The sequence below is a fragment of the Nocardia sp. NPDC004568 genome (assembly GCF_040609955.1).
Lineage (GTDB): Bacteria > Actinomycetota > Actinomycetes > Mycobacteriales > Mycobacteriaceae > Nocardia.
Genome location: NZ_JBEXLL010000032.1, coordinates 1 through 48,169, shown reverse-complemented (window position 1 = coordinate 48,169; position 48,169 = coordinate 1). Strand labels below are relative to the sequence as shown.

Below are 48,169 nucleotides of genomic sequence, written 5' to 3'. Positions count from 1 at the left end.
GAAGTGGGGCGGGACCCGGTTGTTGCCGAGTGCGAGGCTTTCGAGCTGTCTGCTGTTCGTGTGTTGGCGGAGTTCATCGTTGCCGAACGCGGTGAACCGGCTGCGGCGCGCAATGGTCGGGAGCGTGGCTCCGGAGTGGCTGAGGGGCCGGAGCTCACCCAGCCCGGGCGGCAGCAGAAAATCGGCACTGCGGCGGGCCAGCCGATGCCGGAGCGGCTTCGGCGGCGGCGCGGTGAGAAGATCTTGAACCCGCGGCGTGACTGGTGGTATCCGGCACGTCGGCCGATTTGGACCGGCGGTGCCGAAATCCGGGTGAGCCGACAAGAGTTCGCGCTGCTCCGTGCGCTGTCCGGACGACGCGGGCAGGTGGTCTCCACGGCGGAGATCGAGATGGCCGTGTGGCATGAGCGGCTCGGCGAGGTAGAGCAGGTGCACCGGCTCGTCGGCAGGCTCGGTACCAGGCTGGGCTTGAGCAGCCTGATCACGCCTGTGCGCGGCGGATACCGCCTCGAGGCCGGGACGGTTAGAACGCCGGATGATATCGAGGTGGGCGGAATCGTCCTGTCGCTGCCGGTGCGTCGGGTAACGGTCGATGGCGCTGAGATCGACGACATCTCCTTCACGTGCTTCGACGTGCTGGCGCTGCTCATGGAGCGGCCCGGCCACGTCGTATCGTTGGAAGAGTTCGGCACACTGGTCTGGGGGCATCCAGTGACGCCGCGTGCAGTCCGTCAGCATGTGGAGAGACTGCGGGGCAGCCTCGAAGATCCGACATGCATCGCGTCCGTTTATGGTGTGGGCTACCGTTTCGATGGTCGGACGTCGGATCGCGCAGCGGTCGACGAGATGGTCTTGGCGGATCCGGAGCTGCTCGAGCGGGGCGGGGTGCGCTTGTCACCAGGAGCGCTTCGAGTGTGGGTCGATGGCTCCGAGGTCGAGTACCCCGCGCGGGCGGTCGCTCTGCTGATGTTGTTGATGCGGCGCGCCGGGGAGGTCGTCCCACTGGACGATATCGCAGACGAAGTGTGGGGGCACCAGCACCTTCCGAATCGGGAGGAAATCAAGCAACTTGTGATCCTGTTACGGAAAGGTTTGGGGACCTCGGCGCGCATTGATGCCAGTTATGGTCGGGGCTACCGTTTCGATGTTCGACAATCCGATAGGTCGGCCGCAGACACACGGCCAGATACATCGCAGGAGCGGGCCGACCAAGCCGCGGAGACGAGACCGGACGAGTCGCGGGGACGGGCGGACCACAGTGGTCCGCCGATCGGTTTCCGGTCGGGTGAGCCGGATACTCCGGGTGATCCGCGCGGACGGTTCGGAGGCGGCGCTGCCAGCGGCGCGCAGTCGCGAATAACACCGTGGACGGGGCTGAAGCCGGTAGCCGTCGCGCCGCGGGATTCCGGCAACCACCCAGTGGAGCGGGGTCCGGACCTGCTGGCCGGGCTGGACGCATTGGGTGAGCTCGGTCGGCTGCTTCGGGAGCAGGGCGTCGTGGTGGATTCTGCCGCGGTGGCGGCGTCGTTGGGCACCTGGGTTCCCTCCGCCGCGAAGCCGGTCGGGCTGTCGGTGCCCGAAGACGTTTATCAACTGATCCGGGAACACCACCCCGAGTGGGTGGAACTGCCACGGGACAGCGACGAGGGTCGGCGGACCGTCGGTGCAGGAGCGGTGGAGCGCTGGCCCCACCGAAGCGAAAGCCGTCCGATCCTGGCGTATGGACAGTTCCGGGTGTCGGTGGGCTGGCCCGCCCTGGTGCCCGGCTGGTCCTGGAGGAAACCGGAGTCGGGGGAGCAGCAGGCGGATGATCCCGCGCTGTACGCCGACCTTCAGGGCGGACTGCCCAGCGGGGAGCGCAAGGATCTGGTAACGCACCAGGCTCTGAAGGACCGAGCCTGGGAGGACGAGAACGGTAATCGGATCGCCGGATTACCCGACGCGTATGCCTGGACCCAGGAACGGGACCTGCCGGCGGACGCCGACCTCGCCCAGTCGGTCAAGGACTACTTGTTGAGCCCCACCCGTGCGCCATTGCCGGAACGGATCCTGGAGCAGGAGCACGCGGAGGTCATCGAGATCCTGCTCGAGGAATCGAGCCGTGTCGGCAAACCGCTGACCGAAGAGGCGCTGGCCGCCCCGGAGGTCCGGCGTGCTGTCGCATTGATCGCCGAGGGTGTGTATATCGCCCGGACCCTTTACGGTGATCCCCGGATCGGGCGGGCCAATCACCTGTACGGCTCGTTCGAGCTCTTTGAACAGCAGGTCGGGGCCTTCTGCCATGATGGAGACCTTGCCGAGGGGTTGCGCAGCATCGTACGCAACGGCCTGCTCCAGAACGGCAGGTTCGAGCACATCCTGCACACCATGGTCGCCGCCGCGTGGAGCGATATCGTCTACGGCTACGGAAGGAAGAGGGACAGCCCGGACAGCCACGACGAAAAGCGATCCGGCGCGCTCCTCGAGGCGAGTGCAGCGCTACAGGGCTTCGACGAGCCGGCGGTGGCCGAAATGGTGGAAGCTGTCCGGGCCACGACGTACAACGAGGAAACGCAGACACAATCGTTCACCTTTCACGACGACCTGCGACAGCAGCAGGCGGCCGCCGCGTCGGGTGAACGGCGGGGCCTCGGCCAGTGGAACACGGGCGAGGATCTGCACGAACTGTCCACTCCCGAGATGGTGTCCAATGCCATCGCGTTGGCGGTGGAGGACCTGATGTCGAAGCGGTACGACCTGCGACGGCTGGTCGGTCGTCGCCTGGCCCGCCTCGGCATGCGCGCCAACTTCGTGGAAGAGGCATTGCGGGTGATCGGCATCTACGGTGCGTCGCGCTTGGACAGCGATGGCCCAACGCTGCGTGAGGCTTTCGTGGCGCGGCTGCGAGGTAACGCGGCGTTTGTCGATCCGGATGCCATCAGCGGTCACCGCTATCCGGACGGCTGGATCCTCGGAAACCGCGATATGCGTCGCGATCACGCCGCGCTGATCCGCCGACTCATTCATCGACTCGAGACCGAACCCCGGTTCTCGCCGCTCGACGCCCTCCGTGCGGCGCAGGAACATGCGAAGGCCATGGACGCGAAGTACAAGGGTTTCCGCTGGCAGCAGGTGATCCGGCCGGGTCCGCAGCCGTGGAACCCGATCGCCGTCGCGGAAAATCTCCGACGTCGGCTGCCCGGTGGGGATCGACCGGGCAGGACCCAGGATGTGATCGACGGTGTGCTCCGGGTGCTCGAATTGGCCGCCCCCGGCGCCACGGACGCATTCTCGAACCCCGGGGCCCGGGCCGATGCAGCGATCGTGGTGACAATGACCCAGGACGCGGCGGGGCGGCCCAGGTTGCGTGCCCAGCTGGATTACACCGTAGTGGGTGTGCCCGTGAACCCGACGGCACTGGCACAGGCGCTGGCGGGTGTGGACTGCCGGAGTTCGATCGAGGACCACTATCCGCTCCTGCTGACCGACCGGGTCTCGACCGACGAGCACAATCTGCTCTCGCTGACCGATCGGGTTCCGATCGACAAGCTGCTCTCGCGCCCGCTGCTCGCCGAACTCCCACGGTGCCGGGTGATCCTCGATTTCGCCGACCCGGTAACCGACGACGAGCGAGACCGGACCGGGCTCGGCGAGCAGCCGGTGCAGTCCGTGCACGTGCCGATCACCGTCGGGACCGACGCCGAGGCGGTTTCGCGTCGCGCCCGATCCTTGGTCGAGGGTGCCTTGGACACTCGGGAACACACCGAACTTCTCGCGCCGATCGTCGGTGTGCTGATCACCCGCAGCGCCGCCTCGGAGATCGTCGTGGATATCGAGCGGCGCGAAGACGGCATAACCGTCGATATGCGCGCGGAGAGCTGGCTGCTGGACCTGGAGATCGGTCCGGAGGGCACTGCGCCTGTGGCGCGGGTGCGAATCCCGGGCGGGGCCGATGCGGGCCGAACCGATGAATCCGGTGATGTGCACGCAGCCCTGTCTGCGCTGCTCCCCGGTGCACCCCTACAGTTCATCGAATCAATGGCCGCGGAGACAACCGGGCTCGGCACGGGCGACCGCACTATCACGGTGATCGACAAATCCGACACCTATGCAGTCGAATACGGGGTTGATGGGGTCGCAACTCGAATCGTCCGTTCGGTACCGGCCTTTGCCGAGCCGGCCGATGATGCCATCTCGACTGGCGACGGTTCGGATCCCGCCGCAGGTGCTCGCGGCGTGCAGGTGTCCGGCGACGGTCAGCGGGAGGACGGAGATCCAGGGATTCCGATCGGTCACCGAGGGGACGATTCGGTTTCCGGCCAGGAGTCGGCACGACCGCAGCAGATCTCGCAGCGGGCGATCTATGACCTGATATATGAGGCCGGGGGCAGCGATGTACTCGAATCATTTCTCATAAAACTGGACGAATTCCGGGCAGCCCCGGAAACATCCATGGCCGTGGTACAGGCTCGTTCCACGATCGTCGCGGACTTGTGGTACGGCCTACCCCACGACCTGCAGGACGAGTTGATCGACAGACGGCCACAGATCATCGGCCGGCTCGTGGGTATTCCGGCAGCCGTCCGTGACCAGGCGAACCGAATGGCATTGGACCGCGATTTCGAACGGCTCGTTGTCGACGACGAGCTGCGGGCGATCGCCGAGTCCGACGAGTTGTGGATCGGACCCGACCCGTCGCTGCCGGAGCCGGTGCGCAATATCGTCGACCTGGTCCGGTCGTTGCGGTATGCGGAACGGCTGGCGGCGGACATGCATCCCGATATCGATGCTCCGCCCGTGCACCTGCTCGGCTACGACATCTCGGTACCCGGCGGCCGCGCGGAGGTCGGGTTCGGCGATATCGATACCGCTTCCAACGTGTCAGTGCACGTCTTCGGAGCGGACAGCACCCTCGGTACGTTTCCCGAGCGGCTTCTCTGGACCCGCAACGCCTACGAGGCGACCGGGCGCACCGACGCGGAACGGAGCACCGCGGCGGTGGCATGGCTCGGTTACGGTTCGCCCCGGGCGACACAACGCGTGGTGACCAGTGGTGCGGCCCAGCAGGCCGCACCACTGGTGACCGACGCGATGCTGTCGCTGCGTGCGGGAAGGGAGTATCTGACGGCGCATCGCGGTGGGACCCCCGCTCCGCGGATCTATCTGTGCGGTCATCGTTACGGCGGCACGGTGATCAGCGAGGCCGCGGTGGGCGGGCAGCTGGACGGGGTGATCGATGCGCTCGTCTTCCTCGGCGCGGACGGCGCCGGAACGGCCGAAACCGCAGCGGCTTACGGTCAGAATGTACAGGTATTCGCCGGGATCGCCAGCGCACAGCAGATAGGTGGGCCGGGGCAGTTCGCCGACGGCAGACTGGGACGGGATACCGCGCTGGAGGAGTTCGGCGCGATCCGGTTCGCCGCCGAGGTCTCGGTGGAAGGCCGGGCCAGAGAACCCAGGTCGGCATTCAACCTGGCGGTATTGCAGGCATTCGGCTACCGGAAATCCAGGTTCGCCGCGGAAGCACCGATCGAGGGCCAGTATTACCGGTTCGTCGACGAGCATTCCCGCGCCATGTCGGAAAGCCTCGCCAATCTGGGCCGGATCTTCGCCGGGCACGGGGAGACTGTGGAACGGGTCCGGCACCGGCACCGGCCGGCGCCGACACCGTGGCGGCCGGTCCCCTCGGTCGTCGACCCGGAAGCCGATCGGTTGGTGCGTTTCCGCGATGTTCTGGCCGACGACGACTCTCCGGATCCCGATGCCGATACGATGGAGCCGGCGCGTACCGCCTTGGCCCGGCGTGGGCGCGGCTTCACCGCCGGCGACCTGATGCACCGCGATTACGCAGACGATTTCCTGCGGTCGACGGAGCTGTCCACCGATAACCTCCGCTGGTGGGCGGGGTTGGGAGATCCGGATACCGATGCCGAAGAGCTGAGCCCGATGCAGCGCGCGTTGGTGTACCGATACCCGTTCGAGATAGGCAATGCCCCCGGTCTACCCGATCATGTGGCCGACCTCGCCAATCGCCTGCAATTGCGGCGTGACCTGGAAGTGTTTCAGTCCCGCAATCCCCGGCCCGGCGCCGACGAGACGAACGGATTGAGCGCCGACGAACAACGGCAGTTGCGCAATCTGCTTACCACTCAGGAAGCGCTGGCCCGATCCACCGGTGTCCGGCCGGGAATTCCGCAACCACGTGTGTACCTGCTCGCCTACGACTCGACGGCATTCGGCGGGCAGGGCCGCACGATCGTAGCGTTCGGCAGCGTCGACAACGCCGACCATGTGTCCTGGCAGGTGCCGGGACTCAATGGCGCTATGCAAAACCTGCCCCGGCTGTTGCACCGGGTACGCACTCTTTACGAGTCGATGGCGTCGGCAAAACCGGGAGCACGCGTAGCCGCCGTGTGCTGGTTGGGCTATGTAGCCCCGGCCGACGGAGTCTTCCTGAAGCCTTCGGTCGGATACATGCCTGTCGACGTGGGGTCGCGGTTTCTGGCCCGGGACATGCTCGCCTATCACGCTGCTCGCGCCGAGCGTGCTCGGGTCGGGGGCCGGCCGGCACCGCATATCACGCTGGAGGGTTTCGGCAACGGGTCCACTACGGCGAGTTATGCCGCGGCCGCTGGTCGGCTATCGGCCGTCGTGTCGGAATCGCCGGACGGGCCGGTCCGCGAGACGGTCATGCCGGCCGTGCCCCGGCAACGTCCAGAGATCCAGGCGCATCGGGGCGGTGGCGGACTCTGGCAGCAGAACACCCTGCGGGCTTTCGACCAGGCAATCGCTCTCGGGGTCGATGTCATCGAACTGGACGTCGTGTTGACCAGCGACGGCGTTCCGGTCATTTCTCATGAGCAACGCATCCACCGAGAGCACTGGCGCGACACGGCCCCGGCTCACCCCGGCGATCCGCAATACCCGTACGTGGGCAGAGACATTCGGGACCTCACCGTCGCCCAGCTCCGGACCCTCGAACCGGTCGATGCTCCGCGTGACGACGAAACGACTACAGCCCACCTGCCCGGGGGAATGGTGCTGCTCTCCGAGGTGGCGCCGCTGATGGAAGGGCGCGGGGTGACGCTGGCCATTGATATCAAAAGCACTCCGCGCTGGAGCGATACCGACGTCCGCGATCTCGTCGCTGCGACCGTCGACAATCTCCGCAAGTACGATATTGCCTTCCGATTCCTCGCTTTCGACTGGCGGGTATTGACCTATGCCAAGGAACTGGCACCGGATGTAGAGCGGGTGGCGCTGTTCAGCGCTCGCACGGCGTCGGCCAAATGGACAGGACGCAAACCCGGAATCTCCCCGTGGCGCCGGACGCGCATCGTGGCCGCCACTCGATTCGGTGGCCGGCGGCGGTCACCGGGCGGCAATATCCCGGAACTGGCCCGTGCCGCCGGCGCGACCATGCTCTCGCCGGTACGTACGATAGTGACCGAGGAATTCATTGCGCAGGCCGCCGCCGCCGATATGCCGTTGGTTCCGTATACCATCAACGACGCCGCCGAGATGCGTCGTTTGATTGCCGCCGGTGTTGCCGGGATAGTCACCGACTTCCCGGATCTGTTGCGTGCGGTGGCGGTGGAGAGCGGGTGCGCGGTTCCAGCATCTACGTCGCACCGGCGCGGAGAACAGTCGGAATCGCTCGATCCAGTTCCTCGAAGTGGGGACACTGCTCCCGTGACTCCTGCCGACGCGGGTGCACCGGCGGACAGCGAAGAGAAGTCCGGAACAACCTCATCCACCACGACTCCCGGCTCAGCTCTGACGCCGCAGTCGGAGAAGGAGGTCGCCCGCCTGGAGCCCAGCGGAGACAGCATCTCGGATAGCGGTGGAATCAGCAGTCCGGCGGTGGTGGTTCGGCTGACCCCTAAAGACTGGGAGATGGTAAGCAAGATCACTCGGGAATCTGTGGCCGATGCGCCCGAATCATTCACGCCGACAATGAAAGACCTTCGAGAGCGCAAGAAGAAGGAATGGCAAGAGAAGATTGCGTCTCGAGCGGCCTGCCTGGGGGTGATGCGAGGCGACACGCTGATCGGGATCGTGAATATCAAGCTGGTTTCCGATCGATCGGACACCGTCGAACTGAATGGGATATTCGTGGTCCCGCGTGAACGTGGCACCGGGGTGGGTGATCTATTGATCGACAGTGCCGTGGACTGGGCACTCGAGCACCGCTTCCGCTGGATACGGAGGTTTCAACGTGCAGACAACGCTCACGCCGAGCGTCTCTATTCGCGGCATAGCTTTTACCGCGCGGGTGATGAACCGAACTACTACGCTGACGGCTGCGCTCGGATTTGCATGGTCCGAGACCTGTCCGATGGTGGGTCGGTTGAGGATCCGCGTACGAAAACCGTTCCCAATCAAGGAGATGGGACTCGCTCGGCAGGGCCCTCGAGCCGGACCGACCCGCCATCGCCGAACGCACCGGCGCCTTCGAGCGTCGAACAGCCGTCGGGCGGGGCCGCTTCGCAGAGCTCGACGTCAGCCCGGCCCGACAAACCCCAGGGTCCAGTGATCGGTCACCGGCCTTCCGGGCAGGAGGAGCCGATGCCGGCTCCGAACGCGGCGATTGTCGAGGTTACGGATTTTCCGTTTCCGGCGCGTGCGCAGGTCTGGGCGTGGCCGTTGACGAAAGAGGCCGCGGAGATTGTTGCCAAGCTGCGTAGGTTTGCCGAATGGCAGGCACGGGCGGCGAACTCCGTGGTCGTCCGCCTGCGTGCGCTGGGTCGGGCGCCTACTCCGGAGGATTGGTTGGCGGAGTACCGGACTCTGATGGACGAGAGGGCCGAGGAACCTGTCCTGCACCCCGGCAGCCGGTTGAATGATCCCGTCACCGACGAGGATTTCCATATCGATGTGTTCGGAGACAACGAACCCGGTGACGGCGCGGTGTGGGATCCCCGGACACGCCAACGGATCGGCGGACTACCGACCCCCGCGTCCGAGATCTACGAAGAGACCGGTGCGCGAACTCGCGCCCGGTTTCAGGCCGAGGGGATAACCGGGGAGGAATTGCAGAACGAAATTCTTCTCTCCGACTCCGACGGGACCGTGGTCGATGGGAACCGCATCCTTCGGGGTGTGCTTGCCGAACATGCCGTGACCGACCAGAAACGCCGGAATCTGGCGCGCGGTCTCGATGTCAGCAAACGGCCGATCCTGACACCCGAGCGAGTTGTCGTGGTACCGGCGAAGAAGGCCGATCGGGAGCGGATACTCCAGGATGCGATGGAGCAGATTGCCCGGCCCGGTGCGTTCACGGTCGAGGTGTGGGCGAATGTCGCTTACAAGCTTTTTCAGGCGCCGCAGCGGTTGAATGGTTCGGATTCGGTGATCAGGACTTTTCTCGCGGCTGTGGCCGTATACCGTCTCGGTCGAGTGCCTGCCATTCCGCATGATATCGATCTCCGTGCGTTGACGTTGAGTCAACGAGAGTTCGTGCGGTTCATGGTGCTGGCGGACGCGGGTGTTGTTGCTGATGCCGGCGAGTATGCTGCGATGGCCGATACGGGATCGCCGGAGACCGACCCAGGGACCGGCGAGACGGCCGCCGGATCGCCTGGATCACGGTCGGGATCCGGTGGCGAGCCCACTGCGGTGGGGACGAAAGCCCTACGGACCGGGCACGTGGACTTCTATCACGGTGTGGAGGTTCCCGATCCCTACAGTTACTTCGAAGATCCGGATGACCCCCGTACGCGCGAATACACTGCCACACAGAACATTGTCGCGGAGCGGTACTTCGCTGAGCCCGAGTCCAGGTTCGAGGAGACCAGGCGGCGGATCGAGCAACTGAACGGGCCTCCCCGCAGTACAGAGGTGAAGACAGCCGGTGGGTGGTACTTCTTCACCGCGAACCGGGATTCGCGGGATTATCAGATGCTGTTTGCGCAACACGGGCGTGACGGGTCGCCAGTGATGTTGGTGGATCCGAACGATATGCCCGGCAATGTGGAAATCGCCGGGTTCGAACCGAGTCCGGATGGTCGGCATGTGGTATATCGCATGCGGCAGGACGGAACCGACGACCTGGAGATTCGCGTCTGCAGTGTTTCCGTAGACGGGGAATACGTGTCCGTAGACCGGGACTACGCCGTGGCAGTGAGCAGGCACGCGGGCAATCCGTCCTGGACGTCGGATAGTTCGGGATTCTGCTACGGTGCCGCCGATAATCTGGATCGGACGCCGCCGGATTTCCACGTTCGTTTCCACCGGTTGGGTACCGAGGGGCCGGACAAAATTGTGCACGACGGTTCCCGGCACAAGGACAACAAGTCGAGAAGACGCTTCATTCCGACCATGGTCGGCGACGACAATCATGTAGTGGTGGTGGACGCCAGCGACCATTATGTAGATTTTTGCCGGCTGGACGGCAATTCGACCCCGACCTACCGGTTCGGCCACCCCGAATATTCCTATGAGTACATCGGCGACCACGCGGGCGAGCTGTTCTTCCTCACCGACCACGATGCTCCGAACGGCCGGATAGTCGCTGTGGATCCGAAGCGTCCGGATCCGAAGAATTGGCGCGAGGTCCTCACTGCGCCGAGCGATCACTACCTGCGGCCCGCGCAGAGTGCTGCTGGTGCTCGGATCGTAGGCAGTCAGATTCTCGTGTTGGCCGAACGCCTTGGCCGACCAGTGATGTTGCGGTTTTCTCTCGACGGGGCCCGGGCGGATGATGTCGCGCTGCCTGCCGACGGCGTGATCGGAATCAAAAGGTGGTCCGCCGACGAGCGGGAAGTGTTAGTGCGGTGTTCGTCCTACCTGTGGCCGCCAACGGTGATGCGGTGTGCTGTCGAGACGGGTGAGTTCACGTCGTGGGAGGAGTACGTGGCCGGTCCCCGGGATCCAGCCGAAGCGGAGGAGACCGGGCTACTGAATCCCGCTGAATATCATATTGAGCAAGTCTTATATCCGTCACGTGACGGGACGATGGTGCCGATAACGATCGTGCACAAAGAGGGATTGCTGCGGGATGGGAGCAATCCCACACTGCTCAGTGGCTATGGTGGTCACGGCATCACCTACTTCCCGTTCTACGATCCCAGTAATGCAGCATTGCTGGAGCAGGGTTTCGTCCTGGCGTTCGCCCATGTGCGCGGCGGCGGCGAATTCGGCCGGGAGTGGTACCGGGCGGGCATGATGGACAAGACGAAGGACCGGTTCGACGACTTCATCGCCGCGGCCGAATGGCTGATCGCCAACGGGTACACCACACGCGAACTCCTGGCGGCCGCCGGCGCCAGTAATGGCGGTTTCATGGTCTCCGGCTGCGCTGCTCGAGACCCTGGTCTGTTCCGTGCCGTTATCTGCGACGTAGGGGTTGCCGACCTGCTGCGGAAGCAGTACTCCGGGACCGGGCCGGTTTGGATAGGCGATTACGGCAACTCGGAAAAGCTCGAGGATTTCCAGTTCATGTACGCACTATCTCCGGTGCACAACATCCAGGAAGGTGTCCACCATCCTGGCTACTTCATCGTGACTCCTGACAATGACGTCCGTGTGCCCCCTTTTCACGGCCGAAAACTCGGTGCCACCTTGCAGCACGCCACGATCAGCGGAAATCCTGTGCTCGTATACTCTGAGCCCGACTCCGGTCACGTGGGCGGGGCGCAGCATGCCATTATCGCCGCCGATACTCGCCGTGCTGCTTTCCTGCTCCGGGAGCTCGGTGGAGCACCGGGTCACTATGCCGCGGGTCCCTTGATCGGGAACCTTTCGGAGTCCGACGAGGCTGAACCGGGTGACGACGCCGCCCCCTTCATCGGCAGCCGGGACAACGATCCGCACTACGGGTCCGCGGGCGGCAGTAACCGGGCTGATACGACAGGTGACGGCCCGAATCGGGCGTCGCGGGTGCCGGATCCGACACTGCCTCTGGATCGGACGCCGGAGGCGGAACCTGCACCGCAGCGGCTGGCATCACCGCAAGAGATTTACGACCGTATCTATCAGCGGGCCGAATCCGGGAGCGAACCTTCGGCTCCGGTTCTGACGGCCGAGTTGTCGGCTCTGAGCGGAGCAGTGGACCGGGCGACGGCATCCGATCCGCACGCCGAGATGATCTCGCTGCTCGATTTCGGCTACGGAATGGGGCGGGTGACCGTTGATTTCGCGTTGAACCATTCCTCTCTTTCCGGTGAGCGTAAGCCGCTGTTGATCCTGGCCTACGATGTTTCCGGGGTCGGATTGGCGAAATCGGCGGCTCTGCTTCGTGATCGGCACGGTTTTGCGGGATGGGTTTCGGTGCAGTCCGAGCCCGTATCCGGGTATGTGATGGGGGAACTCGGTCGGCGTGTCGGCGGAGTGGACATAGTGTTTCGCTTCGTACACGGGCACGAGAACGATTCCGTCGAAGCTGTCCAGCAGCTGATCCTCAGAGCCAATAACGGGAAGAAAGTGACGGTCACGAGCTCCTGGGGCGGTTCGGTCGGGCGTACTCCTGGGATCAGGGCGAGAGCGCGACTGTTCGAAGCGCTGGGTTCACTGACCGATCCACGCGGGGAGATGGTGATCGCGGTTTCATCCGCCGGAGCCATGGTGGATGAGGCACGGTATTGGTACGCGAAGCTGCGGAAGAACGACGTCGACGGCTACCCGATCGAGGAGTTCGGTGATGTGGTCTACGACACCGAGATTCCAGGTGTCGTCGACTTTTGTCATCTTTTCGACAGCGACCTTCCTCAATACATGAAGATTGCGCAATCGCGCCAGAACCAGCGTGTTTGGGTGGAGGGGATTCGGCATGCCGGTCCCGAGCCGGATACTGCCGCGTCCGAGCAGGAGGACCACCGGAAAGTCACCGAACTGAACAGTGCGAAAACCGACGGGCTGTGGGACTACGACGATTATGTGAAATTTCATACCGTCGTAGTATTTCGCAGTGGAACGACAGTTCTACCCGAAGGTGCCGAGGTATCGGTCGACCCCGGGATTGCGTCGGGTGGGTTTCGGCGCGGTGCAACCGAAGTGCGTCGGCTGGTGCCCGACGAGTGGTATGTGAACCCAGATTACTTTCGATATTACCGGCGTAAGTCGGCACTGGACTTCAGTACGGTCGACGGTCCGATACCGTTGCTGACCGAACAGTACTACCGGGAATCATACGAGCGGCTGGAGACATTTATTGCTTTTCGTGGTGACGAACCGATCGGAAGAACTCGATTGGAGTTCACGCAGGACCCCGGTGTCCTGGAGATGGGTGGCGTGAATGTCTCACTCGGTGCGCTCGGAACCGGAACAGGGGACCGTATGGTGCGGGCTGCGCTGGGATGGGCGCGGGCCAGTGGCTATCGGGAAGTCAGGCTGTGGGTACGGGAGAACAACGAGCAGGCCATAGATCTCTATCGGCGAGCCGGTTTCGTATTCACCGGCAATACTGAGAAGCATTGGAGCGCTTTATCTCTCCGGATTCTCGAAATGGTGGTGAGATTCGAGGAGGCCGCCTCACTCGGACCGGGCTTCGACGAGACTCTGGAGAGTTTGCTCGCTGTAGGTGAGCGGTCGGCGTGGGCGGTGTGGGGCCGCGAACTCATGGAACTGGCGGAACTCGGCTACGAGCAGGCGGATCACCACCTCACGACAATCCTGGGCTTGTCGGAACCGGTACGCCTGGCCCACCTGACGCCGGTTGTGCAGGCTCTGAACCTGACCGAACACGACACCCTGTATCACATCGGATCCGGTGCCGGTACTGCCACGATGTTCTTCGGAATCGCGACTGCGGCCGGGGAAGTGGTTGGAATCGAACCAGATCCCGCCGACGCGCACTTCGCGGCGGGACGCGCGGATCGATTAGGTTTGTCACACGTCCGGTTCGTGAACCGGGATGTTCTGGATACCGATCTGTCCACCGCTACCGCCTTCTACGTCGGGAAGTCATTCGCCTCGGCGCCGGATCAGGACAGTGTGGGAGTGCTCGCGCGTCGGTTTGTAGAACTGGGCTCCAGAAAGCGAATTCAGGTAGCCGTCATGGGCGTGGAACACGTAGGGCTGCGAACCTTTTTGCTGGAGAGCGGAAGGTTCTCGGCGGAAGATGTTCTCGAAAACGGCGCCAGTGGAACTATATTCCGGAGCCATGGGCATGCATCATCGATGCTCTGGCCGCAGAAAGACCACCAGTCGTCGGGCGGGGCCGACTCGCAGAGCTCGGCGTCGTCCCGGCCCGACGCCGCTGAGACCATTGCCACGTTGCGGCGGTTCACCGAGTGGCAGGCCCGGTTCGAAAGGATGGAACTGGCGCGTACGGCCTTGGCCCGGCTTGACGATCCCGCCGAGGTGCGCCATTTGATCGACGCCGGTGTCGCCGGGACTCTCGGCAGCCGGGACTACGATCCGCATGACGGGTCCGCGGACGGCAGTGATCGGGCTGATACGACGCCGCGCGAGGACCTTCGTGAGGTGGGTCCCGGGCGTCGCCTGCCGGTCGATTCCGGAGCGTACTCGGCATCACCCGTCGAACACGACGACGGCCCAGGAACCGGATCCGGCGAATGGACGGCGTCCGGCGGGCACGCTGTGGATGCAGTGCCGGATCAGGTCAGGGAGCTGCTGCGGTTGACCGAGGTCGGCCGCCGGGTGCTGGCATCGCTGGATGCGATGCCGGTTCATACGCGCTTCGAGTTCATGGGTGAGGGTGGTCATCGCGGTGGCGAGTGGAACGAACAGCAACATGCGGCCACCGTCTTCACCTCCGGTAATGACTATGTGGCGCAGGCACTGTTTTTGGCGCACGAATCGGTACATGCCGAGTTCTACATCGAGAATCGCTCGGTTCGCGATCCCTCGTCGTTGTCTCGCAGGGAATATGTGCGAAAGATGGTGGCGGAGGAGACGGCATGTTTCCGGCGGTCCGCCGAGTTGGCGGCCGAGCTACGCTCTCTGGGATTCGAGGTTCCGCCGCAGGTAGCCGAAGCCGCCTACGTAACGGCATACGACAAGGCGGTACTCCGCCGCGCGGGTAGGGGGCCGACTCCGGACGAGATTCACGACCAAGCGCACGTATCGGCGATGCGCGCTGCCGAGCAGGAGGTCGCTTCCTTCCGTTGGAACGACGGCCGTGACTACCGACGGTTCTACCGGGCAATCTGGGACAAGGCATCGGGAAGCAAACCATCCTCTGCCGCGCAGCCGGCCCAGGCCGATGCGGGGCATCCCGGGCGCTACGAACTGACGCCGGCCGGCGCGGAACGAATGCGCCAAGCTGTGCTGCACTACCAGCATGACGTCGTCCTGGGACGCGATCTGGTCCGGCGGCTGTCGGAACGGATGGCGGCACACGGGCTCGGCTCCGGCACCACCTCGGCGATCAGGGCTCGGGCCGCGCGCGAGGTCGCGACACTGGACGCGGAATCGGCAACGGCTTCCCCGGAACAGCTGCCGGATCTGCGGCGTGCGCAGCACCGGTGGCGGGAACTGTCGGATATGGCCGATGAACTCGACAGCGCCGAGGCTGCGATCCGGGGCGACCGGTTGGCGACGATGCGAGACATAGTCGTCGCCGATATCATGGACCGGAAGACCGAAACCGTTTCGAATGCGCAACGCATTTCGGGCAATGCGGTGCTGCTGCCCGGCACACCGGCGCGGCTGGTGATCGTCGCCGGACCAGGCGAACACCAGGCCGCATTGTCCGATCCGCGCGTGGCTGCCGCGGGCCGCGGCGCACAGGTCGAATACTGTCATGTGACAGTGCATCCGGACGGCGAGGCGCAGGTCTGGACATTGGTCGGCCCGACCGAACCACAGCAACCGCCGACCCTGACCCCGTTGCATCTCGTCGAGACGGCGACTCGGCAACGTATAGAGCGCATTCGCACCGAACTGGGCGGCACCGAAGTAGGAGCGTGGGTGCTCGAGACCTTGCACGATGTGGAGATCGTGCACACCGCCGACCCTGCCGCGGCGGGCTATAAACCGATCCTTCACCGGTTGGTGCTCGATATCGGGATGTCGGATGAACAGCACATGGCGCAACTGGTGCATCATGCGATTCATGTGGCCGTGGCCCGCGGCCGGGAGACGATCGAGACCGTGCGCGAGCAGCTGACCCTGCCGCGAGAGTCGTACATCGATATTCGGACAGCCGAGGAAACACGCGCGCACGCAATGGAAATTGTTGCCTCACTGCAGCTTCGAGCAGCCGGCTACGAGGTTCCGGAGCCGATCGGCATGCGCGCCTACACCGATGCCTACTATCGGGCCCGCGCGGAGCTGGTCGACAATATGGGTCTGGCGGGGCGAGTAGTTCCCGAGCGGTTCCTGCCGGTCCTGGACCGGATATCCAATGACGCCGGCCTCGCTTCGTTACGTCCGGTAGTGGAAGCGCATGCGGTGCACGGGGAACGCTACCGGGACATTTACGGCAAAGCATGGGACGCCGCTCGAGGTGTGCAGTCGTTCGCCGAACAAGTGCAGGCGGCCCGCATGAGCGGTGAGCGATCGGTGCGGACCCTCGATGACGGCACTGCAGTTCAGGGCGTGCTGAAAGTCGAGCTGATCGCCTTCAACGATGACTCGGAATATGTGCGCATGCCCCTGCGGGATATCCGTGATGTGCACGCGGCGGTACTGTCGTCGCGGCTGGGCCGTTCGTTCGGTGTGCCGATGCCACGGATTGTCGCGGACGGCAATGTGTTGTACTGCGAGAAGACCTCGTGGGCGCTGCCGGTCGAGCTCGGCCGGATCGGTCTCGGTTCGGTTGGTCTGGGAATGCACGATGTCCTGGCCGCCTTTCCGGACACTGCCGAGCGCGTGATGGTCGGGAACGAAAAGGTCGCCTGGAGTATTCATCATCGCGCGTTCGCGGCCAGGACCCTTTCTGCGGAGACAGTGAGCAGATTTGCGCAACGGTTCCTGCGTGTGCGTAACGATGGAACTGTCGAGGGCATTGCGCATGACGTCACCGAGGCGGAACTCGAATGGTTCCGCGATCGGGTGGTGGAATTGCGGCCGGAGTTCGAGCGGCTCGGACGGGCCGACTGGCACGACATGATGATGGATCGACTTGCACAGATTGCACAGCACGTCCTACCGGAGGCTGTCTCGTCACAGAGCGATCACATCTCCTCGGGCCCGCCCGACGATAGCGATCCCGGCCGCCCGGAGCCCGCATCGCTGCAGCATCTCGGAAACCGTCGAAGGCATATGGTTCCGGAAAGTCCGGCGTCGTGGTCGCGTCCGGCCCCGCAGCCGCGGGGTGATACGGACCTCCCGGCGGAACCTCCTGGTCCGGAGGGTCCGCCGATCGGTAGTCGAGACAACGATCCGGTTCCCGAACGTTCCGTCCACGAGCCATTGCGGAACCCTGTCGAGGACTCGGATCCGCTCGCCCGGCCGGACGTATTAGGTGGGCTCGACTGGCCTCGGGCATCCGTCGGACGACCCGATGAATGGGATGCTGCCGGACGGTCTCCCGATCTCTCGGTGGTGCACGAACCAGGTGATCCAGCGGCTGGTGGCAGTGTTCGGGAGGCTACGCCCCTGTCGCCGAATCCCTCGCAGGAACCCTCTGCGCCGGTAAGATCTTCGGCGTCGGACGTTGACGGAACGGCTGGTGAAGTTACGGTGATGCCTCGGGCTGTGGTCGAGGCGGGACAGCCCCAGGCCGAGATCGGTCCTGCGTCCGTGACCGCCGATCACGCGGCCGGGCGCGGTGGCTTCGGAGACAAACGCGCTGCTGACGAAGGGATCCGGGATGAAGGAAAAATTACCGGCGTCAAATGGGCCGGTAGAATCACGGGCGCCTCGAGGCTACGGCAAACCCATGGATTGCCGGCAGGCTGGATCGAGTGGGCGGCCAGTGATGTGCAAGTTGCTGCGGCGGAAGGCTCGGATGCGCAAGCTGAAACTGACGAGTCGGTAGAGGGCCGACCCGAAGGTCCGCCGATCGGCACCACGCCGGACGAACGGGGCCTGCCGACTGGTGAGTCGGAGTGGTCGACTCCTTGGTCGCGCGAAGAGGGCCGCGGGTTGCCGGGGTCGGCTGCTCGGTCCGGTGGTCCGGCGGATGCGGGTCCTTTGATCGGGAACCGGTCGGATGAATCGGATGAGGGCGGGCGAACCGATCGTGGCTCGGGATCGATTGGGATGCGGTCGGATGATGTGGACGATGAGGGCCGATTCGGTGTCGATGACGGGTCGGGTCGGGTCGGGTTGCTTCCGGATGAGCCGGTGTCGGCGTGGCGGGTCGATAGTGCCGGGTTGATCGAGGAGTTCGTGGGTGATACTCCGCCGACGTATGAGCAGTTGCGGGAGCGATTGCGTGCGCTGGCGGATCGGTATTCGGATGAGCAGGCGTTGTTCCAGGAGATCGGTCGCACCCGGGAGGATCGGCCGATGGAAATGCTGTCGATATACGGCGGTCCGAACAATATCGAGCTGATTGTCGATCCGCATCCGATGGAGCCGGTCGGTCGTGCCACGGTGTTGGCGTTTGCGGAGTACTTCTGTTCGCGTCCGGAACTCCGGTCGGTATATTCGCTGCACATTGTCGTGAGCGCCGATCCCGATCGTGCGGTGTCGTTCGAGCCGCCCCCCCGGACTGTGGGACCGGTGGATCTGGCCGAATATTACCTCGGGGGTGAAAAACCCCCAACACCTGATTGGCAATATCTGAGAAGGTTTCCGGTCGAGGTAGCCGACGACGGTTCCGTCCGGGTGCCGGAGAAGAGTATTCCGGCGCAGCAGGTTCCGTGGCCCGAGACCTTGGCTGTGATGGGTCCGACCAAAGCGCTGGAACCTCTTGTGCTCTGGTCTGGGCACAATTGCCTCGACAGCGGTGCCTACCTGTTCTTCGGTTACCTCGAGGATCCTCGAGTCCAAAGGCTCGGACCGCTGATACCAGATGTGTTCGCAGAGGTCGCCGAGCGCCACGGTATCCCGATCGAATCGAGTCCTTCCGATGTCATTTCTTCCCCGAAGGCGACGAAGCGGCTCGGACACGGTGTATACACCGCGTTCGATCTTCCGGACCGTGCTTTTTCGGGGCGGTTCGCCTCCTGGTACGGAAGTGTGCCTATGACGATCGAGGTGCCGGAGTGGGATGTGCAGCCGTCGAGCCTGACCCGGTTGCAGGCCGCTGATCGGCTGGAGCAACGTGCCGAGGTGTTCCGCAGCCTGGCCCGGCGCTTTCCGCCGGGTTTCGATCCTGCACTCGATAATTGGATCAGGTTGGTCAAGGATTGGCGGCGTGATCCGAATTCGATGTTCGATCCCGGAATTGTGCATCGCGGCTCGTTGCGCCGTATGACGCGTTTCCTGAAACGTATCGACGAGGCATTGGCTGCCGCTCCGGATAATGCTGATCTGCAGGTTCTGCGGGAGGATGCATACTCGAATTTTCTCGAGTGGATTCAGTTCCAGCATGATGATCAGAACCCGGTCTGGCGGCCGTTGCGTTCCACGGCCGGGATGCAATTGGATATACTTTTCTCGACTATTCCCATGGTGCGAGCGGCTGATTCCATTGTGGGGGAACGGCGCGGTCGCGTCTGGTTGAATTCGGTTACGCGGCGGGCCTGGGTCGAGGGCGATGAAATCCACTTGGATGAAGATGAATTCGCGCTGCTCGATGTTCTGACACTGAACCGAAGGAGCGTTGTCAGCCCGGCGGATATCGAAACTGCGGTATGGGGCAGACATGCGCCCACAAGTGATACCGCGGTCGACGCTCTGGTGGACAGGCTCAGGGACAAGCTGGGTGTAGATGGATCCATCACTTCTGTGCCCGGCGGCTACCAAATCGAGACCGCAAAGGGCATGGTGGTGGGGCGGGTCGGGCTGGCGCCGGCGGCGCGGAAGGTGTGGGTCGACAAGGTCGAGGTCCAGGACCCGATTACTCATGGACAAGTCGCGCTGCTGAAGTATTTCATGAAGCAGGAGGGGGACGTTGTATCGCCGGAAAAGATCAGAGAACGGCTCTGGCAGAATTCGGTTCCACCGGAAACTGTGAAGTCCGATGTGTCGGCTCTGCAAAGAGTCTTGGGTGATACGGGATTCATAACGTGGGCCGATGAAGGTTGGCGGTTCGATGGCCGCGGATCGCACCGGGAAGATGGCGATGTGCCGCGGGAGGAGCCGCCGTCCGGCGGGTCGCAGAGTCCGCTGATCGGGGAGCGGCCGGAAGACGGCCCGGGGAAACCGGATTCGACGCCGGCCGAGCGGGAGGAAAACGGTGGTGACAGCCGGGGGATTTCCCGGGCGAATCTGGCTGGCAGCGACCCGCCCGAGACCAGGCAGGTGCCGGATACCGGTTCTGTTCCGGAGCAGATACCAGGGGTGGACTCGGCGGTGGTCGGGCCTCCGCATTCGCAGGGTGAGCTTCGGGACAAGGTTGCGCAGCCTGGGCAAGCCGGTGTAGAGGAGTTGCCGGTTGCCGGGGCGTCGTCTGGGGCCGGGTATGAGCTGCTGTCCGGGGAGGCGGGTAAGGACGAGGCAGGCGATTATCCGATCGGTACCCGGTCCGGTGACGAAGATGGTCTGGAAGGCTCGGATGCGCCCGCCGAAACTGACGAGTCGGTAGAGGGCCGACCCGAAGGTCCGCCGATCGGCACGACGCCGGACGAACGGGGCCTGCCGACTGGTGAGTCGGAGTGGTCGACTCCTTGGTCGCGCGAACAGGGTCGCGGGCTTCCAGGGTCGCCTGCTCGGTCCGGCGGTCCGGCGGATGCGGGTCCTTTGATCGGGAACCGGTCGGATGAATCGGATGAGGGCGGGCGAACCGATCGTGGGCCGGGATCGATGGATGGCGGACCGGGTAGGGATCGGGTCGGTGCTACGGATGGGCAGGTGGAGGCTTGGAATGCCGCGACGCTGGATCGGTTCGCGTCCGGTCCCGGTTTCGCGCAGCAGGTGCAGGAGATCAAGGAACGGTTGGAGAACACCGCGGGAGGTTTCTTTGGTAACCCCGATCGGTGGGGTGAGGAGATGTTCCGGTTCGTCGTGACCGCTGATCATCCGCGGGGGGTGTGGCAACGCACGGGTGTCGAGGAGTTCCGTGGGTCGGCGCCGCGGTGGGAGACGGTGCTGGACCTGGATGCGGTCAGCGCCGAGGACGCGCCCTTGACGTGGATGAACGCCCTGATCTCGCCGAATGGTCGGCGGGCGCTGGTGGCAGTGTCCCCCGACGGCGGTGACGCCCACTATGTCCGGGAATACGATCTCGAGACACGTGGATTCGTGCCCGCCGACCGAGGCGGGTTCGTTACCCCGCTCGCGGTGAACACGATCGGTTGGGCCGATGATGACACGGTGTTCGTCTCCACCGATTTCGGGAAGGGGTGCAGCGTCAACGGTGCGGGCTACCCCCTCACCATCAAGCGATGGCGGCGCGAGACACCGCTGGCCGCGGCGGAGACCCTCTCGACCGGCGAGCCGACCGACTCCGATGTGGTCGCCGGCCGTTGCGACGGGACGGTCATGACGCGGAAATGGGAGGTCGGTAGAGGCAGTGCGGTCGGTTTCTTCAAGGTTCACCGATCCGGTGATTCGGGTCGGTGGGAGTTCGATCGGGAGGACGGGAAGGGGTTCCAGCGGCTGGATGTACCCGAGGATGTTCAACCGTTCTGGAACGGTGAGCACCTGCTGCTGTTGACGGGAAGTGATTGGGAAGTAGGCGGCAAGGTCTACCCTGCTGGTAGCCTGCTGGCCACCGGGTGGGAAGCGTTCCTGCCCGGCGGCACCCGAACACTGCAGACCGTTTTCGAACCCGACGACGACGGCCGCACGGTGATCCAGACACCCCATTTGGGTCAGCGGTCGGGGGATCGGCAGTTCGGGTGGACGAAGGACTACTTCGTCCTCGGTGTGCTCGATGACGGACGACCGCGGGTGTTGGTCGCCGCGCCGGGCGCTGACGGCGCATGGGTCACCCGCGTGCTCGATGTCGCCGACGAGCCCCGCCAGTTGTCGTTCTCCGGGTTCGACTCCGGCAGTAATCGATTCGAGATCACTCTTCAGTCACCGGGTGTGCCCCGTACCGTCCACATGGTCGACCTCGTCACCGTCGATGGGCACCCGAACCTCACCGTCGACACGACGACCCGAGACACCGGGGCCGGGCCGCCGGCCCCGGTCACCACGGCGGGATTCGCTACCGCGCCCGACGGGACGAAGGTCCCGTACTTCGTCACGGGGCTGCCCGGCGCCACCGGGCCGGTCATACTCTGCGCCTACGGCGCATACGGAATCGTCATATCCCTCTGCTACACCGATTTCGGCAAACAGTTCGTCGAGTTGGTGGCCGAGGGGTATCGGATTGTCACCGCGTGTCCCCGGGGCGGCGGCGAGTACGGTCCCACCTGGCATGAGCGAGGCCGCGGGCTAAATGTGCGCAACACGATCGACGACTTCGCTGCGGTGGCTCGGCACCTGCATACCATTGGTGTCTGTACCCCCGCCACCACCGTGAGTTACGGGTACAGCAGTGGTGGGATGCTGACCGCGGCCGCGGCCAACACATATCCCTGGCTGTTCGGTGCCGTGATCGCTGCCGCCGCCTTGCTGGATGTCCCCGGAAATCTCCGCGCCGAGGGGTCCTTGTTCATCCGCCAATACGGCGATCCCGACGACCCGGAGACCTTGGCTTACCAGGAAAGCTACTCCCCCCTGCAGAACTTGCCCGGCGATGCGGGGCCCGCCAGGCAATATCTGGCCAGGACCCATGACAATCGGGTCACTCCCGCCGGCAATGCCCACAAGATGGTGGCCCGCCACGAACGGTACGACCACTCCGGTGTCTACTATTACGAATGCCCTGAAGGTGGCCACAACGACGGCAGTCTCTCCACCGCCGCCGAAGCATTCGAGATAGCGCTGACACAAGAATTCATCCGGCAGACAGTGGGCCGCGCACCCGCACTCGCCGAGCCTTACTCACTCGCCGCTCCGCAGATGCGGGCGCAGGCGATTTTCGGGCCGTTCGGGCATCGCGTGCCGGGTGAGTTGCCTCCATTGCTACTCGAACTTCGGGCGAGGCACGCCGCCGCGCCCGACATCGGAAACCGTTCGAAGTGGGCGCAGACGGCTTCCGGGCCGTTCGGGCATGGGGTGCCGGATGAGTGGCTTCCATGGTTACTCGAACTTCGGGAGAAGCACGCCGCCACGCTCGACATCTGATCAGGGAACGAGCGACACCGTCGCTGGATGAGACCGGCCACACCATTCGGCGGCTGATCGAGGGCTCCGCCGACTTTGCTTCGCATCGTGCAGCCGGACCGAACGTGCCGGGGATTCGAGAGGCTCCATGCCCTGTGGTCTGGTCTGTCGCGCACGGAAAGGACGAACTGGATCGAGCCCGATCGGTTCATCGGTAACCGCGATGGTATCCTCTAGAGCGACCGTGACCACGGTAGATCCGGGCAGTGCGCGGCAGACCGCTGAACCCGGAGGGCTGTTCGTCGTTGGCCCAGTCGAGCGGATAGGTTGAGACCGAGTCCGGCCAATGGGCGGGCGTCACGAGGGTCCTACCGCAAGTGCGGGCCGAGCCGGCCGGTACGGCGTGGTGCCGGTCGCGCGTTCGGTGGTCTCGATTATTCCAGTGAGTTCGGTCCGTCGAGGCCTACCGTCCGAGACCGGAGGCTCGAGCACGATCAGGGGCGTAGTTCGCAGTAGCCTTCCGGCGGTACGCCCTCGGCTATCCATCCGATCATCGCGCACAAAAGTATGCCTACTCCGACGACGGTGATCGCGACCGGAATGAAGGCGCTGAGACGAGAGCTACTGGGTATCCGGCGCAACAGGGCGTTGGCGGCCACAGCTGTGATCCCCGTTGCGGCACCCATGAGCGGCATGACGACGAGAGCGGTGACGAACAGGAAGAAAATGGCGAAATTCCCGCCGGCTTCGCGGTCCTCCGCGCAGCCGTGCCAGGAAGCCAATATGATTGCGCACGTCAGCACTGCTGCGGCAACTCCGCCGAGTATGTACAGGAGAAGCCACCAGGCGGGCCAGCGGCGGCGTTGCCCCACGGTGTGGTCGTCGGTGAGACCGGACGACGGGCCGGGCCCTGTCATCCGAACCCTGTCCGGCAGCCCGGGATTTTGTAGTTGATGACGACCTCCCGCACGCAAACCCCGCCCGCCACATTCAACACTCGATATGCGGGCATCGCAGAACTACGGCCATGCCCGGCCGGGCTGGCGGTCGACGAATGAATGGCCGGATGCGGACCGGTCGGGCAGGGCCGTCTGAGCGGGGAAGCTACGCCTGGCACACGAGGTACCAGGACCCGAAGCGCTCGTTGTACACCCACTCGTAGTGTCCGCCGTTCTCGCACGGTTCACCGGGTTGATGCTGCCCGTCGCCGCCCTCCGGTGGCGGCGGCGGTGGGTTCGGAATTCCGAGACCGGCGCTCCCCGTATCCACTGCCGGTGCGGCCGCCGCCATCGGGGCCACCGCGCCGCCGAGAACCAACGCCGTCAACGCCGCGAGGGCAAAGAGACTGAAACCCCTCTGTCTCATGGAAGTCCTTTCACATCACACTCGAGCGAACACCGCCCAACCCGGTAAGGGCGAATCCGGTTCGATCCGGCAGTTTTGCCGCTTCGACTGTACGCAGGGCTCTTGACAACCGGATCGGTAATATTGCCGGTGCGGCTCGGCCGGGCTTTCAGACGCCTCGCGGCACCCAACCGGAATACAACCGACCCGAACTCACTCGGGCCGGCTCCTGGCCGTCACGAAATCGAGCGGTTTCCGGGCAGCTCCCGTGCCAGGATCCGGTGTATCGCCAGGATATCGAAATTTGCATACGCCTCGGCAACGTCTTTCCCTCTTGAATGGAGGCATGGCACCTCACCAATCACTATCGGCGTCTGCCGTTCGTACCCGCAGGACTGTGCTCGTCGTTCTGGCGATTTGCGGACTGGCGATCGTCGCGTATCTCCTGCGGCGGCCACTGTTGATGCCGCTCCGGTCGGAGGGCAGGGGCGGCGTAGGCGAAGACTTGCGCGTTTGGCTCTTCACGTTCAACGGTGTGGTACTTCTGACTCTGGTCGCACTGCCTTTGGCCGCGCTGGTGGTGTGGGCGCTGGCCCACCGGCGGACGGTCACCGGGACGCCGTCGGCGTGGGCCTGGCGCAAGTCGACGGCGGAGGTCGGCATCGTCTACGGGACTGTGCCGTGGATCTGGCTGATCATGATGCCGGGTGAACAGGCCGGCGCCGTCCCCGGCCGGGTGAGCCTGGTTCCGCTGCGGGACCTTGTCGCGATCCTGTCGGGCGGTCAGATGACGGCGACGATCCAGGTCGTCGGCAACTTGTTGGTGTTCGCGGCGCTGGGTTTCTTCGCCCCGCTGCGGTTCGCGTCGCTGGCGTCGGTATCGCGGATCCTGGTATTCGCGGCGGGCTGCTCGGTCCTGGTCGAGGTCGCGCAGTACGTGCTGCAACTGGATCGGGTGTCGTCGGTGGACGACGTGCTACTCAACGCGTCCGGTGCCGGGTTGGCCGCCCTGGCTTCGCGCACCTGGTGGCGCGTTCCGGCCGCAGTATCCGCGGGCCGGCCCCGACCGGCGCCACGACCTGCCTGAGCTCCGTAATCGCGCGGTGCTCAGGAAGGAGGGGTGAGGGGCCGTGGCGTCGCCCCTCACCTCACTGTCCGGCCATGTACTGGGCGGCGGGTAGTTGCACGGCGACGTGGAGCCCACCGCCGGGGCGGGGGCTGAGCGTGAGGGTCCCGCTGTGCGCTCGGATGATGCTATCGACGATTGCCAGGCCGAGGCCCACGCTCGCGTGATGGTTGCGTACTCGTTCGGTGCCGCGCCGGAACGGCTCGACAAGGGTGGAAACCAGTTCGGGGGTGAGTTGCGGTCCGGTGTTCTCGACCGTGAGCACCACACTGTCGGAACGGGTACTGGTCGTCACCCACACAGCACCTTGTTCCGGAAGGTTGTGCACGATCGCGTTGTCTACGAGGTTCGTGGTCATCTGCAGCAGGAGCGCGGGTGAGCCGAGGGCGAATGCGATATCGCCGGAAGCGTCGAGAGCGATGTTCTCGTTTTCCGCCGAGGGTAGAAGTGTCTCTATGGCTTCTTCGGCGAGGAGTGACAGGTCGACGGGTTCTCGGGTGAAGGATCCTTGGTCGGCGCGGCTGAGTAGAAGCAGCGCCTCGGTGAGTTCGATCGCGCGGGCGTTGACGGCGTGGAGGCGATCCACCAGTTCGCCGGTGTCGCGGGTGTTGTCGTCGCGGGCCACGTCGAGAAGTACCTGGGTGATCGCCAGCGGAGTGCGCAACTCGTGGGAGGCATTGGCCGCGAATCTGCGCTGTTCGGTGACGTGTGCTTCGAGCTGTGCCAGCATGCTGTCGAAGGCGTCGGCGAGTTCACGGAGTTCGTCTCTGCGCCCGGGTAGCCGGATCCGGTGGGACAGAGAGCCATTTGCGGCCATGCGGCTGGCGTCGGTGATGCGATTCAGTGGGGCGAGCATCCGGCCGGCGAGGAGCCACCCGCCGACGAGACCGAGTACGAGCAGGAACACCAGTATCGCCGCCGCCTTGGGAGCGAAAATGTACAGGAGGTTGGCGCGGATGGGAAAGACGTCCTCGGGGTTCGACGAGCCGGTGCTACCCGGCACGATGAGCGCGCGCTCGGGGATGTACCGGAGCAGGAACACCCACACGGCGGCGAGCAACAGGATTCCCGCGAGCATGAGGAAGCCGGCGTAACTGAGGGTGAGTTTGAGGCGGACACTCAAACCGGGCGCTCTGACCATCCGCAACTCCTCCTCAATTCCTGCCGGACCCGGTGTCGATGCGGTAGCCGACGCCGGCCACGGTGGCAATGACCCAGGGCTCACCGAGGCGTTTGCGCAATGCCGAGACGGTGATGCGCACGGCGTTGGTGAACGGGTCGGCATTCTCGTCCCAGGCCCGCTCCAGCAGCTCTTCGGCGCTGACGACACCACCATCGGCGGCGACGAGCACTTCGAGCACAGCGAATTGTTTCCGGGTGAGCGCGACATAGCGGCCCTCGCGGTAGACCTCGCGGCGGAACGGGTCCAGACGCAGTCCGGCGACTTCTCGTACGGGCGGTCGGGAATGGGCCCGTCTGCGGTCGAGTGCTCTGAGCCTGAGTACGAGCTCTTGCAGTTCGAACGGTTTGGTGAGGTAGTCGTCGGCACCGAGGCCGAACCCGGTCGCCTTGTCGTCGAGCCGGTCGGCAGCGGTCAGCATCAGGATCGGCATACCGCTGCCGGAGGCGACGATGCGTTGAGCGATCTCATCTCCGGTAGGTCCGGGGATGTCACGGTCGAGGACGGCGATGTCGTAGGAATTGATGCTCAGTAGCTCCAGGGCGGTGCCGCCGTCCCCGGCGATATCGGCGGCGATCGCTGCCAGACGCAGGCCGTCGCGTACTGCTTCCGCCAGGTACGGCTCGTCTTCTACGATCAGTACTCGCATATTGTCACAATGCTACGAGCCGGTGCATATCGTCGGTATATCGAAAAACGCATACGTGGTGGCAACGCCTGGTTGTCTTGACTGGTGACATGTCGCTCTACGAACCGGTACGAGCAGCGCCTCGCCGAATCCGACCGGCCACCCTCGTTGTTATGGTTGTCGTCGGTGCGGTCGCTATCGGTGCTCTCGTCCACCTGGTATCCCGCCCCTCCTCGACCGCACCGACCGATGTTATCGCGCACGACGACGACCGCGGCTCATCGGGTGCGGCAGATCCACAGTCCCCGCGTCGAAGGGGTGCCTCGGAGCGTGCGACGCGGTCCGGCGGCACCGTCACCGAGGGTGCCGTCCCGCTCGGCGTGACGGTCTTCGACGACGAAATTCCGGCCGTGGCCAACCTCCGGCCCGATCTGCTCGGTGCCCTGCGCCAGGCCGCGACCGACGCCGCAGAAGACGGAATACAGTTCGTTGTCAACAGCGGCTGGCGTTCCGCGCAATACCAGGGGCAATTGCTCCGAGAGGCGGTCGTGGAATACGGCTCGGCAGAGGAAGCGGCGCGCTGGGTGGCCGCCCCTGACAAGTCTGCTCATGTGTCGGGCGACGCGGTCGATATCGGTCCCTCCGAAGCATCGACATGGCTGTCCGAACACGGCGCCGGGTATGGGCTGTGCCAGATCTACCGCAACGAACCCTGGCATTACGAACTCCGTCCCGAAGCTGCCGATCACGGTTGCCCGCCCCAGTATGCCGACCCCACCGAAGACCCGAGGACACAGCAATGACCAGATTGCCCGTCATACTCCGGCCCGTGGGAACCGAGATCGGCGTGTGCCGTTGCGGGTGGTGGTCGTAATGGGCGGTGTCGCGGTGATCGATCCACAGGCGGAGACACGCGCCGGCGCCGGTACCGTCACAGCTCCGGCCGCCTGGCATCCGATGACGCGGATCGCGTTCCGGTTCTGCGTCGTCTATTTCGGCTTGTATTTCCTGCTCGCCACGCAGAGCCTGGTTCTGCTGCTGGGTGTCCTCCGCCGCGTGATCGGCGGAGACGTCACGCGCTGGGGGGCGCTATCGGTGACCGATCCGGTCACCGGCTGGGTGGGCAGGACCTTCTTCGGCGTCGACGCGGTGCTGCACAGGGACTCCGGTTCCGGAGATCAGGCAGCGGTCTGGGTGCTGGCGTTCTGCGTCCTGGTCGTTGCGGTCGTGGCGACCGCGGTGTGGACCGCCCTCGATCGTCGTACGTCGTACCCCCGGCTGCGGGCATGGTTCGTCTTGTTTCTGCGGTTGTGTGTGGGCGCGCAGATGCTGTCGTACGGGCTGGCCAAGCTGATCCCCACTCAGATGCCCGGTCCCACACTGACGCAGCTGTTGCAGCCGTACGGAGATCTGAGCCCGTCCTCGGTGCTGTGGCTGCAAGTGGGCAGCTCCCCTCCTTATGGGATGGCTCTCGGTGCCGTGGAGGTGGTGGCCGGGCTGCTGCTGTTCGTGCCCCGGACAGCGTTGCTGGGTGCGGTGGTGAGCGTGTTGAGCATGGCTCAAGTCTTCCTCTCGAACATGACCTTCGATATAGGGGTGAAGCTGCTCTCGTTCCATCTGTTGCTGGCCGGCCTGGTCTTACTCGCCACGTACCTCCCGCGCCTCGGCGATGTGCTGGTACGGCAACGCGGGTGCGCACCGCTGACGCAACCCGCGCTGTTCACCAGCGACCGCGGGAACCGCGTCGCAGCCTGGCTGCAGGTGGCCCTCGGCCTCTACATCGCGGTGGGAGGCGGTTGGACCCATTGGACCGTCTGGAATGAGCAATACGGCCCCGACAGCCCCAAGTCCGAGCTGTACGGCATCTGGGAGGTTCAGGACTTCACCGTCGACGGGCAGCCGGTGCCGCCGCTGACGACAGATACTTTTCGCTGGCAAAAGCTGATTTTCGACGACCCCCAGGATGCCACCTACCAGCGGATGAACGGTGAACTGGTGCCGGTCCGCGCCGACTTCCGGCCCGGCGCACAGTTGGAACTCACCGCCCCGGCCGGTACGACCGGCGGGATAGCCGCCAGCAGGAAGACCGACGGCCGGCCGCCTTTCGCGACGCTGTCTGTCGAGCGACCCGACCCGGACCGGCTGTCGCTACATGGGACACTGCACGGCCGTCCGGTGACGATTGGCCTCGAGCGGGTGGACCCGAACAGCTTCACCCTGCGCAGCCGCGGATTCCACTGGGTGCAGGATTACCCGTACTACCGCTGACCGTGATAACCGTACGGGATGGTGAGGCCGCTGTCCGGGAGCGCCCCCACCGCTCCCGGACCAGGCCACTTCCCTCCGGATACCGGCTGCGCTCCGAGCGCATCGCCGGCCCCACCGACCCGAGCTGACGTGCTGCCTACCGGATTGTTTTCTCGATCCAAGGAATGAACGGCTCGAGGTTGGTCGCGCCCGCGTGGTTGGTTCCACCACCCGGCGCGGTGGAACACAGGTTCGGATGCGCGGTCGTCGAATCCATATCGGCGATATGGATTCCGACCACTCGCCATGTCCGGTCCACATACTGCAACACCGGTGATCCGCTGTCGCCGAAACACGGGCCCTCTGCTTCGCCGCTGGCCGCGACGAAACACATCATGGTCTTTTCGAAGAACAGGTTCTCGTTGTTCGCATCGAACAGTTTGCAGTCCTGAGCGGGGACGCGGCGAATCTCGAGTTGCCTCAGATCGACCGGAGTGGCTTCACGGCAGGCGGGATCGTTGATATCGATATCGCAGGTGGTGCCCCATCCTGCGGTGAGCGCGGTGGAACCTGTTCCGCCCATGACACCGAGTGGATACGGTGTGTCGCCGACGGGCTTGGCAAGCCGCACCAGCGCGATGTCGTATCCGAAATGTCCGCCCGGTTGATATTCGGGGTGCTGGATCACCTCGGCGACTTCGGTTTCCTGGCCGCCCGAATTCCATTGCAGGGAACCTACCCGGGCCTTGCCGTGGATATACGGTTCGCAATGTGCCGCCGTCATCACCCACTGCGCGGCGACGAGCGTTCCGCCGCACTCGTGGTATCCCTCGCCGGAGGCGTTCAGGCTCTGCAATGACACGGCCCAGGGAACGGTCGCCTCTTCTCCTCCGACCACCATGGGATCCACTTCCTGGGAGGGCGGTGGCGGTGGTGGTTCAGCCGTCGCCGGGGCTGTCGGGCCGCTGAATGTCCACACCATCAACGCCGCGGCCACTGCGAGGCCGAAACCGTTCCGTCTCATAGGATTCCCCTTGCATCGCGATTCTGCCGAACGCGGCCCCGCGCCGTCCAGGCTCGAAATCTGTTCCACGCCTTGATTTCACGGATACTTGTGGGGCCGAGGCGTGGCCGGGCATGATCGTAAGCTCGGAGATCCGGCGATCGGATCAGCGAGATCACCGGTCACCGGCTGCGACGCGGACCCTGCCCGCTCGATGCCGCCGCCATGTCCAGGTATCTGCGGGCGTGTGCACCGCTGCGTCGCCGGCAGCGCGACAACCAGTGGTTTCACTGATTCGCAAGATTGCGAAATCGGCAATAATGTGCTTTCTCCGTCGCCGGATCGACCTGATCCGGCTACGAGACCGCGGCTCCATACGATCGGACAGCCAGTTCATGACCTACCCACCGCCCCCGCAGCCGGGCCCGCCGAACCAGTACGGTCAGTGGCCCGCATATCCGCCCGGGGAGCCACCGAAGAGTAATCGAGGGCTGATCATCGCGCTCGTGGTCATCCCGGTGCTTGCGCTCGTCATCGGGCTCACGGCCTGGATCCTCGTCACGGGCGGTGATACCGGCAGGGAAAGCCGGGGAACCGGCGTTCCGTCGGCAGTGTCCAACACGAGTCCTTCCCCCGCAACCGGCGACGAAACGACGCTGCTGGCCACCGCCCGTGCCTACACCGACGCGGTCAATGCCTCCGACGAGGCCGCGGCGACGGCATTGACGTGTTCCAAGGCCGATCCCGGCACGATGTACGACGCGCTCGCCGGCGAAGCGACCGCCGTTGTCGGTGAAGCGCTGCTCTCCCGGAACGGTGCCATGGTCGATATCACCGTCGAAGGTGTTATGGATCAGCCCATCCCACTGCACTTCGAGTACCTGGGCGGAGCCTGGTGTGTGGCGATGTGAACCGAAGCCTGGCGTGTTGCCCGCGGCGGCGGTCGTGATCGTTGCTCTTCTCACGGGCTGCGCCGATCGAATCCAGGGCACCGCGACGGCCGGTGACGATGTGGCCGGCCCCGCGACGATCGCGATCGCGACGCCGTCGTCGTCCGAAGCTGCGACCGGACGGCCTCCGGACGGCAGTGGGCTCGCCACACTGCGGCCCTGCGAATTGGTCGATGGCCCTGGGCTCGCATCACTCGGGCTGACGGACGGCAAGGAGAAGAAGATCGGCGCGGCCACGGTATGCCGCTACCGGCACGAGGGCCCGACTCTCACGGAGAGCTACACCGTATCGGTCGAAATATTCCCCACGCGCGGCCTCGACGATATCGTCGGCGAGGACATCCAGCCGGTTCAGATGGTCGGTGGCCATGAGGCGGTGACTTTCTTCGCCCCGAGCGGTGGATGCGGCGTCGGCCTCGGCGTGACGGAGACGTCGCGGGTCGACAGTACGGCCGTCGGCGGTGATGAGGAGCTGGCGTGTAGGTTGGCGGCCGATCTGGCGGCGCTGGTGGCACCGGCGCTGCCCTGAGGTTCGGACGGCGCACGCCGGCTTCCCGCCGCACGGGTGCGGAGTCCACCGATAGCAGCGCGCCACGCTGCGCAGGCAGCGTCGTTCGCAACGAATGAGTCGCGCCCGGATGCACCGGGTTCGGACCGGCAATCGGCGCTTCGGTCGTCGCTGGTGGCTCTTACCGGGCACGCGGTGCCGGGTTGTGTTGCCGGCGAACGCCGATGCGCACCGTGTCTGTCCGCGCTCCCATGGCCGAGCTGGGCGCGCATCGCGTCACCACAGGTGGCCTCACCCGCCGGCCACCGAGCATCTCGACCCGGCTCGCGCCGACTGCGTGAAAAGACGATGTGCAGTCGGCACATCCACCTCGCGGCCGCTGGTGATTCCCGGGCCGGGCCCACGAACTGCCGAGGTTTGCGGCATTACGGGGGAGGAGTTGTCCCTGCGAAGGACGGGGTACCGGCGAGTCGGCCGCCGTCGATCACCAGGCCGGTACCCGTGACGAACTCCGATGCGGGCCCGCACAACCACAGGATCGCCCGGGCGACCTCGTCCGGGCGGCCGAGACGTCGCAGCGGCAGGGTGCCGGCGACCGCGGCGCGGGCGCCGGCACCGGCACGTTCGAGACCGTCGGTGCGGATGGGCCCGGGCAGGACCGCATTGACGCGGATACGGTCGGCAGCGTGGTCCAATGCGGCGGTGCGGGTCAGGCCGATCACGCCGTGCTTGGCGGCCACATAGTCGGCCAGCCCGGCAATACCTTGGTCGGCGGCGGTCGAGGCGACATTGACGATACTGCCGCCCGCGGTCATGGCCGCGATCTCGGCGCGCAGGCACAGGAAGACCCCGCGCAGGCCGACCGCGATCGTGGTGTCGAACTGTTGCGGAGACATCGATACCAGCGGCGTCGGGCGGCTGCCGTGCGCGGCGGCATTGTTGACGGCCATATCGAGCCGGCCGAACCTGGCGACGGTGCCTTCGACGAGCCGGGCGACCGCGGTTTCATCGGCCACATCCGCCGGGATGACGTACGCGGAGCCGCCACTGCGGGTGATCTCGTCGGATAGGGCGTGCAGCGCGGCTTCGCCGCGGGCCGCGAGGACGGTGTGTGCGCCGGCGGCCGCGAAGGCGCGAGCGGTGGCCGCGCCGATACCGCGGCCGGCGCCGGTGATCAGCACGACCTGGCCGGTGAATTCGCCGTCGGTGCCGGTAGGAGAAGCGTTCATACCGAGAGCCTGCCCGCGGGGGCCGGTCCCGGGCATCGGCCACCTGGCCATTCTGGGCGCGGACCTCGGATGGCGGGGTGGCCGATCCACGACCGGCCGGGCGGAAACCAGGAGATACCCGCCCGGCCGGCGCTACCGCGATTCGAGCGGACGGACCGCGGGCGAGCCGTGGCCGGTCCGGGCTACGACTCGCGCCGCGGCAGCCACCGGACGGAGCCGACCACGAGCCCCAGCATTGTCGGGAACCGGCCGATCGGTACGAGCACGATGAGTTCGTCGGAGAACAGTGCCGCCGCCCCGATGAGATCGAGCCCGGCGAGCGTACCCAGGACGATCGCCGCCCGCCTGCCGGTACCGGCCCGGTCGAGGACGAGCGCCCAGCCGAGTACCACTCCGCCCAGTAGCAGTGTGTGCACTGGGCCGCCGAGCGCGAAGGCCGCACGGCCGAGCGTTTCCATTGTATCCGCGGACAGCGACGTGCTCCGTGCCCCGAGAACTCCGACGCATACGCCGCACGCGGCGAGCGTTGTCGCCGCCGCGGCACTCGATATCCGGACCAGGCGCGGCCCACACGCCGACGGCGCCACCACCGCCAACCGGCGCGCGAGGTATACACCCGCGCCTGTCAGCGCCGCCGCGGCCGCCACCATCAGCGCTCCGGACGAGATCACCGCGATGTGGTGGTCGGCCCACTGCCGGAAGTCGGCGGTGGAGGAGCCCGGAGGTGGCATGGTCCCCGCGCCGGCGAGCGACGGCACGGCCACGGACAGCGCGAACAAGGCGAGGAACGAGCCGAGGGCGACGAGAGGCCCGCGGTCCGTGCCGCGGGCATCGTCGGACCTTGTGCGAGCAGGTGCGGTCAACCCGATCACCGCCCCGGATCCTGGGCGAGCGGTCCGAGTACCGCGCGGGCGATCTCGATCTGGCCGGCAAGCGTCGGATGGACGCCGTCCTCGCCCACCAGCTCGGGTGCCGCGGGGACACCGAGGACGGTGGTCAGATCCACCACCGGCCCACCGAGGGCATGAATCCCTTCGCTGAGCTGCTGCACATCCGAATTGGCCCACGAGGACTGCCCGAACCGGAATGCCGGAAACGCGCCGGCCCGGACCTCGTCGACGGGCGCCGGGGTGACCCAGATCCAGTGCGGCGATACCAGGGTCTGCGCGATCCGCCGCAACTCCGCCAGGTTGGCAAGCGATTCGGCCGGGCTCACCTGGGTTTTCCGGGGGTCCGGCCCTACCCGGGTCACATCGTTGCCGCCCAGCGCGCAGACGACGACATCCGGTTTCGTGACGGTCAGTGTGGCCGGCCACGACCGGGCGATCATGGCGGTGGTGTGCGCCGAGAGCCCGTGGTTCACCAACTGCACGGTATGGCCGGAACTGCGCAGGTCGAGCGCTGCCCGCAGGATCTCGACCCAGGATTGCAGGTCGTCGGTGAGACTGTCACCGGCCACCAGTACCGTGCTTGGGCCCGCCGCTGACCACCGATCGACCCTCGCGGCCGCCTCGGTGTCTGTGAGCAACTGCTGCGCCCCTGCTCGCGCGGCCGCCGCGAATCCCTCACGCAGTGCCTGGTATTCGGCCGGATCCAGACCGAAGATGGCCGGCTGCGCCGCATGCATACCGGGCAGGTATCCGTACATCTTGTCCAGGTGCGTGTACTGCAGGAACCGGGACGCCGCCCCGGCCGGGGAACGTTCCCCGGTGACGGCCGGACTGCTGTTCATCTGGTGCCCACCTCCTGCCGCTCGGCCGCGGCGAACGGGCCGGGGCCACCGAGCGGGCTGAACTGGATCGAGGCCAGCCGCCAGTCGCCGTCCTGCCGTACTGCCGTATGGGTCACCCGGAACCGGCCGTCGGCGCGGGCACCCGCGAATGTTGCCTGCTGCTCCTGGATGCCGACCACGACGGCCGCGTCGCCGTAGACCCGGACCGACTCCGACGTCCAGTCCAGCCGCTCCATCCGTAGCCCGCCGGTCCCGAACCGCCCGAGCCACTGCCGACGGTCCAGGACGAATCCGGCCGCGCCCACCAGCGTGAAATCGTCGGTGCCCAGCCGGTCCAGCTCGGCGGCGTCACCGCCCAGTTCCGCGGCCGCCCAGCGCCGGCCCAGTGCGAGTACATCCTCGGTGGTACCCATGATCGTTCTCCACTTGTCGATGGATCGTCTGACCTCTCGACCATCTCGCCCGGCCTGCTCCGGAAGCATCGGCCACCTGGCCACGGCCACCGGGCGAGGTGGTCAGCGGTCGTGCCCGTGTAGCAGCGCGGTGAGGGCCGTCCGGTTCGGCACTCCGAGCTTGGCGTACACACGCGCCAGATGGGCCTTCACCGTGCTGCGGCTCATATAGAGCCGGTTCGCTATCTGCGGATTGCTCAGCCCCTGCCCGGCCAAGGTCGCGACATCGAGTTCGGTGGGGGTGAGCGCCCCCAGAACACCGGTCGCGGGACCCCGCGGGCCCCGGCCGCGGACCAGCGCGTGGACTACGAGATCGGTGTCCGCCTGCCAGGCTCCGGCATGGATCCGTTCGAACGCCGCCGTACCGATATCGCCGCGCATGCGGGCGAGCAGGCCGGCGTGCGATTGCGCGTCCTGCGGCGGCCGCGGGTGCCCCATCTCCGAGCGGATCCGGTCGGAGATCGCGATGAGCCGGACGGCCTCGTCTGTATCGCCCGCCGCGTACGCGATATCGCCGAGCCCGTCCAGTGTGGTCGCGTTGCCGAGCGAAATCTTGGTGTCCCGTCGGATCACCAGCGCCCGCAGATGGAGCTCGCGGGCCCGCGCGAGGTCGGCACGGACCAGCCGGGCGTGTTCGTCGAGCAGGTCGGCAAGCTCGAACGGGGCACCGAAATCGCTCAGCAACCGGTGCCCGCGCACCGCCCACTGTTCGGCCTCGCGCGAGCGGCCGCTCCGGCGTAGCGCACTCACCAGGCCGGGGATGCACCGGGCCGCGGTCCAATCCCGATCCCGCTCCTGTAACCGCGCCACGCCGCGGTGGAACCAACCGAGCGCGGCATCGTGGTCGCCGAGCCACAGATGTGTGAGGCCCAGCGGCACCACGAAGCCGACGGCGTCGGCCTCACGGCTCCGGCCCAGCGCGTCCACCACCGGCTCCAACAGCCGCAGGGCGCCCTGGAGATCACCGGATACCGCCAGGGCATGCGCGGTGTTGCCGGACAGCGTCCCATTTGCGAAGTAGTCACCCAGCGGAGCGACCAGTTCGATCGCGCGGCGGCCCGAATCCACCGCCGCGGCCACGCGGCCACGGGTCATTCGGGTGTAGATCGCCACCCCGGCGGCGAAACCCCCGCAGAACCGGTCGCGGCGGCGCCGGGCGCGTTCGGTGACCCTTCCGGCGAGGGCTTCGGCTTCGTCATTGCGCCCCCGAGTTACCAGCGAGTATGCCTCCAGTACCCCCGCCCAGTCCGCCGCGAACACATCGCCGACCTCAGTGGCTTGGGCCCGGGCGGCCGCCGCAGTGGACGCGCATTCACCGAAGTCGACGAAGAAGTGCGCGAACGCCGAAGCGGCGAGACAGCGGGCGCGCGTCTCCCGATAATCGGCGGCGCGCCCGGCCGCCGCCGTGACCTCCGGAAGCTGTCCGGCGGCCATCGCCAGCAGCGCCCGCCCGGTGTGTAGCCGCGCGATCACGCTGGTCTGGTCGCCGGGGCACACCGCCAGGGCCCGGTCGATCGCCCGGATGCCGCGGCCGATTTCGCCGCTGACCAGCCACGCCTCCGCCATCGCCGCGGCCAGCCGCGGTCCGCGGTCCGATCCCGGACGGTCCGGGACCGATCCCCACTCCAGGGCGGTGGCGATATCGGCGCGGTGCGCGGCGAGCTCGGCCCGCCACCGATCCTGGTCCTCGGCCAGGCCCGATTGTGCTCGCTCGGCCAGGGCCAGGTGAAAGTCGAGGTGCCGATCGTGTACGGATTCGGTTTCGGCGGCCGCCGCCAACCGCTCCAGGGCGAATTGCCGGACGGTGTCGAGCATGCGGTAGCGCAGCTCACCGCCCACCTCCACGGTCAGCAGCAGCGAGGTGTCGAGCAGTCTGGTCACCCCGCGCAACGCGAGGCCGAAGGACCCGGTCGTGCTGTCGTCGCCGGACACCGCGGCGGCCGCTTCGACCGTGAACGGACCGTGGAAAACCCCGAGTCGGCGAAACAACCGCTGCTCCGGCTCGGTGAGCAGGTCGTGGCTCCAGGTCATGGACGCCAGCAGCGTCCGGTGGCGGGGCGCGGTACCGCGAGGGCCCGAGACGAGCAGTTCGAGCGCGTGGTCCAGGCCCGCCGCGATCTGGGCCAGCGACAGGGCGCGCACCCAGGGGGCAGCCAGTTCGACGGCCAGCGGTAGATGGTCGAGCCGCGCACAGACCGCTCCGACACCCGCCGGGTCCCGCGCGCCGTCGAAATCCGGAAGTACCAGGCACGCTCGGTCTTCGAAGAGCCGCACGGATTCGGCGGGGCGCAGCGGTGGCACCCGCCATACCGTCTCACCGCCGACGCCCAGCGGCTCCCGGGCAGTCGCGAGAACGGTGATCCGGGGGCATTCCGTGAGAACCGAGGCCACCAGCTCCGCCACGGGCTCGAGCATGTGCTCACAGGTGTCGAGCCACAACACCAGGTGGCGCCGGGACAGTGCGGCCACGAGGGCTGCGGACCCGGTTCCCCCCGGCTCCAGCGCTATACCGGCCGCGGCGGCGACCGTGGCGCACAACAGTTCGGGATCGGACAGTGGCCCGAGGTCCACGTCCACGGCAGGTTCGGGCCACAGTTCCCGCAGGTCGGTGACCAGCCGGCCGGCGAGGCGTGTCTTCCCGCAGCCACCCACACCGGTCAAGGTGACCAGGCGCCGGCTTTGCAGCAATCCGCTCAGTTCCGCCAGTTCGGGTTCCCTGCCCACAAAGCTGGTCCATTCACTTCGTGAACTGTTCACCTGGTCTCCTGATCCACGGGTGCCGCACGACCCTGGTGTGGCGAATTCCGGTGCCCTCGATCAGTCCGTTTCACGGAGCGCCCGGCCCTCGCCCAGGACGATCCGGGTGAGTTCGGCACGGGAACTGACCCTGGTCTTGGCAAAGATTTTCCGTAGGTGGTAGTCCACGGTGCGTGTACTCAGAAAGAGCTGACCGGCGATCTCACGGTTGGTGAGACCGTCGGCGACGGCCTCGGCGATCCCGGCTTCTTGAGCGGTGAGCGCGGCAATGCCGTCGGTGATCGGACCCTTGCGGGTTTCCCCCGCGGCCCGCAATTCCTCCCGGGCGCATTCGGCCCATATCCGGGCACCGAGGGTTTCGAAGGCCTCGAGGGCGGTCCGGAGCGGCTCCCGCGCTTGCGAAGGCCGGCGTTCGCGGCGCAGGTGTCGTCCGTAGAGCAGCTGGGTTCGTGCCTGTTCCAGCGGCTGGTCCGCCTGTGCGTGCAGCGCCAGCGCTCGGCGGAACTCACCGGATGCGCTGTTACCGGTGGCCAGAAGTGCCCGGCAGCGGGCCGCCAGTGCGTTCAACTCCGGTTTGCCGGCCGTACCCGCCCAGCGGTTGAAGGAGGTGAGCGGTTCGGCGGCGAGTTCCGGTCGATCCGCCTGCGCCGCGGCCTCGACGAGATCCGGAACCTTCACCATGGCCAGTCCGAGATACGAGCCACCCGGCGAAGCGAGATGCGCCAGTGCGAGGTCCGGGCGGCCTGCGGCCAGTTCGATCATGCCCAGCGCACGGCCCGCTGTGACAACCGGCGCGATCATACCCCGGGCGGTACCGTCGGCGACGACCTCGCGTGCGAGGCGCACGGCCAGTTCCTCCTCCCCACGCAGCGCGGCCAGCAGGGCGAGCGACCCGCGCAATGCCAGACCGGCGTTGAGCTGGCCGGTCTCCTCAGCGATCCGAAGTCCTTCCTCTGTGTATGCTGCCGCCGAGCGGAAGCGGCCGGCCTCGATATCGTTGCCGGCCATTCGCCACAGAGCCCAGGGAAGAAGCACCACGGCGCCCAACCGGCGGGCGTGATGCAATGTCAGCCGGCTCAACCGCCGCGCCCGGTCCTTGTGTCCCAGTCCGAGCATGAACCCGCTGGCCCACCACAGCCAGGCCGGTTCGGTCAATTGTTCCACCACATCGAGATCGCCGGGTGCCAGCCCGGGCTCCCGTCCTGCGCGCACCCGGCAACTGCCACGGAACAGCCGACCGAGCACATCCTCGATTCCGTCACCTACCGGATTCAGCCGCTCGGCGGCTTCGGCTACCTCCGACCATGCGTTGGCGTTCGCGCAGAACGATGCCTCGTTGAACAGCACCAGCAGCGGAAGGGCCTGTCGGCCGTTCGTCTCCGCCGCTCGCGACAGGATGGGGCGCAGCATCGGCAGTGCCGCGGCGGGAGCACCGGTGTGCAATTCCAGCGACGCCCGCAGCCAGACAATATTCCACCGCAGCGATTCCCCGGCGTGCCGGTCGTTCTCGATGCTCGCGAGCATCGAGGCGGCGCGATCGAAATCCCCGCTGGCCCACCACGCGGCGGCGGATTCGAATCGGCGCTGCGCACGTCGCGGCCCGGCAGCACTCAACTCCGCGGCACGGGCGAGCAATGCGGCCCCGGTCGCCGTGCTCACCCGGGCGGCACGATGGGCCGCCCGCTCCAATTCCCCGGCGACCGCCTCGTCCTCCCCCTCGGCGGCCTGCCCCAGATGCCAGGCCCGCCGGTCGGCCGTGCCGGGGTCGCCGTCCAGCGCGGTGGCCATCGCGCGGTGGGCCCGGCTGCGGTGGGCCGGGTCCGCGCCGTGATAGACCGCCGACCGCATCAGGGGATGCCGGAACGCCACGGCCGAGGTGGAGTCGACCATGAGCAGATCGCCGGCCTCGTCTATTCCGCCGGCCGGCCATCGGACAGCGAGTGACTCGAGGGCCCGGCGTAATACATCGGATCGGGTGTGACCGTCCACCGCCACCAGCAACAGCAACATTTGTACGGGTTCGCCGAGGTCCCGGGCACGGTGGGCGAAGGCGTCCTGCAATTCGGCGGCGAGCGGCAGCGGATCCGGCAGCACATCGGCGCAGAGGGCAGTGAGCGGAAGTTCACGAAGGGCCAACGGGTTGCCCACCGCCGCGGTGAGCGCGGTCTCCTGCTGCGCGGCGGACAGCCCGTCGCCGGTGCGTTCCAGCAGCAGTGCCCGGGCCGACTGCCGGTCCAGGCCGGTAAGCGGAATATCCAGTACCCCGCTCACGATATTCAGGCGTTCGGTGGTGCGTGCGGCCAGCACCAGTGCGATCGGTTCGGTTTCCAGCCGCCGCGCCACGAAATCGAGAACCCGCGCCGAGGGTCGGTCCGCCCACTGCGCATCGTCGACCAGGCATACCAGCGGCTGCTCGCCGGCCAGCTCGGAGAGCAGCGACAGGGTCGCCAGACCCACGAGAAACTGGTTCGGAGGGTGACTCGCGGCCGTCCCGGAGACGGCTCGCAATGCTTCGGCCTGGGGCGGTGGCAGCCGGTCGATCGAGTCCAGCGCGGGAGCAATGAGACGGCGCAGCGTCGCATATCCGAGTTCGGCTTCCGGCTCCACGCAGGTGACGCGGAAGACCTGTGCCGCCGGAATACGGCGGACGACCTCATCGATCAGGGCGCTCTTTCCGATCCCCGGATCCCCATGCACCACCGCGGCGCCACCGACACCGGCCATTGCCCGATTCACCAGGTCCGCCAGTAGTGCCTGCTCCTTTTTCCGGCCGTGCAGTACCTCCATCCGGCTATTAGAGAACAAGCACGCCAGCGATCGGTAGCCTCGGCCGTCCAGGGGTGTGTAGACGGGTGATTTCACCGATTCACAAGTGCACGGCGGTGGCGAGAATATGGCTTGCTGTGCCGGTTGGGCACGGCGAGTTCAGCGCAGACCGTGTCCCGGTGGTTCGCCGTGTAGTGTCTGCGCGGGAAGTGGATCTGATGCCCAAATTCCTGTTCATCGCCGCCGCCGCTTATCTCGCGCTCATCGGTCTGGCCCTGCTGGTGGTACCGGCGCAGTTCGGCGTCGGTGCCGTACCCGAGGACGCGTCGCCGGAACTGATCGCGCTTCTGCGGTTGCTGAGCGGCCCCTTCCTCGGTGTCGCGGTACTGAACTGGATATCGCGCAAGGCGGAACCCGGTACGGCGCGCACCGCCGTGCTGCTGGCCGATCTGGTCGGCTTCGGTGTCGTCGCGGTGAACGATATCTGGGGTGTGATCAGCGGCGATGCCCGTGACCTGGCGAGACTGTTCCTGATCGTGCACCTCGCGTTCGCGGTGGCCTTCGCCGTCGCCTGGTGGCGTTCGCGTCGTGCCCCGGTGCCCGCGCCCTGAGCGCGGCCCCGCCGGCGGCGGTCGCCGCCCCGGACCGGCTTCCCGCAGGTGGCGGCCTTGACGGTCCCGTTCTGAGCTAGCCTCGGTCGGTGCTGCACGGTCGTGAGAAGGAACAGGAAGCGTTGGCGGCCCTGGTGCGGCAGGCACTCGCGGGGCGCGGCGGTGTGGCCGTCGTGCACGGGGAACCGGGGATCGGCAAGACTGCACTGCTGGACAGTGTCGCTGCAGGGGCTACCGCCGCCCGGGTACTACGTGCGACCGGCGTGGAGCCCGAATCCGATTTCGGGTACGCGACGTTGCACCAATTGCTGCTCCCCGTGCTGGATCGGATACCTGAACTCCCGAGTCCACAGGCCGATGCCCTGGGGGCGGTTTTCGGGCTCGCCGCGGGCCCGGCACCGGATCGCTTCCTGATCGGCCTCGCGACCTTGTCGTTGCTGTCCGAACTGGCCGGTGAGCAGCCGGTGGTGTGCCTGGTCGATGACATTCACTGGGCCGACCGGCCCTCCATCAATGCGCTGGAATTCGTGGCGAAACGGATCAGGACCGAGCCCATTGCCCTGGTGCTGGCGTTGCGGGCGACCGAGGAGCCGCCGCTCGTGCCGGCCGGCGCGTTCGACGTACCGCTGGCCGCACTGGAGCGTACGGCGGCGCGGCGGCTGATCGAACAGACCGGGCGACATCTGACACCGTCCCAGCAGGATGCTGTTCTGGATGCGACCGCAGGTAATCCGCTGGCGATTGTCGAACTCCCGGTCGACGCCGTTCCCACCGGTATGACACCGTCCACACCCATACCGCTGGCGGACAGTTTGCAGGGCGCATTCCTCGCACGGGTGCGGCGGTATCCGCAGACGGCGCAGCGGCTACTGCTGCTGATCGCAGTGGCCGGCCAGCTCTCGCCCGAGCTGCTCGGTCGAGCGTTCGGCGCGGCGGCGGTCCAGGAACTCGACGGGCTGGGAGAACTCGTCCGGACGGACTCGACGACGATCGTGTTTCGTCACTCGCTCATCCGCTCGGCGGTCTACCACGGCGCGACCGTAGGGGAGCGCCGCGAGGCGCATCGGGCACTGGCCGACGCGATGGGTCCGGCGCCGGGGGACGCAGCTCGCCGCGCCTGGCATCTCGGGCAGTCGGTCTACGGCCCGGACGACGAGATCGCCGAGCAGCTCGGCCGGGCCGGTCGCGCCGCGCGGGTCAATTCGGCGACATCCGCTGTACTCCTGGCGCGTGCGGGTGAGCTGAGTACCCGGGGACCGTGGCGGGCACGGCGATATCTCGAATCGGCCGCCGCGTGGTGGAACGGCGGCGATACAGATCGGGCCGCGACCATGCTCGCGCTCATCGACCGGGAAGAGTCGACCGACGAATCGGTACGTCGCGGCATCATCTGGTTGCGGGCTTCGATGGAATTGCATACGGGCCTGCCGGAAGATGCGGTGGCCATGCTGAGCCCGCTGCTTCCGGCGCTCACGGAAGCCGAACCACGACAGTCGATTCCGATGCTGATGCTGTTCGGCGAAGCGGGCTTTCACGCGAATCTACCCGCGGTGTGGTCGGAGGTCAGCGATATCGCCGAGCGATTGCCGCTCTCCGGGGACGGTCCCCACGACGCCATGCTCAGACTGTTCCGCGGCGCGTGCCGGGTGCGGGCCGGGAAACCCGATGGGCTGGTGCCCGGCGACCGCGAACTCGTGGAATCGCTCACCGATCCGGCCATGCTCTGCTGGGCATCCGGTCTGTTGTGGGGGCTGGGCGACCGCGAACGAGGACGTCGGCTGAACCGGGCGGCCGTGGACGCCGCCCGGCGGCTCGGCGCGGCGGGCATACTCGTGTGGGCGCTCGAGCGTGCGGTCGGTGACGATATCGCCGCCGGGCGTTTTCGCTCCGCGGAGATATCGGCCGCGGAAGGCCGCCGGATCGCCGACGAGATCGGCCACCCCAACGCGAGCTGCTGGCACCGCGGCGCGCTGGCGCTGCTGGCCGCCGTCCGGGGGGATGAGCAGCGCGCGCGCGACCTCGCCTACGCGGTACTGGCGGAAGCAGTACCGCGGCGGCTCGCCGATGTAGCCATCACCGCGCGGCGCGCTCTCGGCCTGATCGATCTGGCCGCGGGCCGGCCGGCCGCGGCGTTGACCAATCTCCGGCCACCTGGCGAGTTCGTGCATCCGGGGGTTCTACCCGCCTATACACCCGATCTGGTGGAGGCCGCTGTTCGCGCCCGGCGACCCGAGCTGGCCGCCGCGGCCTTCGAACCACTCGATGCCGCGGCGGCGGCATCGCGCGCACCTGAACTCATGGCATCGGCGGCGCGCTGCCGGGCCCTGCTCGCGGCGTCCGGCGCGGCCGAAGACGAGTTCCGCCGCGCCCTCGTCCTGCACGAAAAGTGTGATCTGCCGTTCGAGTACGCCCGGACGCAGCTGTTGTTCGGCGAGTATCTGCGGCGCCGCCGGCGGCGGGCCCAGGCCCGGGTCCCGCTGCGTGCCGCCTTCGACATCTTCCGGTCTTTGGGGGCCGGAGCGTGGACGGAGCGCGCGCGTGCGGAGCTGCGTGCCGCCGGGGACCGGGTCGAGCCGTCGGCGACGACGCTGCGGACCGACGGATTGACGCCGCAGGAGATGCGTATCGTCCAGGCCGTGGTCGACGGGTTCACCAACCGTGAGATCGCGGCGCAGATGTTCCTCAGCGCGCGCACGATCGACTACCATCTGCGGAAGATCTACACCAAATTGGGTGTGCGATCCCGTGCCGACCTCATCCGGGTCTCGCTCACCGGCGATCTCCGCCATCATCTCCCGGCGCAACGGTAAGGAGTATCGGCGCCCGAGATGGTGATGACGAGCCGACCCGCAGACGATACGTGGAGGTCAGTAGGACACCCTTACCGGCTAAGCACCGAATCGACCGCCACCGGACAGCCATCGACGCCGGTACAGGCCACTTATCGGAGGGCGGAAATCGCAAGAAGGCGACCTGTTGTTGGCCGGGCCAGTTGAAATCACCGGTTTCCGGCCACCGTCCGGCGGACTACGGTGAATGGACTCGGGGCTTCCCCGTTCGTACGCACCAGCCGCCACCCGCGGGCACCACAGAGACGAGAGAGGTACCAGATGGCAACGTTGACAGTTGATTTCATCATTTCGCTCGATGGGTACGCCGCGGCGGAAGGCTGGCCCGGGCTCTGGGGTATCGAAGGTCCCGAGTATCTCGCCTGGAACAAGGAAGAAGCCGAACGCGACCAGATCGTCCTACTGGGCGCGACCACCTACCGGATGTTCTCCGGATTCACCGCCGACGAGGTCGGCATCGCCACACTGATCGCCACCCCGAAAGTCGTCTTCTCCTCCACCCTGGAACAACCGCTGTCCTGGCCCAACTCCGAACTCGCCGCCGGCGACGCCATCGACACCGTCCGCACGCTGAAATCCGGTTCGACCCCGCTGCGCACCATCGGCAGCCTCACCCTGTGCCGCTCCCTCCTCCAGGCCGGTGTGGTGGACCGCTTCCGTGTGGTCGTCTTCCCGTTCATCACCGGTAGCGCCGGCCGCGAACGCATCTTCGACGGTTACCCCGACCTCGCCCTCGATCTGATCACCAGCCGCACCTTCGACGGCTGCCTCCAACTCCTCGAGTACGCGCCCCGCGTCATCGACGGCCCGCCGAAGAACACCGCGCCGAATCCGGCCGGGCTCGAGTACTGAATTGCTCGCGGCCGTCGCCTGACCAGCCCGGCCGCAGGGCTGTACATCGTCGTCGATGCCCCGGACCAGCGGCGCTATCGCCGAGAGGGGCCACCGTGGAGGTGGTTGTCGGCGCCGTAGCGCCGGTTCTCGGCCGGACACAGTCGGCGCCGCCGGCAGGAGCATGCAGCCAGTGGTGCTTTCCCACTGACGGCCACTTGGCGCGAGCCGACCGGCCGTCACGGCATCCCACCGCAACATGATGGCTGTCCGTCGGGCTGCGTGGCCATGACCGCGGGGTCGTGGTCGGGCAGGTCCTCGTCGACCGGACCCGGAGCCACCGGCCGAGTGCCGACGAGGGTTACGGCGGAGAATGCCTCCGGGTGGTCCAGCGCCGCGACCTGAGCGACCATTCCACCGACGCCGACTCCACCGAGATGGGCGGTGTGGGCGCCGAGCGCCCCGACCAGCGCGGCCGCGTCGGTGGCGAGGTCTCGCAGGTCGTATGCCGGGTTCTCCGGGTCGAGGGTCGTCGACGCACCGGAGTCACGCAGGTCGTAGCGGACCGTGCGCTGCCCGCCCGATGCGAGCCGCTCGCACAGCGTGTCGGGCCAGGACAACATCGTCGTGCCGCCGACCAACAAGACCAGCGGATCGTCCTCGCGGCCGAAGCTCTCGATGCCCAGATCCACGCCGTTGGCCCGCACCGAGGTCATATCCGATCGACGCGGTCTCGTCATTCCTGGTCTCCTGTCCGTCGATGTTCCCATAAGGGATCGACGACGTATTCGTCCGAAAGTCATCGGTGCAGCCATGAGCGCCCCGGCCCGTCCCGCCGCTGGCCGGGGCAGGAGCTGCGCCCGGTCGCCGAGTCTGCGGCTGTGCGAGACGTGGGTCGAACGGTGACCGTCCGGTGACGGCCGCAGTGGTGGGCGGGAGCACGTTTCCGGAAGCCGGGCCGGCGGACGGGGCGAATGATGGGGCCGACCAGTAGACGACTCGTGGAGGTAGTGATGCGGCCGGTGGTACTGCTCGTGGCAGCAATCCTTTTCGCGGCGATGGGTCTTTACGCGCTCGTCGTGCCGGCGAAACTGACCGCGCCCTTCGGTATTCCGGTGAGCACGGCCACCGGGCGCTCCGAGATTCGCGCGGTTTACGGCGGATTCGGGTTCGCGGTCGCGGGTGCGCTCGGCTGGGCGGCGCCGGCCTCCGGAGAACTCGGCCGGGGCGTGGTGCTGGCGGTGGCCGTCGCGCTCGCCGGGATGGCGGCCGGCCGGGTCGTCTCCCGGGTGCTGGACAGTTCGGTCGCCTTCTATCCCATCTGGTTCTACTTCTGGGTGGAGGTGGTCGCGTCCGCCGCATTGGTCGCGGTGGCTTGAAAGGTGATAGCCGCCGCCAGGTCGGCCGGGATACCGTCGTGCGCCAGCAGCAGCGTGATCCCGAAATGATCGGCTTCGATCTCCCGCCCGGCCGCCGCGGCCTCGGTGTTGATCGCCGCCACCCCGGCGGCCGCCTCGGCGGGTGTGAGGAAACTGCCCAGCCAGCCGTCGCCGTACCGGCCGATACGCCGGAACGCGGCGGATGCGCGTCCGCCGAGCCAGATGTCCAGGGGCCGGGCCGGACGGCTGCCCACCCGCGCCCCACGCACGGTGAAGTAGTCGCCGTCGTAGTCGACATCGTCTTCACGGGGCACGGCGCGCAGCAGCCGCAGTAATTCGTCGAAAACGTCGCCGCGCCGCCCGGCCACCGGGAACAGATCGCGCTCCTGCGGGGTGGCCGGCTGCAACCCGAACACCGGCAGCACCCGCCGGGGCGCGAGCGCCGCCAGGGATGACAGCTGTTCCGCGACCAGGACAGGATGGCGTCCGGGGAGGATGGCCACCGATGTCCCGACCTTCATCAATTCGGAGAACCACAGCGAATCGATCCCTTCGGCCTCCAACCGGTCCACCAACTCCGCCAGTTCCTCCGGACGGCTGCCGGAGCCCGTGCCGACGCCGAATCGAATCTTCATCACGCCACTCCTGGTCTGGACACGAATTGCCCGTATCGCGACCCTACGGCGTCGGGCCCGTGACGGCCCGGGCCCCTGGTTCGCGCGGGACCGTGGATCGGCCGGTACGCCGTAGGGGTCGCCGGTCACGGGGCTCGTGGACCGGCAGCGACGGGCGCGAGCGGCGGTCCGATCGTCCGAGGTGCGGAATTCGTTACACATTTCGCCCATCCATTTCTGGGCCGGCGCCGAATACCAGGTGGTATGTCTCATAGCTTCAAGCCATAACTGCTGTTCGGGCGCTGAGCTCGGTCTCGTCCATCGGCTGTCGGGGGCTTGGGTGAGAGCGCAACCGTAAGAGTCCGGGTGCCTGCCCGGGCGGACAACGAAACCAGAGAAACGAGGATGGAAATGGGACTGCTCGGTGGTCTGCTGGATCTCGTCGGTAGCGTCGTCACGAACCTCGCCGCTGTCGTCGGCGGCCTCGGCGGCGTCCTCTTCTGAGTAGGACGCTCCGCTGGCGGATGTGCTCGTGAACACTGCACCTGACGAGCTCTTCCGTTCGGCCGAATTCGTTGTGGGGTGCCCGCTCCGGTCCACCGTCGCGCGGTGACGGCCGGGGCGGGCATTCCGATGTGGCAACTTCTTTCGCGCCGGGCATGGCAGTGCCGTCCCGGCGCCTTCGTTCGCGGTGAGGAGTTCAGTTGCTTCTGAGCGTTGTCGGGCAGCTCGTCGGCACGGTGCTGGATCTCGTGATCGCACTGCTCGTTCCCTAGACGAGTAAGTCCAAACCCTGGTCAATGGTCGTAGGCGATCAGTGACCGGGTGACCGGTGCGCCGATCGTGTGGTTGTGCCAGATCGCGGC

At 66.5% G+C, this 48,169-nt stretch carries 22 protein-coding genes and 1 pseudogene; 10 read left to right on the top strand and 13 right to left on the bottom strand.

Translation table 11 applies throughout. The features are described 5' to 3' along the window. Window positions 1-60 precede the first annotated feature (60 nt). Window positions 61-23,118: a GNAT family N-acetyltransferase gene (locus ABZV91_RS16570; RefSeq protein WP_355241824.1), complete on the top strand. Its 23,058-nt coding sequence runs from the start codon at window positions 61-63 to the stop codon at window positions 23,116-23,118. Window positions 23,119-23,591: 473 nt separating this feature from the next. Here ABZV91_RS16570 and ABZV91_RS16565 read toward each other — a convergent pair whose 3' ends face one another. Both ABZV91_RS16565 and ABZV91_RS16560 read right to left on the bottom strand, forming a co-directional pair. Next, complete coding sequence (locus ABZV91_RS16565; protein WP_355241821.1) at window positions 23,592-24,014, bottom strand: hypothetical protein; 423 nt, start codon at window positions 24,012-24,014, stop codon at window positions 23,592-23,594. 187 nt (window positions 24,015-24,201) lie between these two features. Further along, the gene (locus tag ABZV91_RS16560) at window positions 24,202-24,462 is read right to left on the bottom strand and encodes a hypothetical protein (protein ID WP_355241819.1); all 261 of its coding nucleotides are present in this window, start codon (window positions 24,460-24,462) and stop codon (window positions 24,202-24,204) included. Between the two features lie 514 nt (window positions 24,463-24,976). Between ABZV91_RS16560 and ABZV91_RS16555 the strand changes: the two genes are divergently transcribed. After that, entirely contained in the window at window positions 24,977-25,528 is a 552-nt protein-coding gene (locus ABZV91_RS16555) for a VanZ family protein (protein WP_355241816.1), read from the top strand. Between the two features lie 61 nt (window positions 25,529-25,589). Here ABZV91_RS16555 and ABZV91_RS16550 read toward each other — a convergent pair whose 3' ends face one another. Both ABZV91_RS16550 and ABZV91_RS16545 read right to left on the bottom strand, forming a co-directional pair. Then, window positions 25,590-26,708 carry a HAMP domain-containing sensor histidine kinase gene (locus ABZV91_RS16550; RefSeq protein WP_355241813.1) on the bottom strand — a complete coding sequence of 373 codons (1,119 nt, stop codon included), beginning with the start codon at window positions 26,706-26,708 and terminating at the stop codon, window positions 25,590-25,592. Window positions 26,709-26,721: 13 nt separating this feature from the next. Next, window positions 26,722-27,396 (bottom strand): response regulator transcription factor, encoded by a 675-nt coding sequence (locus ABZV91_RS16545; protein WP_355241810.1) that lies wholly within the window; start codon window positions 27,394-27,396, stop codon window positions 26,722-26,724. A 152-nt stretch (window positions 27,397-27,548) separates the two neighbouring features. Between ABZV91_RS16545 and ABZV91_RS16540 the strand changes: the two genes are divergently transcribed. Continuing rightward, window positions 27,549-28,178 carry a M15 family metallopeptidase gene (locus ABZV91_RS16540; protein ID WP_355241807.1) on the top strand — a complete coding sequence of 210 codons (630 nt, stop codon included), beginning with the start codon at window positions 27,549-27,551 and terminating at the stop codon, window positions 28,176-28,178. A gap of 154 nt (window positions 28,179-28,332) precedes the next feature. Beyond that, the gene (locus ABZV91_RS16535; protein ID WP_355241830.1) at window positions 28,333-29,643 is read left to right on the top strand and encodes a DoxX family protein; all 1,311 of its coding nucleotides are present in this window, start codon (window positions 28,333-28,335) and stop codon (window positions 29,641-29,643) included. Window positions 29,644-29,779: 136 nt separating this feature from the next. On the opposite strand, the gene ABZV91_RS16530 is transcribed toward ABZV91_RS16535, so the two are convergent. Continuing rightward, window positions 29,780-30,646 carry a serine protease gene (locus ABZV91_RS16530; RefSeq protein WP_355241804.1) on the bottom strand — a complete coding sequence of 289 codons (867 nt, stop codon included), beginning with the start codon at window positions 30,644-30,646 and terminating at the stop codon, window positions 29,780-29,782. A 260-nt stretch (window positions 30,647-30,906) separates the two neighbouring features. On the opposite strand from ABZV91_RS16530, the gene ABZV91_RS16525 reads away from it, so the two are divergent. Beyond that, entirely contained in the window at window positions 30,907-31,536 is a 630-nt protein-coding gene (locus ABZV91_RS16525) for a hypothetical protein (RefSeq protein WP_355241801.1), read from the top strand. A 16-nt stretch (window positions 31,537-31,552) separates the two neighbouring features. Next, window positions 31,553-32,104 (top strand): DUF3558 family protein, encoded by a 552-nt coding sequence (locus ABZV91_RS16520; RefSeq protein WP_355241798.1) that lies wholly within the window; start codon window positions 31,553-31,555, stop codon window positions 32,102-32,104. A gap of 404 nt (window positions 32,105-32,508) precedes the next feature. Here ABZV91_RS16520 and ABZV91_RS16515 read toward each other — a convergent pair whose 3' ends face one another. The 6 genes from ABZV91_RS16515 to ABZV91_RS16490 all read right to left on the bottom strand — a co-directional run bounded on the left by ABZV91_RS16515 (window position 32,509) and on the right by ABZV91_RS16490 (window position 41,040). After that, entirely contained in the window at window positions 32,509-33,312 is an 804-nt protein-coding gene (locus ABZV91_RS16515) for an SDR family NAD(P)-dependent oxidoreductase (protein ID WP_355241795.1), read from the bottom strand. Window positions 33,313-33,494: 182 nt separating this feature from the next. After that, window positions 33,495-34,184, bottom strand: coding sequence for a hypothetical protein (locus ABZV91_RS16510; RefSeq protein ID WP_355241792.1), 690 nt, complete (start codon window positions 34,182-34,184; stop codon window positions 33,495-33,497). Beyond that, the gene (locus ABZV91_RS16505) at window positions 34,181-35,044 is read right to left on the bottom strand and encodes a GDSL-type esterase/lipase family protein (protein WP_355241789.1); all 864 of its coding nucleotides are present in this window, start codon (window positions 35,042-35,044) and stop codon (window positions 34,181-34,183) included. The genes ABZV91_RS16510 and ABZV91_RS16505 overlap by 4 nt, the downstream gene beginning before the upstream one ends. After that, entirely contained in the window at window positions 35,041-35,457 is a 417-nt protein-coding gene (locus tag ABZV91_RS16500) for a nuclear transport factor 2 family protein (protein WP_355241786.1), read from the bottom strand. The genes ABZV91_RS16505 and ABZV91_RS16500 overlap by 4 nt, the downstream gene beginning before the upstream one ends. Before the next feature lie 102 nt (window positions 35,458-35,559). After that, window positions 35,560-38,253, bottom strand: a complete 2,694-nt coding sequence (locus tag ABZV91_RS16495; RefSeq protein WP_355241782.1) for a LuxR C-terminal-related transcriptional regulator — start codon at window positions 38,251-38,253, stop codon at window positions 35,560-35,562. Between the two features lie 60 nt (window positions 38,254-38,313). Next, complete coding sequence (locus ABZV91_RS16490) at window positions 38,314-41,040, bottom strand: AAA family ATPase (protein WP_355241779.1); 2,727 nt, start codon at window positions 41,038-41,040, stop codon at window positions 38,314-38,316. Window positions 41,041-41,237: 197 nt separating this feature from the next. On the opposite strand from ABZV91_RS16490, the gene ABZV91_RS16485 reads away from it, so the two are divergent. From ABZV91_RS16485 to ABZV91_RS16475, 3 genes are all read left to right on the top strand, one after another. Next, window positions 41,238-41,630, top strand: coding sequence for a hypothetical protein (locus tag ABZV91_RS16485; protein ID WP_355241776.1), 393 nt, complete (start codon window positions 41,238-41,240; stop codon window positions 41,628-41,630). Window positions 41,631-41,719: 89 nt separating this feature from the next. Further along, window positions 41,720-44,440 carry an AAA family ATPase gene (locus tag ABZV91_RS16480; protein WP_355241773.1) on the top strand — a complete coding sequence of 907 codons (2,721 nt, stop codon included), beginning with the start codon at window positions 41,720-41,722 and terminating at the stop codon, window positions 44,438-44,440. 300 nt (window positions 44,441-44,740) lie between these two features. Then, the gene (locus tag ABZV91_RS16475; protein ID WP_355241770.1) at window positions 44,741-45,331 is read left to right on the top strand and encodes a dihydrofolate reductase family protein; all 591 of its coding nucleotides are present in this window, start codon (window positions 44,741-44,743) and stop codon (window positions 45,329-45,331) included. Window positions 45,332-45,597: 266 nt separating this feature from the next. On the opposite strand, the pseudogene ABZV91_RS16470 reads toward ABZV91_RS16475, so the two are convergent. Continuing rightward, window positions 45,598-46,026 (bottom strand): annotated as a pseudogene (locus ABZV91_RS16470) (alpha/beta hydrolase); the annotation flags it as partial. Window positions 46,027-46,323: 297 nt separating this feature from the next. On the opposite strand from ABZV91_RS16470, the gene ABZV91_RS16465 reads away from it, so the two are divergent. Then, window positions 46,324-46,689 carry a DUF4345 family protein gene (locus tag ABZV91_RS16465; RefSeq protein WP_355241767.1) on the top strand — a complete coding sequence of 122 codons (366 nt, stop codon included), beginning with the start codon at window positions 46,324-46,326 and terminating at the stop codon, window positions 46,687-46,689. Here the strand turns inward: ABZV91_RS16465 and ABZV91_RS16460 are convergent. Further along, entirely contained in the window at window positions 46,638-47,324 is a 687-nt protein-coding gene (locus tag ABZV91_RS16460) for an LLM class flavin-dependent oxidoreductase (RefSeq protein WP_355241764.1), read from the bottom strand. The two genes, ABZV91_RS16465 and ABZV91_RS16460, sit on opposite strands and share 52 nt — an antisense overlap. Between the last annotated feature and the right edge of the window lie 845 nt (window positions 47,325-48,169).

Coding starts and splice junctions, on each gene's coding strand:
- ABZV91_RS16485 (WP_355241776.1), top strand. CDS start 41,238: ATGCCCAAATTCCTGTTCATCGCCGCCGCCGCTTATCTCGCGCTCATC.
- ABZV91_RS16475 (WP_355241770.1), top strand. CDS start 44,741: ATGGCAACGTTGACAGTTGATTTCATCATTTCGCTCGATGGGTACGCC.
- ABZV91_RS16465 (WP_355241767.1), top strand. CDS start 46,324: ATGCGGCCGGTGGTACTGCTCGTGGCAGCAATCCTTTTCGCGGCGATG.
- ABZV91_RS16535 (WP_355241830.1), top strand. CDS start 28,333: ATGACGCGGATCGCGTTCCGGTTCTGCGTCGTCTATTTCGGCTTGTAT.
- ABZV91_RS16500 (WP_355241786.1), bottom strand. CDS start 35,457: ATGGGTACCACCGAGGATGTACTCGCACTGGGCCGGCGCTGGGCGGCC.
- ABZV91_RS16545 (WP_355241810.1), bottom strand. CDS start 27,396: ATGCGAGTACTGATCGTAGAAGACGAGCCGTACCTGGCGGAAGCAGTA.
- ABZV91_RS16505 (WP_355241789.1), bottom strand. CDS start 35,044: ATGAACAGCAGTCCGGCCGTCACCGGGGAACGTTCCCCGGCCGGGGCG.
- ABZV91_RS16490 (WP_355241779.1), bottom strand. CDS start 41,040: ATGGAGGTACTGCACGGCCGGAAAAAGGAGCAGGCACTACTGGCGGAC.
- ABZV91_RS16530 (WP_355241804.1), bottom strand. CDS start 30,646: ATGAGACGGAACGGTTTCGGCCTCGCAGTGGCCGCGGCGTTGATGGTG.
- ABZV91_RS16540 (WP_355241807.1), top strand. CDS start 27,549: ATGGTTGTCGTCGGTGCGGTCGCTATCGGTGCTCTCGTCCACCTGGTA.
- ABZV91_RS16550 (WP_355241813.1), bottom strand. CDS start 26,708: ATGGTCAGAGCGCCCGGTTTGAGTGTCCGCCTCAAACTCACCCTCAGT.
- ABZV91_RS16460 (WP_355241764.1), bottom strand. CDS start 47,324: ATGAAGATTCGATTCGGCGTCGGCACGGGCTCCGGCAGCCGTCCGGAG.
- ABZV91_RS16515 (WP_355241795.1), bottom strand. CDS start 33,312: ATGAACGCTTCTCCTACCGGCACCGACGGCGAATTCACCGGCCAGGTC.
- ABZV91_RS16560 (WP_355241819.1), bottom strand. CDS start 24,462: ATGAGACAGAGGGGTTTCAGTCTCTTTGCCCTCGCGGCGTTGACGGCG.
- ABZV91_RS16565 (WP_355241821.1), bottom strand. CDS start 24,014: ATGACAGGGCCCGGCCCGTCGTCCGGTCTCACCGACGACCACACCGTG.